This is a genomic window from Xanthomonas cucurbitae (assembly GCF_002939885.1).
In the GTDB taxonomy this organism is placed as follows: Bacteria; Pseudomonadota; Gammaproteobacteria; order Xanthomonadales; family Xanthomonadaceae; genus Xanthomonas; species Xanthomonas cucurbitae.
In genome coordinates this window covers 1-56984 of the sequence record NZ_MDED01000023.1, presented here as the reverse complement: position 1 = coordinate 56984, position 56984 = coordinate 1, and the positions used below count along the sequence as shown (strand labels likewise).

Here is a 56984-nt window from a genome sequence, read left to right as displayed (position 1 = left end):
AACCTGGCGGTCTGGTATCAGTCCAAGGACACCGCCGAGGGCCACGGCACCAAGTGGTTGCCAGACCTGCGCCAGTGGTGGCGCAAGAGTGGCCGCACGCTGGAGGTGCCGGTCGATGGCGTCACCGGCCCGACCCGCCCGGCTGGCGCGCATGCGCTCTCTTTCAACGACACCAAGGGCGCATTGAAGTCGCTGCCGGCCGGCCAGTACACGCTGGTGGTGGAGGCCGCGCGCGAGGTCGGCGGCCGCGAACTGGTCAAAGTGCCCTTCACCTGGCCGGCAACGGCGGCGCAGAGCGCCAAAGCCAGCGGCAGCAGCGAACTGGGTGCGATCAGCCTCACTGCCAAGCCTTGATGCAGGGCGTCGGCATGGGGCGCAGGCCGCTGTCCTCAGTCTCCGGCCGACCCAAGCCGCCGTCGCCCAACCGTATCGTCGCTTGCAGGTTTTATCTCCACGCCTCCGCCCAGCGCAGCGACTTGCGCTGACCAGACACGCGACCCACCGTCTTCCATGCCCTCAAGGAGTTGTCATGCAACGCTCTCTCGTCCTGACCGCCCTGCTCGCCGCACTGCCGGCTACCGCGCTTGCGCACAAGGCCTGGCTGCTGCCCTCGCAGACCGTCATTGCCGGCGAAGCGCCGTGGATCACCGTCGATGCGGCGGTCTCCAACGACCTGTTCTATTTCAACCATGTGCCGCTGCGGCTGGATAACCTGAGCATCACCGCGCCCGACGGCAGCGCGCTCAAGCCGGACAACCCGGCCACCGGCAAGTACCGCAGCGTGTTCGACCTGCAGCTCACCCAGCCCGGCACCTACAAGCTCAGCATCGTCAATGCCGGCCTGTTTGCCAGCTGGAAGGAAGACGGCAAGCCCAAGCGCTGGCGCGGCAACGAAGCCAGCTTCGCCACCGAGGTGCCGAAGAAAGCACAGGACCTGCAGGTTTCGCAGTCGCTCAGCCGCGTGGAAACCTTCGTCACCCGTGGCGCGCCGACCACCACCGCGTTCAAACCCAGCGGCAAGGGCATCGAGCTGGTGCCGATCACCCATCCCAACGACCTGGTCGCCGGCGAAGCGGCGCACTTCACCCTGCAACTGGATGGCAAGCCGGCCGCCGGGCTGGAGATCGAGATCGTGCGCGGCGGCACCCGTTATCGCGATGCGCAGAACGAGATCAAGCTCAAAACCGATGCCAAGGGCGGCTTCAGCGTGACCTGGCCGGAACCCGGCATGTACTGGCTGGAAACCAGCAGCGAAGACAGCAAGACCTCGCTGCCGCAGGCCAAGCAGCGTCGCCTGGGCTATGTAGCAACACTGGAAGTACTGCCGCAGTAAGAGTGACCAACCAAGCTGCTGCGCATCCGCCAGGCGGGCGCGGCCGGTGCCCGGAAGCGGCATGGATCCTGCGTCCACGCCGATTACGCGTGCGCCGTCCACATCCACCTGACGACTGCTCGCTACGGTTTATCCGCCACTCCTTCCAACGGGCACCACCGCTTGCGTGCGATGGCGATGCCGCAGCGGACGCTCTGCAGTGCCCGCTGCCGTGGCCAGTTGCCTCGATGAGGCCGGGTCTGCGTTCGTCGGGCGGTGGCGGTGAACGCGGCAATCGTCTGCAAGCGGATGCAACCGGCCGCCCCGCGCGTCACCATGGCGTTCCTGCCCCATTGCCCACCGGTCCACGCATGACTTCAACCGCTTCCGCAAACGCCACGCTGGCTACCCTGGGCGGCCGCAGCATGGGCACCACCTGGAGCGTCAAACTGGTGGTGCCGCCCGCACGCGACCTGCATCCGCTGCATGCCGGCATCCAGGCGGCGCTCGACCGCGTGGTCGCGCAGATGAGCACCTGGGAAGCGGGCTCGGACATCAGCCGCTATAACGCTGCGCCAGCCGGCCACTGGCAGGCCCTGCCCGAGGAGTTCCACACCGTCCTGCAGACCGCCTTGCAAATCGCACAGGCCAGCGGAGGGGCGTTCGACCCCACCGTTGGGCCGATGGTCGAGCTGTGGGGGTTCGGTGCCGCCCCCGGCCGGCACCAGGTGCCCTCTTCCGAACAGATCGCACTGGCCAGCCTGCGTTGTGGATGGCAGCGCGTGGAGCTGGTGCGCGGGCGCGTGCTGCAAGCGGGAGCGGTAGCGCTGGATCTGTCTGCCATTGCCAAGGGCTACGGCGTGGATTGCGTCCACCACACCTTGCTGCAGGCTGGCGTCGCCAGCGCCTTGATCGAGGTCGGCGGCGAGCTGTTCGGCTATGGACGCAAACCCGATGGCAGCGCCTGGCACGTGCTGGTCGAATCGGCGGCCGACGAAGACGCCGGTGCGGCGTTGCCGGCGCGCGTGCTGGTGCTGGACGGGTTGGCGGTGGCCACTTCGGGCGACCGCTGGCACCGCTTCGATGCCGGCGGCACGCGCTACGCGCACACCATCGATCCGCGCACCGGTGCGCCGGTGCCGCATGCCCCGGCGGCGGTGACGGTACTGGCCGCCGACGCCATGCATGCCGACGCCTGGGCCACCGCAATGACCGTCCTCGGCCCCGAGGCCGGGCTTGCCCACGCCCGCATCGCCGAGCTGGCAGTGCGCTTCCTGGCGCGTCAGGGCGGTGCACTGCACGAATCCATGAGCCCTGCCTTCGAACGTCACCTGGCCGACGCATGACCAGCCCAGCTCCACGGCTCTGGCTGGGCAATGGCGTACTGCTGCTGGCCTTGGCCGCACTTGCCGGCTGGCTGGGCAGCCTGCACGCCGGCACCTGGTGGAGTGCGCCGGCACCAGCGCGCTGGCAGTGGGCCGGTGCCGCAGTGGCCCTGTACGCGGTGCTCTGCGGCGTGGCCTGGGCGCATCATCGCAGGCAGCACAGCGCCAACGCTGACGACTGCGGCGTCCTGATCGTCTGGGCGAGCCAGACCGGATTCGCCCGCGAACTGGCCGAGCGCTGTGAAGCCGCCCTGCAAGGTGCAGGCGTCGCTGCCTGTGCACTGCCGCTGGAGGAAGTGGATGCCGATCGACTCGCGCGCGTGCCGCAGTTGCTGTGCATCCTCAGCACCAGCGGCGAAGGCGATGCGCCCGACCACGCGCAGGCCGTGGAGCGCGACTGGCTGGCCCGCGACAGCCAGGACCTGGCCGCCGTACGGTACGCAGTGCTGGCACTGGGCGATCGTCGCTACACGCAGTTCTGCGCCTTCGGCCGACGCATCGACAGCTGGCTGCAGGCACGCGGCGCCAGCGCGCTGTTCGAGCGCATCGATGTGGACAACGCCGATCCACGCGCGTTGCAGCGATGGCAGGACCACCTGACCGTGCTGGCACCGGCACTCGCCTCGCAGGCGACGTGCAGCGTGCCGAGCGTCGGCACCTGGCGACTTCGCGAACGCCGTCACGTCAACCCGGGCAGCGCCGGGGCGCCCATCCAGCGGCTTCGGCTCACCCCCCACGATGGCCCGCTGCCGCAGTGGACTGCAGGCGATATCGCCGAGATCGTCCCGCAAAATCCGCCAGACCTGGTGGAGGCCTGGCTACGCCGGCACCAGCTGGACGGGGCACGCCTGATCGACGATCGCGCGTTGCGCGACTGGCTGGCCAGCGCACGACTCCCCGCCGACGGCGATGTGGCCAGCGGCGAGGCCGTCGCCAGCACCATCGACGCGCATGCGCTGGTCCGCAGCCTGGTGGCGCTACCGCATCGCGACTACTCGCTGGCGTCGATTCCGCAGCAGGGCCATGTCGAACTGCTGGTTCGCGAACACCGGCATGCCGATGGTGGGCTTGGCCTGGGCAGCGGCTGGCTCTGCACACATGCGCCATTGCATGCGCCGATCGCGCTGCGCATCCGCCGCAATCCCGGCTTCCATCCGCCGACACCGGATCGGCCGATGGTGCTGATCGGCAACGGCACCGGCATTGCCGGCCTGCGCGCACATCTGTGCGCACGCATTGCCGCCGGTGCGCACGACAACTGGCTGGTGTTTGGCGAACGCAACGCCGCGCACGACGCGCTGTACGCCGACGAACTGAGGCAATGGCAGCAGGACGGCCATATCGCGCGGCTGGACCTGGTGTACTCGCGCGACAGGGATCCAGCGCTACGCTACGTGCAACACGCGCTGGCCGCGGCCGCCGACACCCTGCGGCGCTGGATCGACCGAGGCGCCTGCCTCTATCTGTGCGGCAGCCTGCGCGGCATGGCTCCGGAGGTGGACAGGACGCTGGACCGCATTCTGGGCCCCGATGTCAGGCTGCAACTGCTGCGCAGCGGCCGGTATCGCCGCGATGTGTACTGAGCGCGGCTGAGGGCGCGTAGCGAACCGTCGTCGGGTGGGTGTGGACGGTGCGCTCAGAACCGGAGTATACGAGTGATACATGCCGATGCCGGGCACCGGCCACGCCCGCCTGACCACCGCACACAGGCAACGATAAAGGCAACCCATGCGACCGAGGCCGGCCTACGCCGGCAATGTTCCCGGATGCATCGGCGTTGTCTTGCCGCAGCGAGGTGCCGCCGGTAGCTCAGGCGAGCTGGCTCACCCGTATCGCCAGCAGCTCGCCGCCGCCATCGAGCAGGTATCGGGTGCGCGTGGATGCGCTCAGCCAGGCCGTGTCTCCGGCAGCCAGCGGCGGCAGCCCGCTATCGCGTCCGAAGCTGGCCTGCCCGGCTAGCAGATGGATGGCCCAGGCACTGTCCCGATCTGCAAAGAACATCATGCTGCCGACCAACGGCCGGTGCAGGAGCTCGGCCCGCAGCAGGTCGCGCCGCCACATCAGGTTGAAATCCTGTGTCGGGCCATCCAGCAGCGTGGCGCGCACCGTGTCTTCCCCGGCAAAACGCACCCGCTGATACGGCGGCAGCAATTCGACCCGGCGATCGCTGCCTGCTGCGCAAGCCGGCGCCGGGATGGCATGGCCAGCCGGATCCAGTGGGGCGCCGTCTTGCAGGCCGCCACCCTCACTGCCGGCAGCAGCGCCGAAGTCCAGGCGCATTCCGTTGCCCCGCAGCAGCACCAGTTCACGATCGACGTCCGGGAATGCGGAAAACGCGGCGTTCTGCTCGATCTCGGCGATCGACAGGCGCAACGCCCAGCGTTGCGCGTCGCCGAGTCGCAGGATTTCGCGGGTCCAACCCAATCGATTGCGCCAGCGCTCGCGGTGATATTCGATGGCCGGAATCACCCGGCTGCTCAGGTCTGTCAGCTGCATCGACACATTGTGCCTCAGCCGCAGCGCGCCACGCCGACATGCTGGCGTGCTGGCGTTGCGTCATCAGGGGCAGCCACTGCGTCACTGCCCGATGCATCAGGTCTCATCGCCACGGCATGCGACCCGTGGACACCGCTGTGCGGCGCATGCCGCGCCGGGCACGCTGCCACGCGACAGCAACAAGCGACAAGCGACAGTAACGTGCGCCAGGCGGCGCGAGGGGTGCATCGCTCGCCGCACGCAGTCGCGTCCGCTCGGATTCGGCCGAGCCAGGCCAGAGCAAGCCCGGCACCGCGCCTGCCAGACGCGCATGCCACAAACGAAAAACGCCCGGCTGCACGTCCAAGTGCAACACCGGGCGATTCCACGTCCTTGTCGGCTTCCAGCCATCCCCCGGACATCCTGTCCAGTTAGGTTGCGGCCACGCATCCTCGCGTCGAACCGTATCCCGGATCCGTTCCCCTCAACGCCGTCCCACCGGTTTCACCGCCGCCCCCTTGGCAGCCTTCTTGGCGGGCGCCATCGTGGCCCCCACTTCGATCAGGTCGCGATTCCGTTCGACCGTCTTGAGTCCGATGCCCTTGACCAGCGCCAGTTCCTCGGCGCTTTTGAAGGGACCGTTTGCCTGACGGTGCTCGACGATCGCCTCGGCTTTTGATCGCCCGACGTTCAGCAGCACCTTGTCCAATTCCTCAGCAGACGCGGTATTGATGTCCACCCTCTCCAGCGCGTACGCATTCGAGGACAGCAGCAATGCCAGCAGCAGGGACTTCAGGACTACGGTAAATGACTTCATTGCAACGCTCCTTGTGGCTTGGGTGATGGTTCCTGGCCGGCATTCTTGCCAGCGGAGCCAGTGTCCCGCGCCACATGCAGCCATCCTATCGCCGGCCGACTCTCCGAACAGCCGGTGAACTGCGCGCCGCCTTGTAGGAAAATTCCTACCCAGACGGCGGGCGTAGAATGTGCCATCACGTCTGCATTCGGAGCCTTCATGGACAGCGCCAAGATCGACCAGCTCGTCAGTGACACCTGGGACCGCGAAATCGTCCCGCAGCTGGTCGATTACATCCGTATCCCCAACAAGTCGCCAATGTTCGACGCCGACTGGGTGGCCAACGGCTACATGGAGCAGGCCGTGGGCCTGATGGAACGCTGGGCGCGCGCGCAGGCGATCGACGGCATGCAGGTCGAGGTGGTGCGCCTGCAAGGCCGCACGCCGTTGATCTTCATCGAGATTCCGGCCACTGGCACCGAGTCCGGCGACGACACCGTGCTGCTCTACGGCCACCTGGACAAGCAACCGGAAATGACCGGCTGGGATGCCGACCTTGGCCCCTGGGAGCCGGTGTTGCGCGAGGACAGGTTGTACGGCCGCGGTGGCGCCGACGACGGCTACGCGATCTTCGGGTCGCTGGCGGCGATCCTGGCGCTGCGTACCCAGGGCCTGCCGCATGCGCGCTGCGTGGTGCTGATCGAGGCCTGCGAAGAGTCCGGCAGCTACGATCTGCCCGCCTATGTGGATCATCTGGCCCAGCGCATCGGCAAGCCGTCGCTGGTGGTCTGCCTGGATTCGGGTTGCGGCAACTATGAGCAGCTGTGGTGCACCACCTCCTTGCGCGGCCTGACCGGCGGCAACCTCAGCGTGAAGGTGCTGGAGGAAGGCGTGCATTCCGGCGATGCCTCCGGCGTGGTGCCGTCCAGTTTCCGCCTGCTGCGCCAGCTGCTGTCGCGCATCGAAGACGCAACCACCGGCCGCATCCTGCTGGACGGCCTGCATGTGGAAGTGCCCGCTGAGCGGCTGACCCAGGCCAGGGCCGCTGCGGCCACGCTGGATACCGCGATCTTCGACAAGTTCCCGATGGTCGATGGCCTGGCGCCGATGCACGAGGATCTGACCGAGCTGGTGTTGAACCGGACCTGGCGCCCGGCGCTGTCGGTCACCGGGGTGGACGGCATGCCGCCGCTGGCCTCGGCCGGCAACGTGCTGCGCCCGCATACCGCGGTGAAGCTCTCGCTGCGGTTGCCGCCGACCGCCGACGGCAAGGCCTGTGGCGAACTGCTCAAGGCCGCCCTGCTGCGCGACCCGCCCAATGGCGCGCAGGTGAGCCTGGAGCTGGAAAAAGCCTCCTCCGGGTGGAATGCGCCGGAGATGGCGCCGTGGCTGGCTAAAGCCATCGACGATGCCAGCCAGGTGTTCTTCGCCAAGCCGGCGATGTACATGGGCGAAGGCGGCTCGATCCCGTTCATGGGCATGCTCGGCGAGAAGTTCCCGGGCGCGCAATTCATGATTACCGGCGTGCTGGGGCCGCATTCCAATGCACATGGGCCGAACGAGTTCCTGCACATCCCGATGGGCAAGCGGGTGACGGCCTGCGTGTCGAAGGTGATCGCCGAACATCACGCCGCCTGCCTGCGTGGGGAAACCAGCGGCTCGCCGGTGGCTGCCGATAGCGGCACCCGGCATGGTGGGCACGGCTGCTGCTGAGTCCTGGGATTGGCCCTTGCATGCGGTTGGGTGACAAGGTCATCGGACGGGCGGCGGTGTTCGGGGTCTGGGTGAGAGGCTGTCGATTGGGATTGCCTGATGATCCTCTCCTCGCCCCAACCCGTCTCCCGGCGGGAGAGGGGCTTTTTGTTGGTGCTGCGCTTCTTCCGTGCGGACCTCGCTGACTTCTCGCGGCTCGCGCCACCACGTTGCGGCTCATGCTCCACCAAGCCGCCGGCGTTGTGCGCGCAGCGCGAGTGGACAGCATCCGAGATGCTAGTCTGCCGATCCCGTTCGCTCTGGTGCTGCAATGAACACAGTGTTTGGTAGCGACAGCTGGCTCTACATCCTGCTGGTCGGGTTCGTGGTCGGGTTGCTGGCGCGCTTCATCACCCCGGGAACGCAGCGCCTGGGCTGTCTGCTGACCATCGTGCTGGGCATTGCCGGTGCGGTGGTGGCGAGCTGGTTCGGGCGCTACATGGGCTGGTACCGCCCGGGCGAGCCGGCCGGATTCCTGGGCGCGGTGCTCGGCGCCATCGCCATTCTCGCGCTGCTGCGGCTGTTCAGCGGCAGCAAGCGCTGAGCGCTGCCTCCATCACCTCACGAGACAGCCACCACAGATGACGTCTTCCCCTTCAGACACCGCGCGCGACGCGCTTCGCCTGCAGTGGGCGCGCCATGCGCTCGACGATCCGCACGCCACCTTGCAACGCGCCTCGGTCGATGCGGGATTCCGCAGCTATTGGCGCACCAACGGACACGGTGCGCAGCGCATCCTGATGGATGCGCCGCCGCAGCTGGAAAACGTGGCGCCGTGGTTGCGGATGCAGGCGCTGCTGGGCGTGCATGGCGTGCGCGTGCCGCAGGTAGTTGCGCAGGATCTGCAGACCGGCTTCCTGTTGCTGGAGGACCTTGGGGTACCAACCCTGGCTCAGGTGCTGACCGAGGCCAATGCCGACGCGTTGCTGGACGGTGCGGTTGCGCAACTGCTGTTGCTGCAGGCGATCCCGCCGCCTGCCGATAGCGGCAGCTTCGGCGAGGCCCTGCTGCAGCGCGATGCCGGATTGTTCGAGGAATGGTTCCTTGGCAAACATCTGGGCGTGCAGCTGGACTGCGCACATGCCGAGCAGTTGCAGCTGGTGCAACGCCGCTTGATGGACAACGCGCTGGCACAGCCGCAGGTGTTCACCCATCGCGATTTCATGCCGCGCAACCTGATGCCTGTACCCGATGGCCCGGCGGTGCTGGATTTCCAGGATTGCGTGATCGGCCCGATCGCCTACGACCCGATCAGCCTGTTCAAGGACACCTCGGTGAGCTGGCCGATCGCCCGCGTGGACGGCTGGCTGGCGCGCTACCACGCGCGCGCTAGTGCGGCAGGCTTGCCGGTTCCGCCGCTGGCGCAGTTCCTGCGCGATGCGGACTGGATGGGCGTGCAACGGCATCTGAAGAATCTGGGCATCTTCTCGCGCCTGAGCCATCGCGATGGCAAGCACTGGTATCTGGACAACGTACCGCACTTCATCGCCTATCTGGACGAGGTGCTGCCGCGCTACGCGGAGCTGGCGCCGTTGATCGATGTGCTGGAACAGGTCGTCAAGCCTGCCCTGGCCGCGCACACCGCGCAGGCCACGCCATGAAGGCGCTGATCTTTGCCGCAGGCTTGGGCGAGCGGATGCGTCCGCTGACCGAGCGCACGCCCAAGCCGTTGCTGGCGGTCGGCGACACTCCCCTGATCGTCTGGCATCTGCGCAAACTCGCCGCGCTGGGCGTGGACGAGGTGGTGGTCAATACCTCCTGGCTGGCCGAGCAGTTTCCGCAGGTCTTGGGAGACGGCAGTACGCTCGGCCTGCGCCTGCACTATTCCTTCGAGGGCGCTGCACCGTTGGAGACTGGCGGCGGCATGCTGCATGCGTTGCCGCTGCTGGGCGATGCGCCGTTCCTGCTGGTCAACGGCGATATCTGGAGCGACTTCGACTTTGCGCGCCTGTCGCGCGCACCGGCCGGGCTGGCGCAGTTGGTGCTGGTCGACAAGCCTGCCTATGCGGCCCACGCCGACTTCGCCCTACAGGCCGACGGCAAAGTACGTGCGGATCTGCCTGCCACCCACACGTACGCCGGTATTGGAGTGTTCCGGCCGGCACTGCTGCACGACTGGCAATCCGTGATCGGGCCATTGCCTGAGCAGGCCGGCGCGACGCCGCGGTTTGCGCTGGCGCCCATCCTGCGCGCGCAGATGGCGGCAGGCTTGATCGATGGCATCCTCCATTCCGGACGCTGGACCGATGTCGGCACGCCGCAGCGGCTGGCGGAACTGGATGCGCAGTTACTGCGTGACCGCGGCTGATCGCAACCACGCTGCTGCAACGCCGGCCGCGCACCGTGCATTGCTTGAATCACCCACACCGACCATCTCGATGGTCCTTGCAGCCAACTCAAGGGCCGTCACTCCGGCTCTTATCCATGCGCACCGACCATCCCGACGGGTCCTTGCCCGCCTACCGTCGCGGGACCTTACGCGGCATGGATGCCGCGTAAGAGCCTACAGGGACGTACTTGCGGCGTGTCCTGCGATGGTGGGCGGGCAAGGGCCTTGCAGCAGAGCCACAGACCAGCTGCTCTGCAAGCTCCAGACGATGTGCCATGAGCGCCTGGACACTGCGATAGGTGCGCGGATGGCAAGCGCTGAGCAGCTCGTGTCCGCGTAGCGGTGAGCGTGGCAACTCTGTCAGGTGCTCGAAGACCCGCGATCCTCCAGGACCCGCCGCAAAAACGGCACGGTGATGCGGCGCTTGGCGGCCAGCGATTCGCGATCAAGCCGTTCCAGCAAGGCCACTAGGCCGGCCAGTTCGCGCTCGCTGTGGGTCAGCAGCCAGTCGATCGCCGCGTCGTCCAGCGCGAGGCCACGTCGCTGTGCCCGGTCGCGCAGCACCGCCGCGCGCGCCGCGTCGTCGAGCACCGGTAATCCGATGCGGATGCACTGCGACAGCCGCGAGCGCAGATCGGGCAACACCAGCGCCAGCCCGTCGGGCATCTGCCGCGCGGTATAGAGCAAGGTACTGCCGGCCGCGCGCGCGCGGTTGTGGAAATCGAACAGGGCCACTTCGTCGTCGCGTTGCCCGGCGATGCTGTCCACCCCGTCCAGCGCCACCAGGCTGCGCCCTTCCAGCGCTTCAAGCGCATCGCGCAGGCGGCCGGCAGCGGCGTGCAGCGGCAGGTAGGCCGGCGCGCGCCCGGCCTGCTCGGCCGCCGCGCACAGCGCCAGCGCCAGATGCGTCTTGCCGGTGCCGGCGGGACCGGACAGATACAGCCAATCGCTCACCTGCCCGGCGGCCAGGGCCTGCAACTGGGCAAGCAGGCCGTCGGGCGCGGCGATGTAGCTGTCCAGGCGCTGGTCGGGTGGCGCACGCAACGCCAGCGGCAACTGCGGCACGCTCACGACCGATCTGCGTCCTTGGTCGGGTCGATGATGACGCTGCGTTCGGGCGTGGACTGCAGCACGATGCCGGCCCGCTGGCCCGCATACAGATCGCTGCGGGTGTACTGCTCGTGCGCGTAGCGCAGCAGCACGTTGGCCACCGCAGCCACCGGCAACGCCAGCAGCATGCCGAGGAAGCCGAACAGCTGGCCACCGGCCATCACCGCGAAGATCACCGCCACCGGGTGCAGGCCGATTTTGTCCCCGACGATGCGCGGGGTGAGCACGTAGCTCTCCAGCAACTGGCCGACGGTGAACACCACACCTACGCCGATCAGCAGTTTCAGGTCCAGCCCCTGCGCCTGCACGATGGCCGCCAGCAGCGCCAGCACGATGCCGGTGGTGGCGCCCAGATAGGGAATGAAGCTGATGAAGCCGGCGATGATGCCGATCAGCAGCCCCAGGTTGAGCCCGATGATGGACAGGCCGGTGGCGTAGATCGCCCCCAGCGCCAGCATCACCAGGAACTGTCCGCGGATGAAGCCGCCCAGCACGTCGTTGGATTCCAGCGCCAACCGGCTCACGGTACCGATGTAGGCGCGCGGGATGACTGCCGCCACCCGCTCCACCAGCCGGTCCCAGTCACGCAGGAAGTAGAACGCCAGGATCGGCAGCAGCGCCAGGTTGATCACCCAGGTCACCATCGCAAAGCCCGAACGCGAGACGTAGCCGAAGAAGGTCTTGGCTGCGCCGCCGGCCTGTTCCCAGTGGCTGCGGATCCAGTCGATCAGCCGCTCCGGATCCAGCCAGGCCATCAGCTGCACGCCGGTCTTCGCCTCAAGCCACGGAATGGCGGTGCCGATCGCCCAGTTGCGCATCTGCGGCAGCGCATCGATCAGGGTCATGATCTGGCGTTCGATCATCGGCACCAGGATCATCAACGCCAATACGAACAGCAGCGTCGCCAGCACGAACACCAACACCACCGCCACGTTGCGCGAACGCCCGGCCCGCTCGATGCGGTCCACCAGCGGGTCGCCCAGCCAGGCCAGCAGCAGCGCCAGCACGAACGGGGTCAGGATCGGGGCCAGCAGCGAGACCACCCACAGCACGCCGACGATCACCGCTGCCCATTTGAGGCGGCGCAGGAACAGGGCGATTTCGGCTTCGGGAGTCAAGGTCATTTCAGGCGGTACTCGGCGTGCTCGTTGTCGAGAATGATCGGGCCCTCGGTCGGTACCGAAACCGAGACCAGGGGACTGTTGTCGCCGAGCATACGGTTGAGCCCGGAAATGCCCGTGAGCAATTCCAGGTCCACTTCCATGCGGTCGCCATTAGCGCTGACCGGGCGGATGCTGCGCACCACCGACACGCCCTGTAGCGCAGCGGCCACCCGCAGATAGTCGTCGGCGCTGTGAATGCCGGTAATCACCGCGCGATACACGCCCGGCACGCCTGAATCCACCCGCTTGGCGTAGCGCTTGACCAGTGCATCGGCGGCGCCATCGGCACCGGCGGCGATGGCGCGGCGGGCGTCGCCATCGCTGCTGGTCCAGCTGGACAGCACGTTGCCGTTGTCCACGAACACCCAATCGGCGGTCCAGCCGGCATCGCTACGGTAGAGCTTGCCGATCAATTGCATCGGCGGGCTGTACTTGGCCGAAGCGCGCGCCACGGCGGCGGTGTCCTTGCGCCAGATCGCACCGGCCAGCGCCTGCTCGGCGGCGGCCCCGCCTGGCAGGCCGAGCCGATAGCCGCGCTCGATGGCATGGTCGAGCACGCTGCGCGCGGCATTGGCCTGCGCCACGCCGACCAAGCGCGGGCCGCTGCCATCGTCGATGGCCAGCCACAGCACCGGCTTGGGGCGCGGCAGCGGCCAGACCGGCAAGCCCAGCGCGGCGATCAAGCCATCCACGTCCGATTGCCGGAACCGCGCAACCAGGGTCGTGCGGAAGGTGGGCGCGCCAGTGCGCGAGGTGCCCTGATCCTGGCGGTAGTCGTAGTGTTCGACGTAGTTGGGCGCGTTACGCAGCGCCTGCGGCACGCCGGGGCGGCTCATGACGCTGCGGTCGCCGGAGACCTTGCCCAGCACCGCCCCCAGCGCGCGCGCCAGGGCACCGGGGCGATCGGACTCGCCCTGGCTGTTGACCGGCACTTCGGCATCGTAGGCGCTCTGCGCCTTGGCGACATCGCCTTCGGTGCGCAGGTCTGCCTGCGCAAAGGCCGGAACGACGGGCATGGCGACCACGAGGGCGAGAAAGAAAGCGAGACTGCGGCGCATCGACGGTTCCATGGCGTAAGCGTATCCGGGTGAATTGTTGCCCGAATGGGACGCTAGCGCCAACGTGGCTGTTAAAATCGCCGCCTTTACCGCCGAGCCACCCACGCCCGTGACCAGCCCAACGCCTCCCACTCCCTCGCCCATGACCTACCGCGATGCGGGCGTCGACATCGATGCCGGCAATGCCCTGGTCGAACGCATCAAACCGTTGGTCAAGCGCAGCTTCCGGCCGGAGGTGATGGGCGGCCTGGGTGGCTTCGGCGCGCTGTTCGACCTGTCCGGCAAGTACAAGGAGCCGGTACTGGTCTCCGGTACCGACGGCGTGGGCACCAAGCTCAAGCTGGCCCAGCAACTGGGCCGGCACGACACCATCGGCATCGATCTGGTGGGCATGTGCGTCAACGACGTGCTGGTGCAGGGCGCCGAGCCGCTGTTCTTCCTGGACTATTTCGCCACCGGCAAGCTGGATGTGGACACCGCCGCGGCGGTGGTGGGCGGCATCGCGCGTGGCTGCGAGCTTTCCGGCTGCGCATTGATCGGCGGCGAAACCGCCGAAATGCCGGACATGTACCCGCCGGGCGAATACGACCTGGCCGGCTTCACCGTCGGCGCAGTGGAAAAATCGCAGCTGCTGGATGGCGCGCGGGTGCGCGAAGGCGATCTGCTGATCGGCATTGCCTCGTCCGGCCCGCATTCCAACGGCTATTCGCTGATCCGCAAGATCTACGAGCGCGCCGGCGCCCCGGCCGAGCATGTGCTGGACGATGGCACCAAGCTGATCGACGCACTGATGGCGCCGACCGCGCTGTACGTCAAGCCGGTGCTGGCCCTGCTCAAGGCGCATGGCGAGGCGATCCACGCCATGGCCCACATCACCGGTGGCGGGTTGACCGAAAACATCATCCGCGTCGTTCCGGACGGCCTGGGGCTGGACATCGACGCCACCGCCTGGACGCTGCCGCCGGTCTTCGCCTGGCTGCAGCGCGAAGGCGCGGTGGCCGATGCCGAAATGTGGCGCACCTTCAACTGCGGCATCGGCTTCGTGCTGATCGCCTCGCCCGAGCAGGCCGCCACGCTGGAGCAGGCGCTGGCTGCGCAGTCGCTGGCGCACTGGCGTATTGGCCAGGTGGTCAATGCGCAGGGCAACGAACGCGTGCGGATCGGCTGAGAGAAGACCTGCATGGACGCGCCCCCGATCGCCACCCCTCCTGCTGCCGCTGCCAGCGCCGAAGACCTGCAGCAGCTCAAGCTGCTGTCGATCTTCCACTACGTGCTGGCCGGCATCACCGGGCTGTTTTCGTTGTTTCCGTTGATCCATCTGTTCATGGGCCTCGCCATCGTGACTGGCCATCTGCCCATGGAGAGCACCAGTCCGGACGCGCCGCCAATGGACCCGCGCTGGTTCGGCTGGTTTTTCGTGGTGTTCGCGGCAGCGTTCATCTGCTGCGGCCTGACGCTGGCAGGGTTCATCGCCTATGCCGGCCGTTGCATCGCCCAGCGCAGGCGGCATCTGTTGTGCCTGATCGTGGCCGGCATTTCCTGCTCGTTCATGCCGCTCGGTACCGTCGTCGGTGTGTTTACGCTGGTGGTGCTGCTGCGTCCGCAGGTCAAGGCGTTGTTCGGCGCCGCCGCACCCGCCGCCTGAGATCGACGTGAGCATACCTGCGTTGCGCAGTCCCAAGCGCGTTGCAGTGATCGCCACGGTCGCGGTGTTCGTGGTCAGCTGGATCGCGTTGCGGTGGCCGGTCGAACAGGCCTTGCATAGGTCACTGACGGTGTTTGGACTAATCGCGCTTGTCAGGCGGCCGAAGCCTATAACGGCCAGCAGGGCGATAGCTGGGACGCGCATACCGACATGCTGCTGGCAACACTCGGCAGCCTGGCGGCCTACCCTGTAGTGAGGACAGTGTTCAATGCACGCGACTGACCGGCGCTTGCGCCTTGCGGTACTGGCGTCCGGGCGCGGCAGCAACCTGCAGGCCATCCTGGATGCGATCGCCAGCGGGCGCCTGCGTGCCGAAGTGGTTGGGGTGTTTTCCGATCGGCCGCAGGCACCGGCCCTGCACAAGGTCGAGCAGGCGCTGCGCTGGAGCGCCAGCCCACGCGATTTTGCCGACCGCACCGCCTTCGATGCCGCGCTGGGCGATGCCATCGCCGCCGCGCGGCCGGACTGGGTGGTCTGCGCCGGCTACATGCGCATCCTGGGCGAGCCGCTGGTGCGCCGCTTTGCCGGGCGCATGCTCAACATCCATCCGTCGCTGCTGCCCAAGTACCGGGGGCTGCACACCCATGCGCGCGCGCTGGAGGCCGGCGCTACCGAGCACGGCGCCAGCGTGCACCTGGTGGTGCCGGAACTGGACGCCGGCCGCGTGATCGCGCAGGCGCGCGTGCCGGTGCTGCCCGGCGACAGCGCCGAGCAGCTGGCCGCCCGCGTGCTGGCGCGCGAACACCCGCTGCTGCTGGCCACCCTGGAATTGCTCGCCGCAGGCCGCGTGCAGATCCACGGCGATGCCGTCCATCTCGACGGTCAGTGCCTGTTTACACCGCTGCGACTAGAGTCCGCTGACACCGCATTGAGCTGAATGCGGAGACGCCTTCCTCATCCTGTCTCGGACATCCTTGCGGCCCCGTGCCTCCTATCAGCGCATGAACGTCATTCCGATCGCTACCGCGCTGTTGACCATTGCCCTGCTCGCCCCGGCCGGTAGCGGCCGCGCGCAGCAACCTCCCGCCGCGCCTGCGCCGACGGCGCCCGGAGCGGCTGCCGCACCCCAGGCAGCGCTGGTGCCCCCCGCCGCGCTGCCCGCCAGCCCCTGGACCCCGCCGCCACTGGAACCGTTCGTGGCCACCTACCAGGCGTTCTACCGCGGCAAGGAGGCCGGCGATGCCACCATGCAGGTCAGCCATGGCGAGGGTAGCCAGTGGCGCATCGACATGTCGGTGCGCGGCCGCAAGGGGTTCGCCAGCATCCTGGGCCTGAACCTGGAGCAGAGCACGGTGTTCCGTGTCGACGGCGACACCTATGTGCCGCTGAGCCAGAGCACGGTGCGCAAGGCCATGTTCTTCGGCAAGAAGGTCACCGGCGTGTACAACTGGCAGGCCGGCACCGCGCAGTGGGACGGCGACCTGAAGAAAGAACGTCAGCAACCGATCCCGTTGCAGCCCGGCGACCAGAGCGCGCTATCGCTGAACCTGTCGCTGATGCGCGATGCGCAGCCCGGCCGCAACCTCAGCTATCGCTACGTCGATGTGGGCCGGGTGCGCAAGTACGACTACCGCGCCGCCGACACCACCGAAGTGGTGCAGGTCGGCGACTTGAGTTATGACGCGTTGCGTGTGTACCGCGTCAACAGCGGCGACAACGAAACCATCCTGTGGATCGCCAACGGGGTTCCGACCCCGGTGCGCATCCTGCAACGTGACAAAAACGAGGATCAGGTCGATCTGCGCCTGGTCCAATACCAAGGAACCTGACCATGACTCTCCTCCCCCGCACCAGCGCCTTGATCGCCGCCGCCGCATTGGCCCTGGCCAGCCTGCCGGCGCTTGCCGTGCAGCCGTTCGAGGCCGATTATTCGGCCAACTACATGGGCATGCAGGCCAACGGCACCATGACCCTGGCATCGGCCGGCGCCAACCAGTGGCGCTACACGCTGACCATCCAGAACCAGCTGGCCAACCTGACCCAGAGCACGGTGTTCGAGGAAGCCGGTGGCCAGCTGCGCCCGGTCAGCAGCAACGACACCTCCTCGATGATGGTCAAGCGCCGCAATGTCACCGCCAACTACGACTGGAAGACCAGCCAGGCGACCTGGAGTGGCGATATCAAGCCGGACCGTCGTGGCCCGGTCAAGCTGCAGCCCGGCGACATGGACGCCTTGCTCATCAATCTGGCAATCACCCGCGACCTGGCCGCCGGCAAGCCGCTGGACTACCGCATGGTGGACGAAGGCCGCATCAAGCCGATGAGCTACAAGGTGGTCGGCAAGGACACCATCACCGTCAACGGCAAGCAGGAGCAAGCCACCAAGATCTCGCGCGTGGATGGCGACAAGGAACTGATCGCCTGGGTGGTCAAGGACCTGCCGGTACCGGCGCGCTTGCTGCAGAAGGAAAAGGGCCAGGACGCGCTGGACCTGACCATCAAGTCGCTGCGCTAAGCGATCTGTGCCTGACGGAGCGCGCTGAGTTGCGCTCCTGCGCACGCGTACAGCGTGGACAACCGTCAATAGCGGTTTAAGGCGTGGTGAGCCGAGTGCGCGGTGCCCTCACCGCTCGCGGGACACGCCGTGAATCCGTCCGTGGAGGCTCGGTGGCGGCATCCATGCCGCCACACGGTCCCGCAAGCGGCGAGGACACCGCACCAGACAGTTGGCTGGCTGCTTTGTTGAAAGCGAGAGCAGCAACGGCCGGTTGAGGGCACGGCGAGGACACCACGTCAAACCCCTTGCGTGCATCTCGATTAAAGAACCAAGACGCCATGCCAGAGCGCTGAGTGTTGTTTGGTTGAAGCTCTGCACACCGACCATCATCACTGGTCCTTGCCCGCTCACCGTCGCGGGACCTTTGGCGGCATGGATGCCGCCAAAGAGCTTACATGGACGTACTTGCAGCGTGTCCCGCGATGGTGAGCGGGCAAGGGCCCTGCAGAACATTCGCAAATCAGCCGCTCTGCGTGGACTATCGGTGTTCCGCCAACCTATCGCCTCTCAAGGCTTGCCAGCAGCCTTGTCATCGCCGGTCATGAACACCGTCCGGCAATCCACCCGGATCTGCTCGTCATTCTTGCGCCAATAAAAAAGATCGCAATGGCGCTTGCCTTCCACGGTCTTTTTCACCGCCACCGCATAGAACGACTGCGCGATCTCGTCGCGACTGGCAGTGCCGTCGCCGTTCCAGTCCATGTCCTTGAATTCCACGCCCTGGGTAATCGCCATGCCCACGCTCCAGGCATAGGCCAACCACGCCAGGATCAGCACGATCACCGCCAGCAGGATCTTGCGCCGGGTGGTGAAACGTCCGCGCAGGATCATGCGCTGCGCCGGATGGTCGCGCCCAGCGCCCCCAGCTTCTCCTCGATGTTCTCGTAGCCACGGTCCAGGTGGTAGATGCGGTCGATGGTGGTCTCGCCCTCGGCCACCAACCCGGCCAGGATCAACGACGCCGACGCGCGCAGATCGGTCGCCATCACCGGCGCGCCACTGAGGCGCTCGGCACCGCGCACGATGGCGGTATGGCCTTCGACCTGGATCTCCGCACCCAGACGTAGCAGTTCGTTGACGTGCATGAAGCGGTTTTCGAAGATGGTTTCGTTGATGACGCCCACGCCGTCGGCCACGCAGTTGAGCGCCATGAATTGCGCCTGCATGTCGGTGGGAAACGCCGGGTACGGCGCGGTGGTCAGGTTGACCGCGCGCGGGCGCTTGCCCTGCATGTCCAGTGTGATGCTGTCGCTGGTGGTGGTGATGCTGGCGCCGGCCTCGGTGAGCTTGTCCAGCACCGCATCCAGCGTGTCCGGGCGTGCGCGGCGCACGGTGACGCTGCCGCCGGTCATTGCCGCAGCGACCAGGAAGGTGCCGGTCTCGATGCGATCCGGCAGCACCACGTGGTGCCCGCCCCCCAGACGCTCCACGCCCTGCACCACGATGCGCGGGGTACCGGCGCCTTCGATCTGCGCGCCCAGCGCGATCAGGCAGTCGGCCAGGTCGGTGACTTCCGGCTCCATCGCCGCGTTTTCAAGCACCGTGGCGCCTTCGGCGAGCACCGCGGCCATCAGCACGTTCTCGGTGCCGGTGACGCTGACCATATCGAACACGTAGCGGCCACCCTTCAGGCGCCCGTTGCTGGTGGCCTTGATGTAGCCGTTCTCCACGCTGATCTCCGCGCCCAGCGCCTGCAGACCCTTGATGTGCTGGTCCACCGGGCGCGAGCCGATCGCGCAGCCGCCGGGCAGCGATACTTCGGCAGTGCCATAGCGCGCCAGCAGCGGACCCAGGACCAGGATCGAGGCGCGCATGGTCCTGACCAGCTCGTAGGGAGCGACCTGGTGGGTCACCGAGCGCGGATCGACCAGGATCGAGCGGCCCTTGGCCAGCGTGCCCTCGTCGATGGTGACCTCTGCGCCCAGTTCGCTGAGCAGCTTCACCGTGGTGATGACGTCATGCAGGTGCGGCACGTTGCTGATCTCCACCGGCGCATCGGCCAACAGCGTGGCGCACAGGATCGGCAGCACGGCGTTCTTGGCGCCGGAAATATTGACTTCGCCATGCAGCGCTTGGCCGCCGGTCACTACGATTTTTGCCATGGGAATCTGAGAAATCCGAAAGTAAAGGTATGTCGGGGAAAACAAGTGTGGGACATATCGGCCCTGATGCACGCGACGCGGCGTTGGACGGGGATCGCGCAGCGCCGGGGACGCGCTGGGCGCAGTCGCCAGGCCAGCATGGACGGAACCAGGCAGGCGAAGCGAGCAGATACCCACCGCTTGCCGATCATGCCCCTCAGCCCGGCCCGGCCCGCCTGGCGGCGAGCGCGACGGCCGCGCTCAGCCTTCCTCGGGCGTCAGGGTCTTCAGCTGCAGCGCGTGGATCGCCCCGCCCATCAACTCGCCCAGGGTCGCGTAGACCATGCGATGCCGTGCCAGCGGGGCCTTGCCGGCAAAGGCCGGGCTGACCACGGTGGCCTCGAAGTGCACGCCGTCGTCGCCGTGCACGTCGACGCGGGCTTCGGGCAAGCCGGATTCGATGAGTTTACGGATGGTTTCGGCGTCCAAAGGGCGTTTCCTCATAAAATGAGCGCACATTCTACTCTTCACCCGGGTCCCGCATGGCCGTCTCGCACCTGCCTCCTGCCACCGTCAGCGACACCAGCCTGGTCGCCAGCGGCCAGCGCGTGCTCCAGATCGAGCAGGACGCGCTGGCCAGCGTGGGCGCGCGCATCGGCAGCGACTTCGCCGCAGCCTGCCGGCTGGTGCTGGCCTCGCGCGGGCGGGTGGTCGCCACCGGCATGGGCAAGTCCGGCCATGTGGCGCGCAAGATCGCCGCCACCCTGGCCTCCACCGGCACCCCGGCCTTTTTCGTGCACCCCGGCGAGGCTGGCCATGGCGACCTGGGCATGATTACCGAAGCGGACATCGTACTGGCGCTGTCGTATTCGGGCGAATCGGACGAGGTACGCATGCTGCTGCCGGTGCTCAAGCGCCAGGGCAACCCGATCATCGCCATGACCGGCCGCGCGAGCTCCACCCTGGCGCAGGCCGCCGACGTGCACCTGGACGTCAGCGTGCCGGCCGAAGCCTGCCCGCTGCACCTGGCCCCCACCTCCAGCACCACCGCCTCGCTGGCGATGGGCGATGCGCTGGCGGTGGCGCTGCTCGATGCCCGCGGCTTCACCGCCGACGACTTCGCGCGCTCGCACCCGGCCGGCAGCCTGGGCCGGCGCCTGCTGCTGCACATCACCGACGTGATGCACGCCGGCGAGGACCTGCCGCGCGTGCGGGAAGATGCCAGCCTGAGCCAGGCGCTGATGGAAATGAGCCGCAAGCGACTGGGCATGACTGCGGTGGTCGATGGCGACGACCGCCTGATTGGTCTGTTCACCGACGGCGACCTGCGCCGCGCGCTGGACAGCGATATCGACGTGCGCAGCGCCGGCATCGCGCAGGTAATGACGCGCAACCCGCGCACCATCGGCGCCGACCAGCTCGCCGCCGAAGCCGCACGGCTGATGGAGGACTACAAGATCAATGGCCTGATCGTGGTGGACGCGCAGCAGCGCGCGGTGGGCGCATTGAACATTCACGACCTGTTGCGCGCCAAGGTGGTTTAACAGGTTCAGCTTTCAACCGCCGGACCCCGTTCTCACCGATTCGTGCCGATGCCCTACTCTCCCCTGCAGCACCTTCCCGCCGACCTGATCGAGCGCGCCGCGCGCATCCGCCTGGCCTGCTTCGACGTCGACGGCACCCTGACCGACGGGCGCCTGTACTACGACCATGCCGGCAACGAGAGCAAGGCGTTCAACGTGCTCGACGGCCAGGGCCTCAAACAGCTGGAACATGCCGGCATCCACGTCGCGCTGATTACCGCCCGCGCCAGCCTGTCGGCGGAAAAGCGCGGCCAGGACCTCGGCCTGCACGTGCAGATCGGGGTCAAGAACAAGCGCCTGGCGGTGCTGGCGCTGTGCCAGGAGCATGGCCTGTCGCTGGACCAGGTGTTGTTCATGGGCGATGACCTGCCCGACCTGCCGGCGCTGCTGGCGGTCGGCCTGCCGGTGGCCCCGGCCAATGCGCACCCATGGATTGCCGAACGCGTGCAATGGCATACCCGCGCCCGTGGCGGCGAAGGCGCCGCCCGCGAGGTCTGCGATACGGTGCTGGCCGCACAAGGCCAGGTTGAAGGCATCATCGAAGGGTTCTGCGCATGAACTGGAACTGGCGAACCACGCTGGGCGTGGTGCTGTTCGTGGCGGCGGTGGTGTCCGGCTGGTCGGCATGGCAGCAGCGCGCGCGCCCGACAGCGGTGGCGGTGGACCAATCACAGGCCGACTACGTGCTGCGCGACTTCGAACTGATCGCGCTGGACAAGCAGACTGGCAAGGAGTCGGTGACACTGCGGGCGCCGGAGATGCACCGCAACCGTGCCGACCGCACCTCGGAGGTCACCACCCCGGTGTTCCTGCTGCCCGACAACGCCAACCAGCCGTGGACGCTACGCGCCAAGACCGGCTGGATCAGCCCCAAGGGCGACGAGCTGAGGCTGCGTGGCAATGTGGAGGGCGACAGCCCGACCACTGGCCCGACGCCCCCGACCACCTTCCGCAGCGAGAGCCTGGACGTGTTCCCGCAGCAGAACCTTGCCAAGACCGCTGCACCGGTGACCATGACCCGGCCGGGTATCATGCAGAGCGGAGTTGGCTTCGAAGCCGATCTCAAGTCACGCCAGTACAAGCTCCTTTCCCAGGTCAAGACCCGTTATGAACCGAATGCTGCCCGCTAAACTGGCGTTTGCCGTCCTGCTGCTGCCCGCGATGGCGCTGGCCAAGACCAGCGATCGCAACCAGCCGATGGCCATCGACTCCAACGCCAACGATTGCAACATGCTCGACGACAGCGGCAAATGCCGCTTCACCGGCAATGTGGTGATTACCCAGGGCACGCTGGAAATCCATGCCGACACCGCCGACATCTTCCAGAAGGACGGCCAGACCGAGCGGGTGGTCCTCACCGGCAAGCAGGCCACGCTCAAGCAGCAGATGGACGACGGCTCGATGATGAACGGCCAGGCCGACAACATCGAATACAAGGTCGCCGACGAAATCATCATCCTCACCGGCAACTACAAGGTCGATTCGCCCAAGGGCACCAACGCCGGCCAGCGCATGGTCTACAACACCAAGACCGGCAACATGCAAAGCGGCGGCGACGGCAGCCGCGTGCGCACCATCATCCAGCCGAAGAACGCCGCGCCTGCGGCACCAGCACCGGCGCCGGCCGCCAAACCTGCAGCCAGGCCGGCCACCAAGCCGCAGGGGAACAAGTAATGCTGGTCGCCACCGGTCTGCGCAAGAAGTACAAGCAGCGCGAAGTGGTCAGGGAGTTCGGGCTGACGCTGGAAGCCGGCGAAGTGGTTGGCCTGCTCGGCCCCAACGGCGCCGGCAAGACCACCTGCTTCTACATGATCGTGGGCCTGGTCGAGGCCGATGCCGGGCGCATTGAACTGGACGGACGGGACCTGACCACCGAGCCGATGTACGCCCGCGCCAAGCTGGGCGTGGGATATCTGCCGCAGGAACCCTCGATCTTCCGCAAGCTCACCGTGGCCGACAACATCCGCCTGGTGCTGGAGCTGCGCGAGGAACTCGATAACGCCGGCCGCGAGAAAGAACTGGTCTCGCTACTGGAAGAATTGCAGATCACCCACGTGGCCGATCAGCTCGGCGCCAGCCTCTCCGGCGGCGAACGGCGGCGCTGCGAGATCGCGCGCGCACTTGCTGCAAAGCCACGCATGATGCTGCTGGATGAGCCGTTTGCCGGCGTGGACCCGATCTCGGTCGGCGAAATCCAGCGCATCATCACCCACCTCAAGGACCGCGGCATCGGCGTGTTGATTACCGATCACAATGTGCGCGAGACCTTGGGAATCTGCGACCGCGCGTATATCCTCGCCGAGGGAGGCGTGCTGGCGCAGGGGGCACCGGACGCGCTGCTCGCCAATCCCGACGTCCGTCGCGTCTATCTGGGGGAGACTTTCCGCCTTTGAGCGTGTCGCCGCGCCCACATCCCGTCCAGTCAGTGTCTGCATGAAAGCCCGGCTCCAGACATCGCTAGGACAGCAGTTGGTCATGACGCCGCAATTGCGTCAGGCGATCAAGCTATTGCAGATGTCCAGCACCGAGCTGGAGCTGGAACTGGCCGAAGCGGTGGAGACCAACCCGCTGCTGGAGTGGGCCGACGAAGCCGCGCACGCGGCCAGCCAGGCGCCGGCCGAATCCGCATCGTCCTCCAGCGACGATACCCGGCACGAAGACGCCGCCCCTGCCGAACGCGACGACGACTGGTCGCAGGACGAGCTGCAATGGACAGGTTCGGGCAGCGGCGGCAGCTTCGACGACGACGACTCCGGCGATGCCGTCGAACGCGTGGCCGACTCCGAGACACTGGCCGACCATCTGCTCTGGCAACTTCACCTGTCGCCGCTGTCGCCGCGCGACCGCCAGATCGGCGCGACCCTGATCGACGCGCTGGACGAGGACGGCTACCTGCGCGAACCGCTATCGACCATCCTCGAGACCCTGGCACTGGGCGCGGCGGTCGATGAGGCCGAAGTCCTCACCGTGCTGCACCAGATCCAGCGCTTCGACCCGGTCGGCGTGGGCGCCCGCACCCTGGGCGAGTGCCTGGCATTGCAGCTGGCGGTGCTCGACCCGGCCACCCCGGGCCGCGCGCTGGCGCTGCAGATCGTGGCCGGCCCGCTGGAACGGCTGCCGCGCAGCGGCGTGGCCGGCCTGGCGCACGAGCTCAAACGCCCGGCTGCCGATGTGGAGCAGGCGGTGCAACTGGTGCGCTCACTGGACCCACGCCCAGGCAAGCAGATCGGCGAGCTGTCGCAGGACACCTACGTGGTGCCCGACTGCGTGATCTGGCGCCAGCGTGGAGTCTGGCGCGCATCGCTGGCCGGCCGCTCGCAGCCCAAGGTCACCATTCACCGCGGTTACGAGAACCTGATCCGCAGCTGTGGCGAGTCCGACGCCGGCTATCTGCGCGGCCAACTGCAGGAAGCGCGCTGGCTGCTCAAGAGCCTGGAGGCGCGCGGCGAGACCTTGTTACGGGTGGTGCGCTGCCTGCTGCAGCACCAGGCTGGATTCCTGGAATTCGGCGCACAGGCGCTGCGGCCGCTGACCCTGCGCGAGATCGCCGGCGAGCTCGGCCTGCACGAATCCACCATTTCCCGCGCGATCGCCCGCAAATACGTGCGCACCCCGCGCGGGACCATCGCGTTGCGCTCGTTCTTCGCCTCCGGCATCGACACCGACAGCGGCGGCGAAGCCTCCAGCACGGCCATCCAGGCCATGATCCGGCGCCTGATCGAGGCGGAAAACCCGCGCAAACCGCTATCTGACGCCAAGCTGGCCGAGCTGTTGAAGACTTCCGGCGTACCAGTGGCGCGGCGCACCGTTGCGAAGTATCGTGAGGCCATGAACATTTCCGCCTCCCACGAACGCGTGCGCATCGCCTGACGTTGCAACCACCGCAGCGCTGGCGCGTGCCGGGTTTGCCGGAGTACCGGAACGGTTCATTGGCCCACCGACCAATGGAGGTATCCGATGCGTATCGAGACGTATGGCCACCAGCTTGAAGTGACCCCCGCCCTGCGGGAGTACGTGGCAAGCAAGCTGCAGCGACTGCAGCGCCATTTCGACCAGCACTGCGAAGTCCGAACGCAGCTGGCGGTCCAGAAACCGGACCATCACGTGGTCGCCACCGTCAACCTTCCCGGTCGCACGCTGCATGCCGACGCCAGCGGCTCCACCATGTATGCGGCCATCGACCTGCTGGTGGACAAGCTCGACCGGTTGGTGCTCAAGCACAAGGAAAAGAAATGTAACCACCACGCGCGCGAGGTGCGCGACAATCCCGCATGACGCTTCCCGCTTGATGCCCTCATGCCCTTAACCGATCTGATGGCGGCCGTGCGCACCGTGGTGTCGCCGGCCGCCGATCGCGACGCCCTGCTGCATACCGCCGCCGAGCTGCTGTCCTGCCGCCAGGCCGGCACCGACGAGCTCTACGCCAACCTGTGCGAGCGCGAGGCCTTGGGCAGCACCGCCATCGGCCATGGCATCGCCATTCCACATGGCCGATGCTCCAATCTCACCGAACCACGCGGCGCCCTGTTGCGACTGGAGACCCCAGTTGCCTTCGGTGGCGGCGAGCCGGTGGACCTGGTGTTTGCGATGGCGGTACCGGCGCACTACACCCACCAGCACCTGATGCTGCTGTCGGAACTGGCAGAATGCTTTTCCGACGCCGGTTTTCGCCAACGGCTACGCGATGCGCCCGATGCGCAGGCCCTGTTGGCCTTGCTCAACGACGCCCCGCTCGCACAGGCCGGCGCGGCATGAATTCCGCCATTACCGCACGCGAACTGTTCGACCAGCAGCGCGACAAGCTGGCGCTGCGCTGGGTGGCCGGCCTCAAGGGCGACCAGCGCCAGATCCAGGCCGGTAGCAACAATGCCCGCCGCCCCTCGCTGGCCGGCTATCTCAACGTGATCTACCCCAACAAGGTGCAGATCCTGGGCAGCGAGGAGTTGGCCTGGCTGGATTCGCTGGATGCGCGCCAGCGCTGGGAGACCATCGAGAAGATCATCCAGGTGCAGCCGCTGGCGCTGGCGATCAGCAAGAACCAGTCCTGCCCGGAGGATCTGCGCGCAGCCGCCGACGAATCCAATACGCCGCTGTGGATCTCGCACAAGCGCGGCCACGAGCTGCTCAACCACCTCTCCTATCACCTGGCGCGCACGCTGGCGCCGCGGGTCACCCTGCATGGCGTGTTCATGGAGATCTATTCGATCGGCGTGCTCATCACCGGCGAGGCGGGCTCGGGCAAGAGCGAGCTGGCGCTGGAACTGCTCAGCCGTGGCCACCGTCTGGTGGCCGACGATGCCCCCGAATTCACCCAGATCGCGCCCGACGTGCTCGACGGCACTTGCCCTGAACTGCTGCAGGACCTGCTGGAAGTGCGCGGCCTGGGCGTGTTGAATGTGCGCGACATGTTCGGCGACACCGCCGTGAAGAAGAACAAGTACCTGCGCCTGATCGTGCACCTGACCCGGCCGATGACCGAGCCCACCCCGTCCGGCTACGAGCGCCTGACCGGCGATTCCGGCAGCCGCCATGTGCTGGACCTGGACGTGCCGCTGATGACCCTGCCGGTGATGCCCGGGCGCAACCTGGCGGTGCTGACCGAGGCGGCCACGCGGCTGCATATCCTGCGCACCAAGGGCATCGACCCGGCGGCGATGTTCATCGCCCGCCATAGCAACCTGCTGGAGCGCCGCATCCCATGAATACGGCGCCCTCCTCGCTGATGATCGTGAGCGGGCTGTCCGGCTCGGGCAAATCGGTCGCGCTGAAGACCTTCGAAGACCTGGACTACTACTGCTCGGACAACCTGCCGGTGGAGCTGCTGCCGGATTTCGTGAAGAGCCGCCTGCGCGGCAATCCGATCGGCGACCAGCGGCTGGCGGTGGGCATCGACGTGCGCAGCCGCAGCGACCTGACCCAGCTGGCACAGTGGCGCCAGGCCGCGCAGGAATACGGCATCGAGGCGCGCCTGCTGTTCTTCGAAGCCAGCGATGAAGCACTGGTCAAGCGCTACGCCGACACCCGCCGCCGTCATCCGCTGAGCCATCTTGGCCTGGCACTGCCGGAGGCGATCACCCGCGAGCGCCAGTTGACCGAGCCGCTGCGCACGCAGGCCGATGCCATCATCGACACCAGCGCGCTCAACGTGCACCAGTTGCGCCGCCGCGTGGTCACCGAATTCGCGCTCGGCTCCAACGACCGGCTGTCGCTGCTGTTCGAATCGTTCGCCTACAAGCGCGGCGTGCCGGCCGAAGCCGATTTCGTGTTCGATGCGCGCGTGCTGCCCAACCCGCATTGGGACCCGGTGCTGCGCCCGCTCACCGGCCGCGATGCCGGCGTGCGCGACTACCTGGACAACGAAGCGGACGTGCAGCGCTACAGCGCGCAGATCGTGGACCTGCTCGACACCTGGCTGCCGCGCCTGCGCAACGACACCCGCAGCTATGTAACCATCGCCTTCGGCTGCACCGGCGGCAAGCACCGTTCGGTCTACATGGCCGAACGCATGGCCCGGCATGCGCGCGAACAGGGCTGGCCGGAAGTGGCGACGTTTCATCGCGAGCAGGATTGAGGGGCTGGGAGTCGGGAATCGGGAATCGTAAGAGCGGTATCCGGGGGTCTATTGCTGCATGCGCTCGCGGAGAAGTCGCGGATGCCAGATCGTTTTTGAATCTGGTTGTTCGTGGGTGGCTTGGGTTGGGTGGGTGCTGTGGCAAGTCGCCGCGCTGCATCCGGCGCTGCTGGATTGCTGATCTGCCTGAAACGTTGCTTGGCGCTTTCGCGCTATTTGCTCGCGACGTTGCGTTCAAGGCCTGGCTGTGGCATCGGTCATGCGTCGCCCTACTCCCCTGCCCCTGTCGTAGGTACTGCAGCGCTCGCTTGCGAGTTGGTCTGCCTTGGCAATGCTGCCTACATCACGGATCGGTGCACCGCAGGCTGAAAAACGCGGTCGCTGCGCAGGGCCACACCGGTCGCTGCGATGGAGCTAAACGGCTATTCAGTTCGCAACACATCGGTGCGGGCAAACGCTATCGCGTAGTCATGCCGACCTGTTAACGTCTGGACATGGCCTGTGGCATTCTCCTCATTACTCATCCCGGCATCGGCGCAGCGTTGTTGAGCGTGGCGACGGGGCTGTTGCGGCATTTGCCGCTGAAGACCGAAGCGTTCGAGGTACCGTTCGATGCAGACCTGGACGCCTTGCTGCCCCAGGCCTCGTCGGCAATGCGACGGGTCGACAGCGGCGACGGCGTACTGGTCATGACCGACCTGTATGGCGCCAGCCCCAGCAATCTCGCCACCCGGTTGGCAAAGCTCGGCACGCCGGTTCGTCGCGTGTCCGCGCTGAGCCTGCCGATGCTGCTGCGGGTGATGAATTACCCCGAACAAGGTTTGCAGGAACTGCCCGCCACCGCGGCGGCAGGCACCCGCAACGGAGCGATCATCGACGATGCTTGAACGCGAACTCATAGTCTCCAACCGACTCGGACTGCATGCGCGGGCGACCGCCAAGCTGGTGCAGACGCTGTCGTCCTTTCGCAGCAATGCCACCCTGGCGGCCAAGGGCCGCGAAGTGAACGCCAAGAGCATCATGGGCGTGATGTTGCTGGCCGCCGGCCAGGGCACCAGCGTGGTGGTGCGGTTGGACGGCGAAGACGAAACCGAGGCCTTGCAGGCCCTGGTGGAGTTGTTCGAGCGCCGTTTCGACGAGGATAGCTGAGCATGCGCGGCGTCGGTGCCGTAGCGACCGACACGGCGCGGCTGCGCCAGGGCCACGCATGAGCCTGCGTTTGCGCGGGCACGCTGCCGCACGCGGCAATGCGCTCGGGCGCGCCCGTGTGCGCCAGAGCCACGCGCTGGAAGTGGCCGAGCAGCGCGTGCCGGCCAGCCAGGTGGAGGCGCAGTTGCAGCGCCTGCATACCGCCATCGAAGCGGCACGCGGCGAGATGCAGCAGTTGCGCGACCGCCTGCATGGCGCACTGGCACGCGAGGTGGGTGAATTCCTCGAACTGCATGCGCTGCTGCTGGACGACCCCGAGCTGTTGCAGGGGCTGGATGAGCTGATCCGCACCCATCGCTACAGCGCCGACTACGCCCTGCGCGTGCAACGCGACCGGCTGGCGGCGGTGTTCGACGGCATCGAGGACGCCTACCTCAAGAGCCGCATGGACGACCTGGACCATGTGATCGGGCGCATCCATGCGTTTCTGCATAAGCGCGCGCCGGATCTCAAGGGCGTGGCCGGCGAGATCCTGGTCTGCGACAACGTCGCCCCGTCCGAACTGGCGCAACTGCAGGCGCAAGGCGTGGTCGGCATCGTCACCACCGCCGGCAGCGCGTTGTCGCATAGCGCGATCCTGGCACGCAGCCTGCACCTGCCGCTGGTGGTGGGGGTTGGCGAGGCGTTGCAGCGGATCGACGATGGCGACGTGCTGATCGTCGATGCCGGCTCCGGCCAGGTGATCGTCGATCCCAAGCCCGAGCATTTGCGCGACTATCGCGAGCGCCTGCGCGCGCTGGCCAAGGAACAGCGCGAGCTGGGGCGGTTGCGCTCCAAGCCCACGCGCACGCGCGACAACGTCGACATTACCCTGCTGGCCAATGCCGAATCGCTGGAAGACGTGGCGCGCGCGCATGCGCTGGGTGCCAGCGGGCTGGGGCTGTATCGCACCGAATTCCTGTTCCTGCAGCGCAACGAACTGCCGGACGAAAACGAGCAATTCCAGGCCTACCGCGACACCGTGCTGGGCATGAGCGGCCGCCCGGTCACCATCCGCACCCTGGACCTGGGCGCCGACAAGGCCGACCGCACCGGGCTGACGCTGAGCGACGAGGACAACCCGGCGCTGGGCCTGCGCGGGGTGCGCCTGTCACTGGCCCGGCCGGCGGTGGCACAGACGCAGCTGCGCGCCATCCTGCGCGCCTCCGGCTACGGGCCGGTGCGCATCCTGGTGCCGATGGTCAGCGGCCGCGAAGAGATCCAGTTGCTGCGCAAGCAGCTGAAGAAGCTGAGCGTGCAGTTGCGTGCCGAAGGCCACGAGATCGCCGAGCACATTCCGCTGGGCGCGATGATCGAAGTGCCTGCCGCGGCGCTGGCGTTGGACTGCTTCATTGACGATATCGATTTCCTGTCGATCGGCACCAACGATCTGGTGCAGTACCTGCTGGCAGTGGACCGCAACAACGAGGCCCTGGGCGAGTTGTATTCGCCGTTGCATCCGGCGGTGCTGCGGCTGATCGCGCAAGTGATCGCCACCGGGCGTAGCTATGGCAAGCCGGTGGCGGTGTGCGGCGAAATCGCTGGCGATCCGCGCTTCGTGCCGATGCTGCTGGCGCTGGGGCTCACCGAGTTCAGCCTGCACCCGGCCACCTTGCTGGAAGTCCGCCGCGCCATTCGCGACATCCATCTGGGCGAGCTACGCGTGCATGGCGAAAAGTTGCTGCGCGCGCGCGACCGCAAGGGCATCGAGAAGTGGTTGGCGGCCATCGCACACGGCGGCAGCGGCAAAAGCAGCTAGCACAGCGCTGCTGCACCTCCTTCTCCCGCCTGCGGGAGAAGGTGCCCGCAGGGCGGATGGGGGGCCGCGCCGACACTGTATGTTTCGTCACCGTGTGCAAGCGATAATGCCGCGCTGACCCAGCACCGCGTCTTCCACTGACGCGTCCACTCTTCCGGGGAGCCGCGCATGGCCGAAGCCGTCCGCCACGACAAGACTGCGCGCCAGCTGCGATTGCTGTCCGACGCGCTGGACAGCGGACGCCTGGGGCCGGTGCGCCGGTTGGTCAATACGCTGGCGCCGGCGGAGATCGGCAACCTGCTCGAGTCGCTGCCGCCGGGCAAGCGCGAGGTGGTGTGGGGGCTGGTCGATCCGGAAGACGATGGCGAGGTGCTGCTGCACGTTGGCGACGAGGTGCGCGAAAGCCTGCTGGCCGACATGGACCCGGATGAAATCGTCGCTGCAGTCGAAGACCTGGACATCGACGACCTGGCCAACCTGGTCGAGGACCTGCCCGACACCGTCATCGACGAAGTGCTCAAGTCGATGGACCGCGAGAATCGCGAGCGACTCGAACAGGTGCTGTCGTATCCGGAAGACACTGCCGGGCGCCTGATGAATCCGGACGTGGTGACGGTGCGCGCCGACGTCAACGTCGATGTGGTGCTGCGCTACCTGCGCCTGCGCGGCGAGCTGCCCGACCACACCGACCACCTGTACGTGGTGAGCCGTCGCCACCAGTATCTGGGCCGCGTGCCATTGGCGGCGCTGGTCACCCACGAGGACAGCACCCCGGTCAACCGGCTGATCGACGACGAGCAGCCGGCCATCGACGTGGGCGACGGCTCGGACGAGGTGGCACGCCGCTTCTCCGACCACGACTGGATCTCCGCGCCGGTGGTGGACGACAACAACATCCTGCTCGGCCGCATCACCATCGACGACGTGGTCGACATCATCCGCGAGCAGGCCGAGCACCAGGCGTTGAGCGCCGCCGGCCTGGACGAGGACGAGGACATGTTCAGCCCGGCACGGCGTGCGTTCCGGCGCCGCCTGATCTGGCTGGGCATCAACCTGTGCACCGCCTTCCTGGCCTCCAGCGTGGTCAGCCAGTTCGAAGGCACCATCGAAAAATTGGTGGCGCTGGCAGCGCTGATGCCGATCGTGGCCGGCATGGGCGGCAACGCCGGCACCCAGGTGCTGGCGCTGATGGTGCGGGGCCTGGCCCTGGGGCAGATCGGCTCGTCCAACGTGATGACGCTGCTCAAGAAAGAACTCACCGTTGCACTGATTAACGGCCTGTGCCTGGGGATCGGGCTGGGCCTGATCGTGCTGGTGTGGTTCCGCCAGCCGATGCTGTCGCTAGTGATCGGCACCGCATTGACGGTGAACATGCTGACCGCCGCCTTCGGTGGCGTGCTGGTGCCGGTGACGCTCAAGCGCCTGGGCTTCGATCCGGCACTGGCCGGCGGGGTGATCCTGACCACGCTGACCGATGTGATGGGCTTTTTAAGCTTCCTGGGCCTTGCAACGCTGATCCTGCTGCGCTGACCGCGTGCAGCAGCGCGCCTGCCTGCCGGCATCGGCCATCTTGGCGATCGCATGAATCGACGGCAGCCACCGCCGCCGCGTGACGTGCCAGCACACGCGCATGCGGTAATACTGCAGGCCTGTATTCGAGGGAGAGTCGTGCGTGATCTTACGTTGCGTCGTACTTGGACTGCTTGCGTTGATGCTTGCCGGCTGCTCCAGCATGGGTGAGCGTCGGCAGGATGGCCGCAGCGGCCACTTCGTCAGCCGCACCCTGCAGATGGAAGGCCGGCTGTATCGCTACCAGGTATTCGTCCCGGCTGCCAAGGCCGCGCGGCCGTTGCCAATTGTATTGTTCCTGCATGGCTCCGGCGAACGCGGGGACAACGGACGCGACCAGGCCGAGGTCGGGCTGGGTCCGTACCTGAGTGCGCATGCCGATCGGTTTCCCGCATTGGTGGTGCTGCCGCAGGTTCCCGAGAACGAAGAATGGCTGGGGGTCAATGCGCGCATGGCGATCGCCGCGCTGGATGCGGCCAGTGCCGAATTCGCGGCCGATCCGCAACGCACCTACCTCACCGGCATGTCGATGGGCGGTTACGGCGCCTGGGAGATCGGGCTGATGCAGCCGCAGCGCTTTGCCGCGATCGTGCCCATCTGCGGTGCGCTGAAGGCGCCACGCGAGGAGCGCCGCACGCTCTACGTCAGCCTGGTTGCCAAGGAAGCCGACCCGTACACCGCAGCGGCCACCCAACTCAAGCATGTGCCGATCTGGATGTTCCATGGGGCCAATGACGATTCGGTGCCGCCACACGACGACCGCGCGCTGTACCGCGCGGCCAAGGGCGTCGGCGCGAACGTGCGCTACAGCGAATATCCCGACGGCAACCACAATGCCTGGGACGTGACCTACGCGGACCCGGCGATGTGGGAGTGGATGTTCAAGCAGCGCCTGCGCTGAGCGTCGGCAATCAATGGTGATAGCCGGTGTCGGCGGTGATCTTGCCGCGGAACACGCGGTACGACCACACCGTGTAGCCCAGGATCAGCGGCAGCAACATCACCAGCCCCACCATCGCGAACAGCTGCGAGGACGGCGGCGCGGCAGCCTGCCAAATGGTATAGATCGGCGGCACCAGATACGGCCACATGCCCAGCACCAGGCCGAGGAAGCCGAGCACGAACAAGCCCATTGCCAGCAGGAACGGCGGCGTGTCCGCTCGCCCTGGCTCGCTTGCGCGCCACAGCGCATAGCCCACCACGGCCACCAGCACCGGCACCGGCATCAACCACAGGTAATGCGCATCGGTGAACCAGCGTTCCATCACATGCGATTGCAGCGACGGTAGCCAGGCGCTGACCAGCCCGATGAAGACCAGCACGCTGAGCGTGAGTGGCCGGGTCAGTTGCCGCGCCAGCTGCTGCACATGGCCTTCGGTCTTGAGGATCAACCAGGTGCTGCCAAGCAATGCGTAGCCGAACACCAGCGCCGCACCGGTCAGCATCGCGAACGGGCTGAACCAGCCCCAGATACCGCCGACATAGCGGTCGTTCTCGATCGGCAGGCCCTGCACCAGCGCGCCCAGGATCACGCCCTGCGCAAAGGTGGCCAGGATCGACCCGGCGGCGAAGGCATTGCTCCACAGCCGCCGCGAGCGCTGCGCCTTGAAGCGGAACTCGAACGCCACCCCGCGGAACACCAGCGCCATCACCATCAACAGCACCGGCAGATACAGCGCCGACAGGATCACCGCATACGCCTTGGGAAACGCCGCCAGCAGCCCTGCCCCGCCCAGCACCAGCCAGGTTTCGTTGCCGTCCCAGATCGGCGCGGCGGTGTTCATCATCAGGTCCAGCTGCGCCTCGTCGCGGCGGAACGGCGCCAGGATGCCGATGCCGAGCACGAAGCCGTCCAGCACCACGTACATCAGCACGCCGAAGCCGATCACCGCGAACCACGCCACCGGCAGGAGAGTCGTCATGTCCATCAGGCAGCTCCATCGATCGGTTCGTCTGCGGCCGACAGCGGCCGTGCGGGCGTGTGTTCGCCGTGGTCCAACTGCGGTGCATCGTGCGGGGTCGGTCCGATCTTGCCGATCTTGACCAGGTACCAGATGCCCCAGCCGAACACGAACGCATAGCCGGCGACGTATACCGTCAGCGAGATCGCCGTCATCAGCGCCGACTGCGGGCCCACCGCATCGGCCGTGCGCAGCAGCCCGTAGACCACGTACGGCTGCCGCCCGATCTCGGTGACGAACCAGCCCGAGATCAGCGCAATGAAGCCGCTCGGCAGCATCCAGCGCCAGATCGCCAGCAACCAGCGCCACTGCACCAGCGTGCCGCGCCACAACGCAAACACCGACACCCAGGCCACCAGCAGCATCAGCGAGCCAATCCCGACCATGATGCGGAAGGCAAAGAACACCGGCGTCACCGGGGGGCGCTCGGCGGCCGGCACCGAGGTCAGCGGCGCGATGCTGCCCTCCAGACTGTGGGTCAGGATCAGGCTACCCAGGCGCGGGATCGCCAGCTCGTAATCGTTGCGCTCGGCCTGCGCGTTGGGCAATGCGAACACCACCAGCGGGACGCCCTTGCCCGCCTCCTCGGCATGCCAGTGCGCTTCCATCGCGGCGATCTTCATCGGCTGATGCTTGAGCGTATTCAAGCCATGCAGGTCGCCGACGACGATCTGCAACGGCACGGTGATGGCCGCGAACACCACCGCCAGCTTGAGCATGCGCAGGCCAGCCTCGCGATGCACGCCACGGTGCAGATACCAGGCCCCCACGGCCCCCACCACGAAGCAAGTGGTGATGAACGCGCCCAGTGCCATATGCGCCAGACGATACGGGAACGAGGGATTGAAGATGATCTTCAGCCACTCCACCGGATGCACGATGCCGTCGATGACCTCGTATCCAGCCGGTGTCTGCAGCCAGCTGTTGGAGGACAGGATCCAGAACGTGGAAAACAGCGTGCCCAGTGCCACCATGCAGGTGGCGAAGAAATGCAGGCGCTCGGAAATGCGGCCCCAGCCAAACATCATCACGCCCAGGAAGCTCGCTTCCAGGAAGAACGCGGTGAGGACCTCGTAGCTCAGCAGCGGGCCGATCACGCTGCCGGCGATCCGGCTCAGTTCCGGCCAGTTGGCGCCAAACTGGAAGGCCATCACGATGCCACTGACCACGCCCATGCCGAAGGACACGGCAAAGATCTTCTGCCAGAAGAAATACAGCTCGCGCCAGACCGGCAGGCGGGTGCGCAGCCAGCGCCATTCCAGAAACGCCAGCAGGCTGGACAGCCCGATGGTGAACGCAGGAAACAGCACGTGGAAGGCGATGACGAATCCGAACTGGATCCGCGACAACAGCAAGGCATCCATGGAGAAACCTCCAGGCAAATGGGAAGGCCACACGCGCGTCAGGTGCAGGGCGATGACCGCCATTGACGGCGGCAGTCGATCGCGACCGCTTGCACGACACCATGATGATAGTGACGCTTGAGCACGTTCCCGATGCGACACGGCGTCGCAGATGCGACAAACCACCGTGCCTGGGGTGAACGCACACGGCAGGGACAACGCATGCATGGCCATCTGCAGGAGCGTGCCTGCGCGCGATGAGGCTTTCCCGGTAGCGCCTTGTCGCGCGCAGGCACGCCCCTACGGAGTAGGGTGTCGCTACTTGACTGGCGCTGGCGCTCAGCGCAGGCGGCGCATCCTGCGCGCGAGTTCGCTGACGATCGCAATGCCGGCAGTCAACGCCACCATCGACAGGAACTGCGTGCGCGTTTCGGCCGAGCTGGCCAGCAGCACGAAGATCACCGCCAGGATCGCCAACGCCAGGACAGTCAGAAATGGATAGCCGCGCATCCGGAACGGCAATACGGTGCCGGCGCGATCGGCGCGGGCGCGCAGGATCAGCTGCGACAGTAGCGAGATCGTCCACACCAGCAGGCAGGTGGCGCCGACGATATTGAGCAGCACCGGCAACACCTTGTTGGGATACAGCAGCTCCAGTGCAGCGGCCGCAAAGCCGAACAACACGCTGGCGATCACCGCCGTCCACGGCACCTGCTCGCGGCTGGTCTTGGCGAGCACGCGCGGCGCCTCGCCGCGTTGGGCCAGCGAGAAGATCATGCGCGACGCGCCGTACAGGTTGGCGTTGAGCGCCGACAGCAGTGCCACCACCGCCACCAAGGTGATCGCGGTGGCCGCGCAGGGAATGCGCGCCACTTCCAGCACCGCGGCGAATGGCGAGCTGAGCGCCTTGCTGGTCCACGGCACCACCGCCACGATCACGCTGATCGAACCGATGTAGAACACCAGGATGCGCCAGGCCACGGTACGGATGGTGCGCGCCAGGCTGCGCCCCGGGTCAGCGGTTTCGGCCGCCGCCACCGCTACGATCTCGGTGCCGCCAAAGGCGAACACCACCACCAGCAAGGCGGCGCCGACGCCGGCCAGGCCATTGGGCGCAAACCCGCCATTGCCGGTGAAGTTGGACATTCCCGGCGAGGCCACGCCGGGCAGCCAGCCGGCCAGCAACACAAACCCGATCAGCAGGAACACCACGATCGCCACCACCTTGAGAATGGCGAACCAGAATTCGAATTCACCAAAGTTGCGCACGCCCAGCAGGTTGATTGCGGTGAAGGTCGCCATGAACAACAGCGCCAGCAAGGGCACCGGCAACGCCGGCCAGACGGTCGCGAGCAGGCCGGCGGCGCCGACCGCTTCGGCCGCGATCACCACCACCACCTGGAACCACCATAGCCACCCCACTGTGGCGCCGGCGGTCGGGCCCATCGCATCGGCCGCATACACCGAGAAAGCGCCGCTGGCCGGCTTGGCGGCCGCCATCTCGCCCAGCGCGTTCATCACGATAATCACCAGGGCACCGGCGATCAGGTAGGACACCAGCACCGCCGGCCCGGCCGCCTGAATGCCGACGCCCGACCCCAGGAACAGCCCGGCACCGATGGCGGTGCCCAGGCCCATCATCATCAACTGCCGTGGCTTGAGGGCATGCCGCAATGCGGGCGCAGCGGTCGAAGCGTTCTGGGCAACAGGATCGGTCGGAAGCGACATGGACGGCATCGGGATAGGTAATAGCGCGACACGATACCGCGTCGCGGCGCCGGCCGCGCCTCTTGACGCCGATGCCTCGGCCAGGATGACGGGGCACGGCCGCGCAGTTGCGCATGCCGCTCGCACGCGTGCGATGACGCCAGGCCGCGCCAGCAACACGCTGTGGTGCGCTGCACACCAACCCGCGCAAATACCTCTGCCAGGCGATGCAACTGCCCCGCCTGGTGAACGGGCAACGCGACAGCGGGGCGCACCAGTCAGATGGGCCGGTGCTCGCGGCCACGTCCGCATGCACCGCGTCCTGCCAAAACGCGGGCGGGTATGCCGAGGGCACGCAGCGACCAGGTTGCCGCGCATGAAGATCCCCGGCGTGCCGGGGATCCATGGCGTGGCCGCTGCGCTGACGATTACTCCGCCAGGTTCTTGCCCGCACCTGCGGTGGCGATCACCTTGGCCTTGACCTGCGCGGCCGGGGTGACGGTGTAGATGTAGCCCAGCGGTTCCGGGAACACCTTGGAGCTGACTCAGTTGGTGGCATTGGCGTACGGCTTGCTGCCGTCTGGCGTGCTCCAGGTGATGCCGCTGCCGACGTAGTTGTTGATGAGGTCCCAGTAACCGATCTCGCTGCTGTCGCGCGAGGTCACCGGGTTCTTGATGTTCTCGAAGTGGTTGGACTCGATCTTCGCCACTCCGCCCATGCGCACGTTGATGCCGGAGGTGGTGACGTTGTTGAAGTAATTGTTGTAGATATGGCTCAGGCCACGACGCTGCAACGGCACGCGCGATTCCACGTTCTCGAAGCGGTTGTGGTGATAGGTGGTGCGCGCGGCCGCGTTCTGGGTGTCGCTGTCGCTGAAGCCGTTGAGCGCGACCTTCTGGTAATTGTAGACATGGTTGTAGGACACGGTGACGTGATGCACGCCCTTCTTCATGTCGATACCGCCGTCGAAGGAGGCGTCGCCGGCACCGGAGCACTTGGTCAGCGAGGCAAACACGGTGTTGTGGTCCACCCAGATCCTGGACGGCTCACCGCTGGAATTGCCTTCCAGCGAAATGGAATCGGCATCCTCGCCACCGGGCAGCAGGCCGATGGTCATGTTCTGGATGATGACGTTGTGTGCGTTGCCCACCACGCGCACACCGAAGTTTGCCGCCGAGCCGTTCGCACCCTTGATGGTGACATTGCTCTTGTTCTTGATCTGTACGGTCTTGGCCGGCAGCTTCCATTGCGCGCAGACGTCCTTGATGGTGCCGAAGTCGAACTTGCCGGTGTAGTTGAGCACCAGTCCGCCGCTACCGGAATAACTGTCGATCGCCGCCTGCATCGCTTCGAAGCTGGCCACATTGACCGGTGTCTTGTTACCGCCGCCAGTGGTGGCGGCACCGTATCCAACCGGGCCTGCGATCGCGCCCGCGGCGCAGGCGGACAGTGCGAGCGCAATGGCGCCCTGAAGCATCTTGCTGGTCATGCAGCCTCTCCCAAAGAAGTCGATGAGCGACGCGTGGCACCTGCGCGATGGCAATGGCGACAGCGACGCGTTACGTGGGGGGCTGCATTCTTCGCGCGATTTAAAACATAAAACAATTATCCATCTCTGAAACTTTTACACACCCCGGTGTTCTCCTTGCAGGACATGCAAAAGAGACAGCACGGGACAGCGGGGACAGGACACCGGTACAACGCGTGCTCAAGCACGCCGCCGCACGCGCACGGCCTTATGCACGACCACGGCATGCTTCGTCCGGATGCGCAAGCGTCCGCTGCGATACACGCGCACGCGAACACACTGCACGCGCAATGGCATTGCCCGGCATCGATGCGATGTGCATGGCCACCATGGCCGATCCGTCAGCGACCGCCGCCCTGTGGTGGATTCGTCTGCAAGATGCCAGCCGGGCGCATCAGCACGTCACCGGCTGCACCGGCGCTTACCGCCTCCTGTCACGGCGGGATGCGTGCATCCCGCACGCGCCGTCGATGCGCGGTGACACGCTCGCCGCCCGCGCGCCTGCAGGACGCAGGCGACCGGGCGCTCAGACCGCGCGGCTGGCCGATGCCAACGCGCCGATCGGCGTGCCGCCTGGGCGTGGCGTGTGCCCATCGAGAAAATCGCCGACCAGGCGCATACAGGCCGTACGTTCTTCCACATGCGGCATGTGGCTGGACTGGGCGAAGACGTGCCAACGCGCATCGGGAATCAGCCGCGCATAAGGCTCGACGGTTTCCGGCGTGGCTTCGTCGTACTTGCCCGACAGCACCAGCGTGGGCACCATGATGCGATGCAGGCGTTCGACGATGCTCCAGTTGCGCAGGCTACCCACCACATGGAATTCGGTGGGGCCGTTCATGGCGTGGTAGACGGTGGGGTCGGCGTCGATGGCGGCGAAGATCCGCGCCACCTCGTCGGGCCAGGGCAGCACGCGGCAGACGTGGCGTGCGTAGAACACCTGGCTGGCAGCGCGATAGTCCGGATGGTCCAACGTGCCCGCCGCCTCGTGATGGTCCAGGACCGCCTGCACCTGCTCGGGCAGCTCGGCGCGCAGCCGCAGCGCAGCAGCCCGCCACAATCCCATCGACGCAGGCGAGTTGGCGATCACCAACGCGCGCAGTCCGGCCGGACGCCGCACTGCGTGCTCGGCCGCCAGCATGCCGCCCCACGACTGCCCCAGCAGCGCGTACCGTGCCAGCCCCAGGTGCGCGATCAAGGCCTGCAGCTCGTCCAGGAACAGGCCAACCGTCCAGAACCCAGGATCGACATCGGTCAGATGCGTGGAACGGCCGTTGCCGAGCTGGTCGTAATGGATCACCGCGCGGCCGCTGGCCGCCAGGTCCTTGAAGCTGTCGACATAGTCGTGCGTGCAACCGGGCCCGCCGTGCAACACCACCAACGGACAGGTATCGCTGCGCAGATCGCCGGTGATGCGGTACCAGGTGCGGTAGCCGCGGAATGGGACATGACCTTCGATGGACTGCATGACCTGCGCCTGCTCTGCGGCAATGATGAGCGCCGAGCCTAGCGGGCATGGCGCGCGGCGGGAACTGGCAAATGTCCCAGGTTGGCACGCCTTGCCGCCGTGGGCCGGTGCCGCAGCACGCACGCCGGCCTACGGCTCCAGCAAGCGATAGTGCATGCTGCGTACCACCGCCTCGACGCGGTTGCGCGCACCAAGCTTGCGTGCAGCCGAATTTAGGTGCAGGTTCACCGTGGCCGTGGATCGGTTCAGCGCGGCGGCAATGCCTTTGGCGGTGAGGCCCTTGGCAGCGTGATGCAGGCATTCGCGCTCGCGTCGGGTCAGCACGATGTGGTGGCAGCGGCGGTCCTGCGGGTCCATCAGCTCCTGGGCACGCGCCTGGAAGGCGTGGGCAAGCAACAGCAAGGGCGACCGCTGCGCCTCGGCCAGACATGGCGCCTCGGCGGCCGGCGCGCTGATAACGGCGCTGAAGGTCGCGAATGCGCCGCCCGGCAAGTGCAATGGCACGGTGATACCGGTGGCCATGCCGTTCTCGCACAGGTACCGCGTCACCTGGCGATGCTGGCCGCCCACGTATTCCATCCCGTGCACAGGACCATCGTTGCAATAGGACCACACGAACGATGCGCTGCGCCCGGTCGCGCGTCGCTGCACTGGATCGTGCTGGTAGTAGCCGTGTTCGCACCACACGTGCTGCATGTCGCCAGGTGCGTTGCGCTGCATGAACACCGTCGGCGTCATCAGCGCGCCCTCCACGCTCAACGGGACCGGCGCGTAGTCGTACACCAGCGACTGGAAGCCCAGCGCGCAGACCTCGTCGAAGACCCGGTCCAGGCAGGCGTCCAGCGTGTGCCGTGCCTGCAGGTCGTAGCCAAGACGGATCAGGGAATCGAACATGGCGGTCCTCGGGGCAGCGCGCTGTACAGGAAGGCATCCAGCCCGGGAAACCTAGCACTTTTACCAATGGATGGATGCAGCGGCCACATTATCGTCACACTACCGGCGGCGCAGTCAGCGGGCTTCGTCCGCGCGGCCGCATGCGCCGGGCACCATCACTCCTTACAGCGGACACCTGCATGACCGACACCCCACGCCGCGACGAGGCGGCCGCACTGGAACGCTTTGGCTATGCGCAGGAACTCAAGCGCCAGCTCACGCTCAAGGACCTGCTGGTCTACGGGCTGGTGTTCATGGTGCCGACTGCGCCGTTCTCGATCTTCGGCGGCGTGTTCGACATCAGCGCGGGCATGGTGCCGCTGACCTACGTGGTGGGCTTCGTGGCGATGCTGTTCACCGCGCTGAGCTACCAGCAGATGTCGCAGGCGTTTCCGGTAGCCGGCTCGGTATACACCTATGTCGGGCGTGGATTGAGCAGCGGCATGGGGTTCCTGGCCGGCTGGGCGATCCTGCTGGACTACCTGCTGGTGCCCACCCTGCTGTACGTGGTCGGCTCCAATGCAATGCACAACGTGCTGCCGGCTGTGCCGCAACCGGCGTGGATCGCGTTCTTCGTGGTACTCAACACGGTGGTCAATCTGCGCGGGATCGAAACCACCGCGCGGGCCAACCGGGTGTTCCTGTCTGCGCAGCTGGTGGTGCTGGCGGTGTTCGTGGTGCTGGCGACGCTGGCGATTCAGCGCGGCGTCAATGGCGCGCACTGGTCGCTGCGCCCGTTCTACAACCCGCAGGCATTTTCGCCGCAGTTGATCTTCAGCGCACTGTCGGTGGCGGTGGTGTCGTTCCTGGGCTTCGACGCAATCTCCACGCTGTCGGAAGAAACCCGTGGCGGCAATCGCGTGGTGGGCCGCGCGACCTTGCTGGCGCTGGTGCTGGTGGCTGGCCTGTTCGTGCTGCAGACCTGGTTGGCGGCCTTGCTGCAGCCCAACCTGCAACGCTACGTCGATGCGCAGGCATCCAATGATGCCTTCTTCGAGATCGGGCGGTTGATCGCCGGGCCGTGGCTGCAGATTGTCATCGCGTTGACGGTGGCCATCAGCGCGGCGATCGCCAACTCGTTGGTGGCGCAGGCAGCGACCTCGCGGCTGTTGTTCGCCATGGCCCGCGACGGGCAGATGCCGGCATTCCTGCGCCATATCCACCCGCGCACCGCAGTGCCGCAGCGTGCGATCCTGCTGGTGGCGGCGCTGAGCATGTTGCTGGGGCAAGTGTTCGTTGGCCAGATCGCACTGCTGTCTTCGCTCTGCAATGTCGGCGCATTGAGCGCCTTTGTGTTGCTGCACATTGCGGTGCTGTGGCATTTCCGTGCGCAGGCCCGCATCGTGCTGCACGGGCTGGTCCCGTTGATCGGCATCGTCATCCTGACCTATGTCGTGATCAACGCCGACCGGCATGCGCAACTCGGCGGCATGGCGTGGATGGGCATCGGGCTGACGGTGCTGGCATTGCTCAAGCGCAGCGGCCGCTCCACCCACTTCCGCGCCGGCGACACACGCGAGTAACCCTCGCCCACATGCCAGGCGCGTGAATCGGCAAACCGGCGCAATCCGGCACAGCCGCACGCCTGCAGCACCATCGCCGGCGATATCGGCACGCACCCGATCGCTACGGCGCCCGGGCTGCGACGCCTATGCGTTTCACTGCTTGGCGACGCCTTCATTCCGTCATGCATCGTGCACTCACCCGATGCGACGCGACGCGTTGCTGCGCCTGCATCAATGCGCCGCACGGCCGAGCGGTACGGTCACGCTACCGGTGAGCGTCATCGCTGCCATCGCGCAACGCGTTCGGTGACAACTTCATCCATTAACGAGATAGTTGGCACATATTCATCTTTGAAAATTGGTTAGCCTAACCGGGCGCCACCGTTGGCGCTGCGGAGCGCGGCCCCCGCCGCAACCCGCCATCCCCTGACGAAAAGGATGACCCATGAATCGCAAGAATGCGTTGTACCTGGCGCTGTTTTCGGCTGTTTCCGGTTCCGCGCTGGCAGTGCCGCCTACCGAAATGGATGCTGCGCCAGTGAGCTCGACACCACAGGCGGCCAGACTTGGCGCTGCGGTCCTCCAGTCGGCAACGCTGCGGGGCGGCATCCTGCCGACACGCGTGGCGCGCCTGGCGGCGCCCACCAGCCAGGAACTTGGCCGTGTCCGTGAACGGCGGATCGCACAGGTCAAACATGGCCAGCCGCTGCAGATCGGCTTCTCGCGTGCGCTGAAGCAGCCGTCGGTGAACCTGGCCAAGCTGGATTGGCAGATGGCCGGCGACGGTTCGCGTGTTGCCACCCTTGAGCTCAGCTCCGCGCAGGCCGCTTCGCTGCGTGCGGCGCTGGTGCTGCGCGGCACTGGCGCAACGCCCGGCGACCCGTCCAGGGTGACGTTGCGGTTTGCCGGCAACGACGGCCGTGTGTTCGAGCAGTCCGGCGCCAGCTTCATGACCGCCGGCGATGCCATCGGCTGGTCGCCGACGGTCAATGGCGACACGCTGTTGGTGGAACTCTCGTTGCCAGCAGGCCTGTATCCGGAAAACTTCAGCCTGAGCGTGCCGCAGCTCTCGCACCTGGACATCAGCCCCACCGCCAGCACGCGCGACATGATGACCATTGCCATCGGCGAAAGTGATTCCTGCCAGAACGACGTGGCGTGCCGCGCCAATCCCACCGCCGGCTTCACCAGCGCAACCAAGGCCGTGGCACGCATGGTATTCACTACCAGCCAAGGCTCGTTTCTGTGCACTGGCACCTTGCTCAACAACACCAATACGCCCAAGCGCAACCTGTTCTGGACTGCGGCGCATTGCATCAACACGCAGACCGTGGCCAATACGCTGCAGACCTATTGGTTCTACGACGCTGCACAATGCAACGGCAACACGGTCAGCTCGCAAGCGACCACGCTCAGCGGCGGCGCGTTCCTGCGCCATGCCAACACTACCCGCGACACTGCCCTGCTGGAACTGAAGACCGCACCACCCAGCGGCGCGTTCTACGCGGCCTGGAACAGCGCGGCGATCGGCTCCACCAACACCTCGATCGTGGGCATCCATCATCCGTCAGGCGACGTCAAGAAGTATTCGTTGGGCACGGTCAACGCGCTCAACGCGTCCATCGACGGCAAGAGCCCGCTGTATCGCGTGGTCTGGAACGATGGCGTCACCGAGGGCGGCTCCTCCGGCTCGGGTCTGTTCACCATTGCCAGTGGCGGCGCCTACCAGCTACGTGGCGGCCTGTACGGCGGCATGTCGTTCTGCACCGCGCAAAGCGATCCGGATTACTACTCGCGCTTCTCGGACGTGTATCCCTCGATCTCCAGCTTCTTCGGGCAATAAGCGCCCATGCACGTGGCAGGCGATCACCTCGCCTGCCATTTGCGATCGCACCCGCGCGCCGGTGCCCTGGCGCCAGCCGCGCAGCCGCTGGCGACAATCTGCTAGCGGGCCATGACCGGCGTGCGCGCTCCCCACACTTCCGGCCTTGCCTTGCAATAGCGTTCGATGAAGGCCTGCTGCGAGGGGAACTGTTCCACCGCGTGTTGGATCGGCTGGGCGATGCCGTCCAGCAGGCGTTGTAGGTCCTGGTCGGAAAACGCGCGTGTCAGCGGGTGATGGTGTTCCGGCATCAGGCCCTGCCCCATCAGCACGTGCGTCCAGGAATCGACACGAAACAATTCGTCCGCCGCCTGCCAGGCGTGCGCACGCTCGCGCCAGGCGCGCAGGCGCACGGCCAGCGACTCCGGCAGCTCTATCGCGCGGCATTGCCGCCACAGCGGTTCCTCGCGCTGGGTGGCGTGGTAGTGCAAGGTGACGAAATCGCGCACGTGCTCCATCTCGGCGCGGCTGACATCGTTGAACAGCTGCACCTGCGAGGGAGCGATGCCCTGCGCCGGGAACAGCGTCAGCAGCCGTACCACCGCCGAGATGGTAAGGTGGATGCTGGTGGATTCCAGCGGCTCGATGAAGCCGCTGGCCAGGCCCAGCGACACCACGTTCTTGTTCCAGGCCTTGAGCCGGCGGCCGGTGCGGAATGGCACCATCCAGGGGTCTTTCACCGCGGGGGCGGCCACGTCGCGCAGCAGCTTGGCATGCGCCTCGTCGTCGGACAGGTGCCGGCTGGAAAACACCAGGCCGTTGCCCACCCGGTGCTGTAGCGGAATATGCCAGCGCCAGCCGGCTTCGTGCGCGATGGCGCGCGTATACGGCACCGGCGGGCCAAGCGCCTCGGTCTGCACCGCCACGGCGCGGTCGCACGGCAGCCAATGGCTCCAGTCTTCATAACCGGTATGCAGGGTCTGCTCGATCAACAACCCGCGGAAACCGCTGCAATCGATGAACAGATCGCCGGCGATCACCTGCCCGTCTTCCAGCACCAGGCTGGCGACATCGCCGCTGTCGGGCTGCAGCGTCACCTGCTGGACCGGCCCTCGATGCGCGTGACGCCACAGGCCTCGCTGCGCGCGCGCAGGAAGCGCGCGTACAGCGCGGCATCCAGGTGGTAGGCATAATTGACTGCCGGCTCGCGCGGCAAGGCGAAGCGGTCCACGCGCGAGGCCGCCGTTTCCAGGCAGTAATCGCCAAAGCTGCCGCCCATGCCGCGGCGCTGGCTCTCCAACCATAGATGATGGAACGCGCACACCAGCGTGCTCTGCCCGGTGATGCCGAACGGATGGATATAGCGATCGCCCTGGCGCAACCAGTGCTCGAAGGAGATCGAAAGCTTGAAGGTACCCGCTACCTCGCGCAGGAACTCCTGCTCGTCGATCTGCAGGAACCGGTGAAAGGTGCGGATCGGCGGCACCGTCGATTCGCCGACACCCACCGTGCCGATCTGCTCGGACTCCACCAGGGTAATGTCGAGCAAGTCGCGAAACTGGTGCGAGAGCGCGCAGGCGGCGATCCAGCCAGCCGTGCCACCGCCGGCGATGACCACCTTGCGAATCTGAGCCTGAGTCACTGCGAACTCCCATGGACTGGATGTGGAATGGCGGCTGCCATGTGCGGCGATCCTGTTCGGGACTGCAAAAGGGTTGCACGTACATCAATGCCAACATGGCCTGACGGCGCGCTGCCATGCGTCCTTCCAATGGACGGCGCAGTCATCCGGCAATCCGCATTGAACGCACTGCGTCCATCAGCGATTGAGCCTGCCGATCAGCATGGCGCGAAGCTGGCGCGCAAGGACGGGATCGATCGGTCCCAGCGCCTGTCGCGCCGGTTCGGGCAGATGCGCGCCGGCACGCTCGGCCGGGCCGAACACGTAGTAATCGAACAAGGCACGCCACGCGTCCTTCTCCGCCGCCGGGCGGTCGCGGATGGCCCACAGCGCGTGATACAGCGCCGGCATCGCCGCCGGTAATTGCGCCGGCGCCGTGCTCCACCAGTAATTGACCAGCACGTTGAACGGCTGCAGCGACTGCACGTGGTGCCACCACATGCTCGGGATGAACAGCGCATCGCCCGGCTCCAGCACGGCGCTGCGTGCATGCGGCTGGGCCTGGGCGAATCGCGGGTAGCGCTGCAGGTCGGGAGTGGCGATATCCACCATGCTCACCACCTGCCCGCCCGGCGTGGGATCCAGCGGCCCGGGGTAGAGATTGGCCACCTGCTCCGGGGGAAACAGCGTGAAGCGCCGCTGCCCAACCGCGCAGCACGCCAGGTTGTTGGGCGCATCGTAGTGGCAGGACGCGGTGACGCGATTGCCGATCCAGATGCTGGGCTGCACGTTGACGCCGCTGGCCGCCAGGTCCAGATCGTTGTGCGCACGCAGGCCCGGCAAGCCATCGTCGACAGGCAGCGAGGCCAGGTAGTAGGTCGGCGGCTGCAGGTCGTCGCGATGCGCGGCGATCGCGTCCAGCAAGCTGCCCAGGCTGCCGCGCTGCACCTCGAAATTCAGCGCGCTGCAGTCCTCGGTGTAGAACGGGCGGCCGGCGATTGCCGGCCCGCCATAGGAGTACTGCAAGGCACGCCCAGTGTCGTGCGCGCGCAGCTGGTGCATCGCCTCATCCTGGCTCCGCAGGCCGGCCTGCACCAGCGACCAATCGCGTGCGATTCCGCGCAACACCACCGGCTCGGCCGCCTCACAGAGTTCGGCCAGTGGCAGCGCCTGGGACCGGCAATCGGTGCGCTCGGCAATCGCGGTGGCAGCAGGGCCAGAATGTGCGGGTGCGGCCATACGATCAGGCATGGGCAGCGGCAGGCGCAGTGCGCGCGTGTTGCAGGCGGCGCTGCTTTTCGGCCATCAGGCGGCGCACGTTATGCAGCGATGCCAGCATCAGAAAGGCGCCTTCCAGATAGCCCGCCTGGTGCAATTGCTGCAGGGGTTGCGCGTGGAGTGCGGCAAGCCGCTCGCGGTCGATGGCGAACAGGCCGTCCAGGTGGGCGGCATGGGTGGCATCCAGCGCCACATCCAGGCGCACCGGCTGGATCAGGCCCAGGGCATCGAAAGCCGCCGCCATGGCCTGCCCTGCATCCATGCCCTCCCGAATGCCGCGCAGCACGCTGATGATGTGTTTCAGATACGGGCTGTGGCCGCCCTGCGGCAGGAACACGGCCTCGCCCTCGCTGCGGCTGACGCGCGGATGCTCCAGGTCGATATGGATCACCGGCTCCTGCACCAGCGCACCGTCGATCTGCTGTTCCTGGAAGCCGATCAGAAATGGCCCCTTGGCGACGATGCCGGGCAGATAGTTGGCGCTCCAGCGGCCCTCGTGCAGGAACAGGTTTTCATCCTGGGCAAAACCCAGCAAGGCCACCGATTGGTAGCGACCGGTGGCAGGTTCCTTGCGGAAGAACAGCGGGTATTCGCGCTGCAGGTCGGCGTACTCGGTCACGAACGCAGGCACCAGCCCGACCGCATCGCCGAACTCGGCAGCGAAGCGAAGGACCACGCGCACATCGTGGTGCGCCACGTTGTTGAGCACTGCATATCGCGTCATCTACGACTCCAGCAGGCATCCCCGGTGGGCGTCTGCACTGAAAGATTGGCGTGCGACTCACCCGCTGCACGCAACAGCCACCGAGCATTGCCAAAAAAACCCAGGCCGGCAAGCGGCAGGGCAGCATGCGCGTCGCGTCGGCGTCGCGGATTGCCCGGCACCTGCAGGCCCTGCCTGGTTGGAACGCGCAGCACCGCGATGTCTGCACGCCTGGCCAAGCGTGCGAATGACTTCGCACGGCGGTCGGGCCGGTTGCATCCGCCACCAGCAGGTGGCGGCCGCAACCGTTTGCGGCCTGCGGCGAACAAAGCAATTGCATGCACCAGGCAGTCGTCGGCCGAGCGACGACCCGCCGACCGATGACCACGGTCGCGCCCGCCTGGCGGCGGACGCCATTGCCTTGCCACCGTCCCTAGAACGCGTAGCGCACACCCAGGGTATAGCGTGGCTGCTGGTCGATCAGGCGCACGATCTGCTTCTCCGAACGCCCATGCCAGCGCACGTCCTCGCCGGTCAGGTTGATCGCCTCGAAACCCACCGACAGCTGCTTGTTGAGCGCATAGCTGACGCTCAGATCGAACTGCTGGTAAGCCTCCACGTAGTACGGGTTGCGGTTGGAGGCATCCTGGTTGGCCGCGATCAGGTACTCGTCGCGCCAGTTCCAGGCCAGGCGTGCACTCCAACCGTATTTTTCGAACATCAGCATGACGTTGGCGGTGTCGCTCAGGCCGAGCAGCGCGAACTGGTCGCGGTCGATGACATTGTTGTCGAACGCCACGTCGCCTTTGACGATGGTGTAGTTGGCGTAGATGCCGAACCCGCTGCTGCCGAAGAAGTACTGCCCGCCCAGTTCCCAGCCGTGGATGTTGGCCTTGTTCTGGTTGATCGGCCGCGTGACATCGAATTGGTACAAGGGGTCGGCCGCCGTGCCGACCAGGTCGTAGGTGTTTTCAAGCGCCAGACTCTGCGCTGAGCTGCCGTTGTAGGCAGCCAGGCCACCGGTGGCGGCCGCATTGCGCAGCAGCGCGGTAGCGGCGAACAGCGAAGTGTCATTGGCCGAGCACGCCGCGGCCACGTCGTTGCCGGCCGCACCGACCTGCGCGGCGCACGCACCGCTCCGCAGGAACGCCAGCGCTGCCTGTGCATCCGGACCGGAGGTGGGGTCGGTCAGCCCATACAGGGTTTCACGCGAGACGGTGCTGCCGATGAAGTTGCTGACACGCTTGTTCCAGAACGTGGCCGACACGTAACTGGCATCGGCGAAATACCATTCCAGCGCCAGGTCGAGATTGTCCGATTCCAGCGGCGCCAGGGTCGGTGTCTGTGCATCGCCGCTGGCGCGGTTGGACGGGTTGATGAGGATCGAGCCGGCAGGCGTGTTGGGCGTCGGGCCAGCGAGCAGGTTGTTGTAAGGGGCGCGCGCAATGGTCTGGCCGAACGAGGCGCGGCCCTTCAGCTGGTCGGTGATATCGATGCTGAAGTCCAGGTTCGGCAGGATGTAGTTGTAACTGGTCTTCTCGCTGAAGGGCTGCTGCTCGGTGGAACGCAGCAGCTGGAAATCGTTGTTGGCCTGCCATTGCAACGCGACCGGTGTGGCTACCTGCGACGTGGATTCCACGTCGGTGCGCTCATAGCGCAGGCCCAGGCGCGTACTGGTGGTCATGCCGGAAATATCGCCGGTGAGTTCCAGCTGCACGTAGGCCGCACGGGTCTTTTCTTCGACCTGGTTGTTGGCGCTGTAGAGCGGGTTGTAGCGCGTGGCCGCACCGTACTGACTGCCGCCCCACAATGCCAGCTGGCTGGCGTCGCCGCGCCAGGCGTTGCGGGCAGCGCCGTTGGCATTGAAATCATCGAACATGCCGACGATGCTCACCGGCCGCAGCAATGCCGTCATGCCCGGCTCGTTGCCCGCGTTGGCCACGCCCCAGTCGCCCAGCGTGGAATAGTTGTCGCTGGTGAGGCGATGCATGGTGGTGTTGGAGGAGCTGACACCAAACTGGAAGCGGCCGTCGTCGAAGTCGAAGGTGCCGTCCAGGCGACCTTCCTTGGTCTCGGTCACCTGCTTCTGGTAGTAGATCCGCTGCACCTGCGAGCCGAGATTGTTGGTGGTGAAATCCGGGTTGACCACGCCGTTGGTGCCGGCCAGCGAATCGGCGACGCTGGGATACCAGGTGCGCGCGCCGATCGGCAAGGAATTATTGAACCACAGCTCCTGCGCCCATTGCCCACCGCAGGACGGGCCGTTGACGCAGTTGTTGGTGCCGGCGAAGCTGAAATAGGTCGCGCTGCCACCGGTCATCGGATCGTTCGGCAGGCTCTGGGTCTTGGAATTGTGCGCATCGAAGGCCAACTGGAAGCGGTCGCTCACCTGCCAGTCTGCATTGAAACCCAGCGAGCCAAGCGTGTACTTCTGCTCGTTGCGCTGTTGCTCCATGCCGAAGTCCTTGGCGCCATTGGGTACATCGCGCAGGTACACCGGCGTGGCCACGGTCTGGCCGGTATCAAAGGTCAGATTGGTGAAACTGTTGGCGCGTTGCAGCCAGATGCCCTGCTCGCCGCGGTCCTCGCGGATTTCGTTGGACGAGTACGTGTAATCCAGGGTCAGGGTCAGGCTGTCGCTGGGCGCGAATTGCATCACCGCCTGGCCGTTGATGCGCTCGCGCTGGAAGTCGGCGAAGGCGTAGCGCAGGTCGTTGGGCATGCCGTACAGCTGGCCGATCGCTGGCGCATTGGTCACCACCGTATCCGGCCGCAAGGCGGGGTCGGTGCCGGTCCAGCGCTGGATATTCCAGCGATTCTCGGTGGCCTGTACCGAGCCGCCATGACGCTTCTGGTAGCTGGCGCTCAAACCGATGCCGAAGGTCTTGTCCGGGTTGGTGTAGCTGAAGATGCCCGACAGTTCCGGCGTGAGCGAGTCGCCGAAGGGTTCGGAGCGGTCGGACATCATCTTGGCACCGGCATTGGCCACCACGCCCTCGTGGTTGAAGGGCTTGTCGGTCTGGATGTTGATGGTGGCGCCGATACCGCCGCTGGGCGCGGTGGCACGGCTGGTCTTGAACACCTCGATGCCGGTGATGGCTTCGGAGGCAAGCTGGGCAAAGTTGAACGCGCGCGTGCCTACGTCCACGCCGCCGATCGGCGTCTGCCCGGGCGCTCCGAAGGCATCGGCACCGGGAATCAGGCGGCCGTTGAGGGTGACGGTGTTGAACTGCGGGCCGAAGCCGCGCGCAGTGACCTGCGCGCCTTCACCATCGCGGCGTTCGATCGAGATGCCGGTAATGCGTTGCAGCGATTCGGCCAGGTTGGTATCGGGAAACTTGCCGATGTCTTCGGCGCTGATCGCATCCACCACACCGGCAGCGTCGCGCTTGATGCCCATCGACTGATCCAGGCTACTGCGGATACCGGTCACCGTCACGGTGTCGAGTGTGGTGGCGGCATCGCTGCTGGACTGCGACGCCGCAACGGGCGGAGCGACATCCTGCGCAAACGCGGGGTTGATGACGAGCAAGCCACCAACGAAGGTGAACATGGCCTTCGACTTGAAGCTGTTCAACGAACGACGCATCGATGTGTCCTCGGGAGTGGAGTCCAACCGCCTACAGCCGTTATCGCGACATGCGACACGGCAGCATCCTGTCCACCGCCCGGAGGGCCGTGGCGAACGGTACTGCAGCACTTCAGTTCAATCCCCTAGCACGCTGGCCGACGACCGCCCCTTCGAGCATCGACCTGCGGTGTGCAGTAAGCGGCGACGATGGCAAGCGCTCGTCCCGCGAAGGCGCTGGCGCCCTGCAGACGTGTCAGCCAGTGATAGCGCTACCACGCGCTGCAGCCTAGTCACCCACAAAAGCGCTTGTCACCGTGCGTTGCAGCATAGTGATGCGCCTGCACGGTTACAGTGGAAATGACAGTCGCTAGAGCTCGTCAGGGGGCTCCAAGCGCAGCGCGGTTGTAAGCGTTACCACCCGATCGCGCGCAGCAGGACGTTGCGGGCAGTGAACGTTGCACGCTGCGACGCCCTGTGCAGCTGCGTGCGCGGCGACTGCGCAAACGCGGAGTGATCCAGACGCGCCATGCATCGCTGGGCACTGCGCGTACCGGGGCGCGCGGCAGCCACCAGGGCACCCTCCGAGGTGGGTGGAGTGCTACCGGGGCATTGCTGACGAGGCCGCTGGCCAGGGGAATCTCTCTTCCACCTTGCCCTGCCGCCGGGCAATGCAGGGGGAAGTGCGCCCGTCACACCGGGTGATCCGCTCCAGGGACCCGGCGCTACTGCAGTGCCTGCTCCGGCCCGGGCGCAGGCACTGCCACCGGGTCCATGATGCGGCTTTTCAGTACGCTGTCCTTGAAGAACCAGTTCTTTTCGCAGCGGATCGGCTTGCTGCCTTCAAAGAACAGCAACTCATCATCACCGGGCAGCTCCTTGATTTCCTGCGGCAGCATCAGTGCACGGCGTTCTTCGGTATAGCTGTAGGACACGTTGCTTGCGCCACCGCCGCTGCTGGTGGAGCGGTGCTGCCTGCGGATGGTTGCATAGCCCAGCATGTCGCTGTAGGCATTGGCATCTTCCTGCTCGCGCGGGGTGAAGACGATGCTGGCGGCATGGTTGGTGATGAAGTTTTGTGCGTCGTCGGCGCCATAGGTGGCACGCAACTGCGATTGACTCTGGATGATGCACAAATCGCGCACGCCGTAGCTAGCCGAGATCGAGATGCGCTTGGCCCAGACATCGACCCGACCCATGGCGGTGAATTCATCCATGAGCATCAGCATCTGATACTTGATGGCAGGATCTTCGTTGAGCTGCTTATCGAGATTATTTCCGATGACGGAGCTGAAGAAGATATTCAACAGCTTGCTGCTTTCATCCAGTTTCTGGGTGGGGATGATGACGTAGACGGTGGTGAGCCGTTTGCGGATCGCAGTGACGTCGATGTCGGTGGCATTGGTGGCATTGGTGGCGGCCGCCAGGATCGGGCTCAAGAACTGCTGCAACGGGGCCTGCATGGTCGCCATGACCGAGGAGAAGGTCTGTTCGGCCAGCCCTGCGAGTGCGCTGAAGGTGGAGCGGGTCTGTGGGCTGAGGTAACTGTAGTTTTTATCGGTGAGTAGCATTTTCAACAGATCGTTGGTGCTCTCACCACCATCACCGCCCGTGGACAAGCGCAGTAGGCGCTCCAGGCTTGGAAAGAACGGGCCTTGGTTGGGATCGTCCACGCTATCGAAACCCCGGCTGCGCATGGTGTCCCATCGCTCGAACATGAAACAAGCGAACGCCACGAATGCGGCGCGCGACTGGGTGACCCAAAAGCTGTCCTTGCTCGGTTCGTCCGGATACAGGATCGCGGCCATGGTCTGGAGTGAGGCGATACGCTCGCGCGGATCGTCCGGCACCAGCGTCAGCGGATTGAAGCGATGGGTCCTGCCATCGGTGGCATACGGCGCCCAGACGTAGATCGCTTGCCCTTGCGAGGCCCGGTAGCCGCTGGTGGCCTTGAACAGTTCGCCCTTCAGATCGAGCACCACCATGGACTGCTGGTAGGTCAGCAGCACCGGGATGGCAATGGAGGTGGTCTTGCCCGAGCGGGTGGGGGCCACCACGATGACATGCAGCGCACCGTTGATGTAGATGGAGCGGCCCTTGAGTTTGCCGACCAGGATGTTCTCCGGCTTCTTGTCGAGCATGCCGGCTTTTTGCAGATCCGCGACCGTGGCAAAACTGGCTTCCCCATGCAGGGATTGCTGCTTGCTCCTGAGCATCGGGATCAGCAGCAGCGCCCATCCGAGCAGGGGTAGGCCAAAGCCGAGGATGCCGGCGATCTTGATGCGAAGAACGTACGGTTTCATTTGCGGCAGGTCGAGCGCCCGCCAATATTCAAAGTAGGTCGTTGCTTTCAGCGGCACCTGCAGCTTCAGCAGCGCCAAAGTGATAAAGCCGGATAAATACAACCCGGCGACCAGTGCAAGAATCAACAAGATCGCTGCAACGCCCGACTTTGCCTTGCTACTCATGCGCCCATCTCCGTATGTCGTTGCAGGCAGCGGTTGGACGCGTCGCGTGCCAGAGCCGGCAGGCGCGCACCCGCCGTATCACATGCCCATGCCGGGCTGCGACTGTGCTTGCGATTGGGCTTGCAGGCGGTCCTGGGCGATGATCTGGTTGATGCGTGCATGCTCCAGATCGCCGGCCTGCGCGACCTGCATCGAGGCCTGGATCGATGGTGCCGGCTCGTGTATCGGCAGGCACGCCAATCCCAGCGGATGGTCGTAACTGGCCGCATACACGGTGTCGCGCGCCACATAGAACTCGCCCTTCCAGCCGGGCTTGAAGTAGGATTCGTTCAGCGCTGCGGTGATCTGAGTCAGGCGCTCTTCCGAAAAATCGTGGCCCTGCTTCTGCATCCGCTCTTGCACGTCCGCATAAAGTGCATGCCGGGGATGGGCGGGGTCGCTATAGGGCAGCAAATCGGGCGAGCGAGGCGCGCGCTCGCCGTTCTCGGTGGCGGTGGCCACCTGTGCCTCTTCGCGTTGCGCTTCGCGGGTTTTCTCGTCCTCGGCGCGTTTCTCTCGCTGCTGTTGCTGCAAGAGCTGCAGTTGCGATTGCTGCTCCTGCTGCAATTGCCACTGGCGTTGCTGTTCCATCGCTTGCGGGTGCATGTCCTGCTGCTGGCTGGATTGCGCGCTGGCAGGCGCCCTCGGCGCTGGCCGCGCAGACCCATCGTGCATGATGGGCACCTGGGCCTGGCGCTGCTGAGCATCCTGCGATGGCGCCTGCGCCTGATGGCGTGCCTCCACCTCGCCAAGTGCCTGTTGGATGTCGTCGGTACTGGTGGTTGCCGCAACACGCACCGCACCATCGGCGTCCCGCTTCAGATGCTGGATGGGACTGTCCACCGAGTATTGACCGGTCGCATCACGCTCCAATGCCAAAGAGCTGGTCGCTGCATCGATCTCGTTTGCCTCACGTGTACGTTGCACCGCTAGCTGGATTGCGCCTGCGGTCTGGGCATTGGGCGCAACGCCATAGGCGACATAGGTCGCCTCGGTATTGGCCTGATCTTGCTGCTGCAGGGTTGGCGTCTGCCGCGAGGGCATCTGTGCCATTGCCTGCATATGCTGCTCCAATGCCGGTTGCAAGCGCTCACGCGTCGCGTTGAGCTCCAGCGGGACATTGCCTTCGGCAGCAACACCGTCGTGCAGCCACTGACCCTGCGTATCGCGCTCATATTGCCTGCCGTCCGATGCTTGAAGCGAATCCGGGTTCAAGGCCGCCTGCACGGCAGCTGGCACTGGACCGAAATCGTTCCAGCCATTGCGCTGATGGGCAGCCTGATAGGTCGCTGCAATCTCAGCCGGACCTCGGGTGATATTCGCGTCCACCACTTGGGCTGCTTGTTGGTCAAGCGCAGCACTGCGCTCGGGGCTTGCCGGATCAACCGTCCAGACAGGTCGATCGTTCCTATCGACTTCGTCAGCGATCATCCGTGACCACCGGCCATTCGTCGGGTCATGCCGCCAATCCCGCGCGTAGAGATGCGCAGCATCTACCTCACTGTACGGCTGCACATAGGGATTACTGGATTGCACCTTGCCCAGCGCCTGCTCGGTCGCTTCGCTACTGGCGTGATAGTTCAGCTCGCGCGCTTTTTCGGGCAGTGCGAACATGGCCTGCTTGTGCGGCGCATCGACACCGTCGTTTGGCAGGTTGGCCTTCTCTTGTCGAAGCCACTGGTTGCCATTGAACTCCCAGCTCACGCCCTGCTTGTCGGTCTGTGTATAGATCTGGCGGTTGTCCCACAGGGTCGCGGCCTTGTCGGCAGCGGCACTGAACAGATAGCCATCAGCCACCACCAGCGTGACCGGTCCTGCACCGGTTGTGCCAACAACCGCAGCGGCGGCGGCGCCTCCCGCCCAGCCGCCCACGCCTCGGGAAGCAAAGTGCAGTGCTTCCGAGCGCGCAGCGGTGAGGTTGTCTTGTGCCAAAAGTGTGCCAACACGCTCCCCGGCTTGTGATGCGTCGTAAGCGGTCGCGGCAACGCCCAAACCCGCAAGCCCTGCTGTCATCCCGGCACGACCCAAGCCTGGGATTTCAGGTTTCGGTGTGGTTTGGACATTGCGTCCTTGCCATTCATCCCAGCGTTGCTGACCCGCCAGGGCATGCTCGGTTGGCGGATTCATACGCTGACTGAGCGGAAGCGTGCTTTGGTCCAACGCCTTTGACGTTCCCTCAATCGACGTTCCCCGAAAATACTCCCTGTTATCAAGCCTTAGGACTTTGTTCTCACGTAGCGCATCATCACTGGCCGGGATGCGCAACATGCCTTCGTGTTCACGCGCACGGGCCACGATCAGCTCAAAGGCTGCTTGCTGACCGAGCCGATCTTTGACACCAACCAGCGCCTCACGCGGAAGCCCCTCAATCGAGGTGACGTTCGGATTGGCAAGAATGCGAGGCACTTCAATTTCGCCAAAGACACGGCTTGGCTGAGCGTCGCCTACGATGGCACGAACCTCACCCACGGTTGCATCGGCAAACCGTCCAGACGCGTCTGCCCAAGGACCTTGCGTGGGGTGGTAAAGCCACTCTGTGGCGGGTCCTCTGTGGGTTCCATCAATCAGTTTATCAACATCGATATCGTAAGCGTCGGCAAGCGCGCTATAGAAATCTGGGTCTTCGCGGATCACTGTGGGTGCAATCGAGCATTTTCGGGTAGCGCGGGCAGGAAGCTGGCGATGATCTTGAGCCTCAGGAACTCC

General features: G+C 66.1%; 48 protein-coding genes, 2 other RNA genes and 3 pseudogenes (1 of these 53 running past the window's edge). 32 read left to right on the top strand and 21 right to left on the bottom strand.

Features of this window, described 5'->3' with window-relative positions:
- From XcuCFBP2542_RS13035 to XcuCFBP2542_RS13015, 5 genes are all read left to right on the top strand, one after another.
- Window positions 1-354: the 3' portion of a DUF2271 domain-containing protein gene (locus XcuCFBP2542_RS13035; protein ID WP_104603986.1), read on the top strand. Its footprint begins 162 nt before the window's first position; only the last 354 of its 516 coding nucleotides appear in the window; its start codon lies off the left edge, out of view; it ends in the stop codon at window positions 352-354.
- Window positions 355-529: 175 nt separating this feature from the next.
- Window positions 530-1333 (top strand): DUF4198 domain-containing protein, encoded by an 804-nt coding sequence (locus XcuCFBP2542_RS13030; protein ID WP_104603985.1) that lies wholly within the window; start codon window positions 530-532, stop codon window positions 1331-1333.
- Window positions 1334-1394: 61 nt separating this feature from the next.
- A non-coding RNA gene (locus tag XcuCFBP2542_RS13025) (sX9 sRNA) lies at window positions 1395-1471 on the top strand.
- Between the two features lie 212 nt (window positions 1472-1683).
- Complete coding sequence (locus tag XcuCFBP2542_RS13020) at window positions 1684-2658, top strand: FAD:protein FMN transferase (protein ID WP_104603984.1); 975 nt, start codon at window positions 1684-1686, stop codon at window positions 2656-2658.
- Window positions 2655-4280 (top strand): sulfite reductase subunit alpha, encoded by a 1626-nt coding sequence (locus tag XcuCFBP2542_RS13015; RefSeq protein ID WP_104603983.1) that lies wholly within the window; start codon window positions 2655-2657, stop codon window positions 4278-4280. Before XcuCFBP2542_RS13020 ends, XcuCFBP2542_RS13015 begins: the two co-directional genes overlap by 4 nt.
- A 4-nt stretch (window positions 4281-4284) precedes the next feature.
- Here the strand turns inward: XcuCFBP2542_RS13015 and XcuCFBP2542_RS13010 are convergent.
- The 3 genes from XcuCFBP2542_RS13010 to XcuCFBP2542_RS13000 all read right to left on the bottom strand — a co-directional run bounded on the left by XcuCFBP2542_RS13010 (window position 4285) and on the right by XcuCFBP2542_RS13000 (window position 5989).
- A non-coding RNA gene (locus XcuCFBP2542_RS13010) (sX9 sRNA) lies at window positions 4285-4361 on the bottom strand.
- 145 nt (window positions 4362-4506) lie between these two features.
- Complete coding sequence (locus XcuCFBP2542_RS13005) at window positions 4507-5193, bottom strand: HutD/Ves family protein (protein ID WP_104603982.1); 687 nt, start codon at window positions 5191-5193, stop codon at window positions 4507-4509.
- A 463-nt stretch (window positions 5194-5656) separates the two neighbouring features.
- On the bottom strand, window positions 5657-5989 hold the full coding sequence (locus XcuCFBP2542_RS13000) for a ComEA family DNA-binding protein (RefSeq protein WP_104603981.1): 333 nt from the start codon (window positions 5987-5989) through the stop codon (window positions 5657-5659).
- Between the two features lie 198 nt (window positions 5990-6187).
- Between XcuCFBP2542_RS13000 and XcuCFBP2542_RS12995 the strand changes: the two genes are divergently transcribed.
- The 4 genes from XcuCFBP2542_RS12995 to murU all read left to right on the top strand — a co-directional run bounded on the left by XcuCFBP2542_RS12995 (window position 6188) and on the right by murU (window position 10028).
- Complete coding sequence (locus tag XcuCFBP2542_RS12995; RefSeq protein ID WP_104603980.1) at window positions 6188-7681, top strand: M20 family metallopeptidase; 1494 nt, start codon at window positions 6188-6190, stop codon at window positions 7679-7681.
- A gap of 310 nt (window positions 7682-7991) precedes the next feature.
- The gene (locus XcuCFBP2542_RS12990; protein ID WP_104603979.1) at window positions 7992-8264 is read left to right on the top strand and encodes a GlsB/YeaQ/YmgE family stress response membrane protein; all 273 of its coding nucleotides are present in this window, start codon (window positions 7992-7994) and stop codon (window positions 8262-8264) included.
- A 37-nt stretch (window positions 8265-8301) separates the two neighbouring features.
- Window positions 8302-9321: an aminoglycoside phosphotransferase family protein gene (locus XcuCFBP2542_RS12985; RefSeq protein WP_104603978.1), complete on the top strand. Its 1020-nt coding sequence runs from the start codon at window positions 8302-8304 to the stop codon at window positions 9319-9321.
- The gene (murU, locus tag XcuCFBP2542_RS12980; RefSeq protein WP_104603977.1) at window positions 9318-10028 is read left to right on the top strand and encodes an N-acetylmuramate alpha-1-phosphate uridylyltransferase MurU; all 711 of its coding nucleotides are present in this window, start codon (window positions 9318-9320) and stop codon (window positions 10026-10028) included. The genes XcuCFBP2542_RS12985 and murU overlap by 4 nt, the downstream gene beginning before the upstream one ends.
- A gap of 381 nt (window positions 10029-10409) precedes the next feature.
- Here the strand turns inward: murU and hda are convergent, their stop codons facing one another.
- The 3 genes from hda to XcuCFBP2542_RS12960 are packed head-to-tail and all read right to left on the bottom strand — an operon-like array spanning window position 10410 to window position 13392.
- Entirely contained in the window at window positions 10410-11120 is a 711-nt protein-coding gene (hda, locus tag XcuCFBP2542_RS12970) for a DnaA regulatory inactivator Hda (RefSeq protein WP_104603976.1), read from the bottom strand.
- Window positions 11117-12283 carry an AI-2E family transporter gene (locus XcuCFBP2542_RS12965; RefSeq protein WP_104603975.1) on the bottom strand — a complete coding sequence of 389 codons (1167 nt, stop codon included), beginning with the start codon at window positions 12281-12283 and terminating at the stop codon, window positions 11117-11119. Before XcuCFBP2542_RS12965 ends, hda begins: the two co-directional genes overlap by 4 nt.
- A complete protein-coding gene (locus XcuCFBP2542_RS12960; protein WP_167526917.1) occupies window positions 12280-13392 on the bottom strand; it encodes a DUF2066 domain-containing protein in 1113 nt (370 codons plus the stop codon). Before XcuCFBP2542_RS12960 ends, XcuCFBP2542_RS12965 begins: the two co-directional genes overlap by 4 nt.
- A 22-nt stretch (window positions 13393-13414) precedes the next feature.
- Between XcuCFBP2542_RS12960 and purM the strand changes: the two genes are divergently transcribed.
- The 6 genes and pseudogenes from purM to XcuCFBP2542_RS12930 all read left to right on the top strand — a co-directional run bounded on the left by purM (window position 13415) and on the right by XcuCFBP2542_RS12930 (window position 17540).
- The gene (purM, locus tag XcuCFBP2542_RS12955) at window positions 13415-14548 is read left to right on the top strand and encodes a phosphoribosylformylglycinamidine cyclo-ligase (protein WP_208800372.1); all 1134 of its coding nucleotides are present in this window, start codon (window positions 13415-13417) and stop codon (window positions 14546-14548) included.
- A gap of 12 nt (window positions 14549-14560) precedes the next feature.
- Window positions 14561-15025, top strand: a complete 465-nt coding sequence (locus XcuCFBP2542_RS12950) for a hypothetical protein (RefSeq protein WP_104603972.1) — start codon at window positions 14561-14563, stop codon at window positions 15023-15025.
- A gap of 153 nt (window positions 15026-15178) precedes the next feature.
- Window positions 15179-15307, top strand: a pseudogene (locus tag XcuCFBP2542_RS20310) (DUF2238 domain-containing protein); the annotation flags it as partial.
- On the top strand, window positions 15294-15962 hold the full coding sequence (gene purN / locus XcuCFBP2542_RS12940; RefSeq protein ID WP_104603971.1) for a phosphoribosylglycinamide formyltransferase: 669 nt from the start codon (window positions 15294-15296) through the stop codon (window positions 15960-15962). The pseudogene XcuCFBP2542_RS20310 and the gene purN, both read left to right, overlap by 14 nt.
- 64 nt (window positions 15963-16026) lie before the next feature.
- Complete coding sequence (locus XcuCFBP2542_RS12935; RefSeq protein ID WP_104603970.1) at window positions 16027-16854, top strand: DUF3108 domain-containing protein; 828 nt, start codon at window positions 16027-16029, stop codon at window positions 16852-16854.
- 2 nt (window positions 16855-16856) lie between these two features.
- Window positions 16857-17540: a DUF3108 domain-containing protein gene (locus XcuCFBP2542_RS12930; protein WP_104603969.1), complete on the top strand. Its 684-nt coding sequence runs from the start codon at window positions 16857-16859 to the stop codon at window positions 17538-17540.
- 549 nt (window positions 17541-18089) lie between these two features.
- Here XcuCFBP2542_RS12930 and XcuCFBP2542_RS12925 read toward each other — a convergent pair.
- From XcuCFBP2542_RS12925 to XcuCFBP2542_RS12915, 3 genes are all read right to left on the bottom strand, one after another.
- Window positions 18090-18413, bottom strand: coding sequence for a hypothetical protein (locus XcuCFBP2542_RS12925; RefSeq protein WP_104603968.1), 324 nt, complete (start codon window positions 18411-18413; stop codon window positions 18090-18092).
- Complete coding sequence (gene murA / locus XcuCFBP2542_RS12920; RefSeq protein ID WP_104603967.1) at window positions 18410-19684, bottom strand: UDP-N-acetylglucosamine 1-carboxyvinyltransferase; 1275 nt, start codon at window positions 19682-19684, stop codon at window positions 18410-18412. The genes XcuCFBP2542_RS12925 and murA overlap by 4 nt, the downstream gene beginning before the upstream one ends.
- Window positions 19685-19924: 240 nt before the next feature.
- On the bottom strand, window positions 19925-20152 hold the full coding sequence (locus tag XcuCFBP2542_RS12915) for a BolA family protein (RefSeq protein WP_046964476.1): 228 nt from the start codon (window positions 20150-20152) through the stop codon (window positions 19925-19927).
- 53 nt (window positions 20153-20205) lie between these two features.
- Here XcuCFBP2542_RS12915 and XcuCFBP2542_RS12910 point away from each other — a divergent pair, with 53 nt between their 5' ends.
- The 15 genes from XcuCFBP2542_RS12910 to XcuCFBP2542_RS12840 all read left to right on the top strand — a co-directional run bounded on the left by XcuCFBP2542_RS12910 (window position 20206) and on the right by XcuCFBP2542_RS12840 (window position 33234).
- Window positions 20206-21207 carry a KpsF/GutQ family sugar-phosphate isomerase gene (locus XcuCFBP2542_RS12910; RefSeq protein ID WP_104603966.1) on the top strand — a complete coding sequence of 334 codons (1002 nt, stop codon included), beginning with the start codon at window positions 20206-20208 and terminating at the stop codon, window positions 21205-21207.
- Between the two features lie 48 nt (window positions 21208-21255).
- Window positions 21256-21804 (top strand): KdsC family phosphatase, encoded by a 549-nt coding sequence (locus tag XcuCFBP2542_RS12905; protein WP_104603965.1) that lies wholly within the window; start codon window positions 21256-21258, stop codon window positions 21802-21804.
- Window positions 21801-22376 (top strand): LPS export ABC transporter periplasmic protein LptC, encoded by a 576-nt coding sequence (lptC, locus tag XcuCFBP2542_RS12900; protein ID WP_104603964.1) that lies wholly within the window; start codon window positions 21801-21803, stop codon window positions 22374-22376. The genes XcuCFBP2542_RS12905 and lptC overlap by 4 nt, the downstream gene beginning before the upstream one ends.
- Window positions 22354-22920 (top strand): lipopolysaccharide transport periplasmic protein LptA, encoded by a 567-nt coding sequence (gene lptA, locus XcuCFBP2542_RS12895; protein WP_104603963.1) that lies wholly within the window; start codon window positions 22354-22356, stop codon window positions 22918-22920. Before lptC ends, lptA begins: the two co-directional genes overlap by 23 nt.
- On the top strand, window positions 22920-23639 hold the full coding sequence (gene lptB / locus XcuCFBP2542_RS12890) for an LPS export ABC transporter ATP-binding protein (protein WP_104603962.1): 720 nt from the start codon (window positions 22920-22922) through the stop codon (window positions 23637-23639). The genes lptA and lptB overlap by 1 nt, the downstream gene beginning before the upstream one ends.
- Window positions 23640-23679: 40 nt before the next feature.
- Complete coding sequence (locus XcuCFBP2542_RS12885) at window positions 23680-25116, top strand: RNA polymerase factor sigma-54 (RefSeq protein WP_104603961.1); 1437 nt, start codon at window positions 23680-23682, stop codon at window positions 25114-25116.
- A gap of 87 nt (window positions 25117-25203) precedes the next feature.
- Window positions 25204-25521: a ribosome hibernation-promoting factor, HPF/YfiA family gene (gene hpf / locus XcuCFBP2542_RS12880; RefSeq protein WP_104603960.1), complete on the top strand. Its 318-nt coding sequence runs from the start codon at window positions 25204-25206 to the stop codon at window positions 25519-25521.
- A gap of 21 nt (window positions 25522-25542) precedes the next feature.
- Window positions 25543-26001 (top strand): PTS sugar transporter subunit IIA, encoded by a 459-nt coding sequence (locus XcuCFBP2542_RS12875; protein WP_104603959.1) that lies wholly within the window; start codon window positions 25543-25545, stop codon window positions 25999-26001.
- Window positions 25998-26948, top strand: coding sequence for an HPr(Ser) kinase/phosphatase (gene hprK, locus XcuCFBP2542_RS12870; protein WP_104603958.1), 951 nt, complete (start codon window positions 25998-26000; stop codon window positions 26946-26948). The genes XcuCFBP2542_RS12875 and hprK overlap by 4 nt, the downstream gene beginning before the upstream one ends.
- Window positions 26945-27817, top strand: a complete 873-nt coding sequence (gene rapZ, locus XcuCFBP2542_RS12865) for an RNase adapter RapZ (protein WP_167526918.1) — start codon at window positions 26945-26947, stop codon at window positions 27815-27817. The genes hprK and rapZ overlap by 4 nt, the downstream gene beginning before the upstream one ends.
- Window positions 27818-28311: 494 nt before the next feature.
- Window positions 28312-28704, top strand: a complete 393-nt coding sequence (locus XcuCFBP2542_RS12860) for a PTS sugar transporter subunit IIA (protein WP_104603957.1) — start codon at window positions 28312-28314, stop codon at window positions 28702-28704.
- Window positions 28697-28966 carry an HPr family phosphocarrier protein gene (locus XcuCFBP2542_RS12855; protein WP_104541854.1) on the top strand — a complete coding sequence of 90 codons (270 nt, stop codon included), beginning with the start codon at window positions 28697-28699 and terminating at the stop codon, window positions 28964-28966. The genes XcuCFBP2542_RS12860 and XcuCFBP2542_RS12855 overlap by 8 nt, the downstream gene beginning before the upstream one ends.
- Before the next feature lie 58 nt (window positions 28967-29024).
- Complete coding sequence (gene ptsP, locus XcuCFBP2542_RS12850) at window positions 29025-30764, top strand: phosphoenolpyruvate--protein phosphotransferase (protein ID WP_104603956.1); 1740 nt, start codon at window positions 29025-29027, stop codon at window positions 30762-30764.
- 168 nt (window positions 30765-30932) lie between these two features.
- Complete coding sequence (gene mgtE / locus XcuCFBP2542_RS12845; RefSeq protein WP_104603955.1) at window positions 30933-32294, top strand: magnesium transporter; 1362 nt, start codon at window positions 30933-30935, stop codon at window positions 32292-32294.
- 181 nt (window positions 32295-32475) lie between these two features.
- Complete coding sequence (locus XcuCFBP2542_RS12840; RefSeq protein WP_170066989.1) at window positions 32476-33234, top strand: carboxylesterase family protein; 759 nt, start codon at window positions 32476-32478, stop codon at window positions 33232-33234.
- 10 nt (window positions 33235-33244) lie between these two features.
- Here the strand turns inward: XcuCFBP2542_RS12840 and cydB are convergent, their stop codons facing one another.
- The 6 genes and pseudogenes from cydB to XcuCFBP2542_RS12810 all read right to left on the bottom strand — a co-directional run bounded on the left by cydB (window position 33245) and on the right by XcuCFBP2542_RS12810 (window position 41235).
- Window positions 33245-34261 (bottom strand): cytochrome d ubiquinol oxidase subunit II, encoded by a 1017-nt coding sequence (gene cydB, locus XcuCFBP2542_RS12835; protein ID WP_104603954.1) that lies wholly within the window; start codon window positions 34259-34261, stop codon window positions 33245-33247.
- Window positions 34261-35658, bottom strand: a complete 1398-nt coding sequence (locus XcuCFBP2542_RS12830) for a cytochrome ubiquinol oxidase subunit I (RefSeq protein ID WP_104603953.1) — start codon at window positions 35656-35658, stop codon at window positions 34261-34263. The genes cydB and XcuCFBP2542_RS12830 overlap by 1 nt, the downstream gene beginning before the upstream one ends.
- A 318-nt stretch (window positions 35659-35976) precedes the next feature.
- Window positions 35977-37365: an amino acid permease gene (locus XcuCFBP2542_RS12825; RefSeq protein ID WP_104603952.1), complete on the bottom strand. Its 1389-nt coding sequence runs from the start codon at window positions 37363-37365 to the stop codon at window positions 35977-35979.
- A 407-nt stretch (window positions 37366-37772) separates the two neighbouring features.
- A pseudogene (locus tag XcuCFBP2542_RS12820) lies at window positions 37773-38834 on the bottom strand (pectate lyase family protein).
- 565 nt (window positions 38835-39399) lie between these two features.
- Window positions 39400-40341, bottom strand: coding sequence for a proline iminopeptidase-family hydrolase (locus XcuCFBP2542_RS12815; protein ID WP_104603951.1), 942 nt, complete (start codon window positions 40339-40341; stop codon window positions 39400-39402).
- Between the two features lie 129 nt (window positions 40342-40470).
- Window positions 40471-41235, bottom strand: coding sequence for a LuxR family transcriptional regulator (locus XcuCFBP2542_RS12810; RefSeq protein WP_104603950.1), 765 nt, complete (start codon window positions 41233-41235; stop codon window positions 40471-40473).
- Window positions 41236-41414: 179 nt separating this feature from the next.
- Between XcuCFBP2542_RS12810 and XcuCFBP2542_RS12805 the strand changes: the two genes are divergently transcribed.
- Together XcuCFBP2542_RS12805 and XcuCFBP2542_RS12800 are read left to right on the top strand one after the other, a co-directional pair.
- Complete coding sequence (locus XcuCFBP2542_RS12805; RefSeq protein WP_104603949.1) at window positions 41415-42797, top strand: APC family permease; 1383 nt, start codon at window positions 41415-41417, stop codon at window positions 42795-42797.
- A 427-nt stretch (window positions 42798-43224) separates the two neighbouring features.
- Window positions 43225-44622 (top strand): trypsin-like serine peptidase, encoded by a 1398-nt coding sequence (locus XcuCFBP2542_RS12800; RefSeq protein WP_104603948.1) that lies wholly within the window; start codon window positions 43225-43227, stop codon window positions 44620-44622.
- A 101-nt stretch (window positions 44623-44723) separates the two neighbouring features.
- On the opposite strand, the pseudogene XcuCFBP2542_RS12795 reads toward XcuCFBP2542_RS12800, so the two are convergent.
- From XcuCFBP2542_RS12795 to XcuCFBP2542_RS19730, 6 genes and pseudogenes are all read right to left on the bottom strand, one after another.
- A pseudogene (locus tag XcuCFBP2542_RS12795) lies at window positions 44724-46243 on the bottom strand (tryptophan halogenase family protein).
- A gap of 177 nt (window positions 46244-46420) precedes the next feature.
- On the bottom strand, window positions 46421-47461 hold the full coding sequence (locus tag XcuCFBP2542_RS12790) for a cupin-like domain-containing protein (RefSeq protein WP_104603947.1): 1041 nt from the start codon (window positions 47459-47461) through the stop codon (window positions 46421-46423).
- Window positions 47462-47465: 4 nt separating this feature from the next.
- Window positions 47466-48224 carry a SapC family protein gene (locus XcuCFBP2542_RS12785; protein ID WP_104603946.1) on the bottom strand — a complete coding sequence of 253 codons (759 nt, stop codon included), beginning with the start codon at window positions 48222-48224 and terminating at the stop codon, window positions 47466-47468.
- Between the two features lie 412 nt (window positions 48225-48636).
- Window positions 48637-51792, bottom strand: coding sequence for a TonB-dependent receptor (locus XcuCFBP2542_RS12780; protein ID WP_170066988.1), 3156 nt, complete (start codon window positions 51790-51792; stop codon window positions 48637-48639).
- A 704-nt stretch (window positions 51793-52496) separates the two neighbouring features.
- On the bottom strand, window positions 52497-54239 hold the full coding sequence (locus XcuCFBP2542_RS12775; protein ID WP_104603944.1) for a type IV secretory system conjugative DNA transfer family protein: 1743 nt from the start codon (window positions 54237-54239) through the stop codon (window positions 52497-52499).
- A 78-nt stretch (window positions 54240-54317) separates the two neighbouring features.
- The gene (locus tag XcuCFBP2542_RS19730; RefSeq protein ID WP_249027652.1) at window positions 54318-56405 is read right to left on the bottom strand and encodes a hypothetical protein; all 2088 of its coding nucleotides are present in this window, start codon (window positions 56403-56405) and stop codon (window positions 54318-54320) included.
- Between the last annotated feature and the right edge of the window lie 579 nt (window positions 56406-56984).

Coding starts and splice junctions, on each gene's coding strand:
- XcuCFBP2542_RS12775 (WP_104603944.1), bottom strand. CDS start 54,239: ATGAGTAGCAAGGCAAAGTCGGGCGTTGCAGCGATCTTGTTGATTCTT.
- ptsP (WP_104603956.1), top strand. CDS start 29,025: ATGAGCCTGCGTTTGCGCGGGCACGCTGCCGCACGCGGCAATGCGCTC.
- XcuCFBP2542_RS19730 (WP_249027652.1), bottom strand. CDS start 56,405: ATGAATCCGCCAACCGAGCATGCCCTGGCGGGTCAGCAACGCTGGGAT.
- XcuCFBP2542_RS12825 (WP_104603952.1), bottom strand. CDS start 37,365: ATGTCGCTTCCGACCGATCCTGTTGCCCAGAACGCTTCGACCGCTGCG.
- XcuCFBP2542_RS12930 (WP_104603969.1), top strand. CDS start 16,857: ATGACTCTCCTCCCCCGCACCAGCGCCTTGATCGCCGCCGCCGCATTG.
- XcuCFBP2542_RS12855 (WP_104541854.1), top strand. CDS start 28,697: ATGCTTGAACGCGAACTCATAGTCTCCAACCGACTCGGACTGCATGCG.
- purN (WP_104603971.1), top strand. CDS start 15,294: ATGCACGCGACTGACCGGCGCTTGCGCCTTGCGGTACTGGCGTCCGGG.
- XcuCFBP2542_RS12885 (WP_104603961.1), top strand. CDS start 23,680: ATGAAAGCCCGGCTCCAGACATCGCTAGGACAGCAGTTGGTCATGACG.
- hpf (WP_104603960.1), top strand. CDS start 25,204: ATGCGTATCGAGACGTATGGCCACCAGCTTGAAGTGACCCCCGCCCTG.
- XcuCFBP2542_RS12815 (WP_104603951.1), bottom strand. CDS start 40,341: ATGCAGTCCATCGAAGGTCATGTCCCATTCCGCGGCTACCGCACCTGG.
- XcuCFBP2542_RS12810 (WP_104603950.1), bottom strand. CDS start 41,235: ATGTTCGATTCCCTGATCCGTCTTGGCTACGACCTGCAGGCACGGCAC.
- XcuCFBP2542_RS12990 (WP_104603979.1), top strand. CDS start 7,992: ATGAACACAGTGTTTGGTAGCGACAGCTGGCTCTACATCCTGCTGGTC.
- cydB (WP_104603954.1), bottom strand. CDS start 34,261: ATGGACATGACGACTCTCCTGCCGGTGGCGTGGTTCGCGGTGATCGGC.
- XcuCFBP2542_RS12925 (WP_104603968.1), bottom strand. CDS start 18,413: ATGATCCTGCGCGGACGTTTCACCACCCGGCGCAAGATCCTGCTGGCG.
- XcuCFBP2542_RS12950 (WP_104603972.1), top strand. CDS start 14,561: ATGGACGCGCCCCCGATCGCCACCCCTCCTGCTGCCGCTGCCAGCGCC.
- XcuCFBP2542_RS13030 (WP_104603985.1), top strand. CDS start 530: ATGCAACGCTCTCTCGTCCTGACCGCCCTGCTCGCCGCACTGCCGGCT.
- XcuCFBP2542_RS12905 (WP_104603965.1), top strand. CDS start 21,256: ATGCCCTACTCTCCCCTGCAGCACCTTCCCGCCGACCTGATCGAGCGC.
- XcuCFBP2542_RS12780 (WP_170066988.1), bottom strand. CDS start 51,792: ATGCGTCGTTCGTTGAACAGCTTCAAGTCGAAGGCCATGTTCACCTTC.
- XcuCFBP2542_RS13005 (WP_104603982.1), bottom strand. CDS start 5,193: ATGCAGCTGACAGACCTGAGCAGCCGGGTGATTCCGGCCATCGAATAT.
- XcuCFBP2542_RS12995 (WP_104603980.1), top strand. CDS start 6,188: ATGGACAGCGCCAAGATCGACCAGCTCGTCAGTGACACCTGGGACCGC.
- XcuCFBP2542_RS12840 (WP_170066989.1), top strand. CDS start 32,476: ATGCTTGCCGGCTGCTCCAGCATGGGTGAGCGTCGGCAGGATGGCCGC.
- XcuCFBP2542_RS12985 (WP_104603978.1), top strand. CDS start 8,302: ATGACGTCTTCCCCTTCAGACACCGCGCGCGACGCGCTTCGCCTGCAG.
- XcuCFBP2542_RS12830 (WP_104603953.1), bottom strand. CDS start 35,658: ATGGATGCCTTGCTGTTGTCGCGGATCCAGTTCGGATTCGTCATCGCC.
- XcuCFBP2542_RS12935 (WP_104603970.1), top strand. CDS start 16,027: ATGAACGTCATTCCGATCGCTACCGCGCTGTTGACCATTGCCCTGCTC.
- XcuCFBP2542_RS12875 (WP_104603959.1), top strand. CDS start 25,543: ATGCCCTTAACCGATCTGATGGCGGCCGTGCGCACCGTGGTGTCGCCG.
- rapZ (WP_167526918.1), top strand. CDS start 26,945: ATGAATACGGCGCCCTCCTCGCTGATGATCGTGAGCGGGCTGTCCGGC.
- lptC (WP_104603964.1), top strand. CDS start 21,801: ATGAACTGGAACTGGCGAACCACGCTGGGCGTGGTGCTGTTCGTGGCG.
- XcuCFBP2542_RS12965 (WP_104603975.1), bottom strand. CDS start 12,283: ATGACCTTGACTCCCGAAGCCGAAATCGCCCTGTTCCTGCGCCGCCTC.
- XcuCFBP2542_RS12960 (WP_167526917.1), bottom strand. CDS start 13,392: ATGGAACCGTCGATGCGCCGCAGTCTCGCTTTCTTTCTCGCCCTCGTG.
- XcuCFBP2542_RS12910 (WP_104603966.1), top strand. CDS start 20,206: ATGGCCGTCTCGCACCTGCCTCCTGCCACCGTCAGCGACACCAGCCTG.
- lptB (WP_104603962.1), top strand. CDS start 22,920: ATGCTGGTCGCCACCGGTCTGCGCAAGAAGTACAAGCAGCGCGAAGTG.
- murA (WP_104603967.1), bottom strand. CDS start 19,684: ATGGCAAAAATCGTAGTGACCGGCGGCCAAGCGCTGCATGGCGAAGTC.
- XcuCFBP2542_RS12805 (WP_104603949.1), top strand. CDS start 41,415: ATGACCGACACCCCACGCCGCGACGAGGCGGCCGCACTGGAACGCTTT.
- lptA (WP_104603963.1), top strand. CDS start 22,354: ATGAACCGAATGCTGCCCGCTAAACTGGCGTTTGCCGTCCTGCTGCTG.
- murU (WP_104603977.1), top strand. CDS start 9,318: ATGAAGGCGCTGATCTTTGCCGCAGGCTTGGGCGAGCGGATGCGTCCG.
- XcuCFBP2542_RS12860 (WP_104603957.1), top strand. CDS start 28,312: ATGGCCTGTGGCATTCTCCTCATTACTCATCCCGGCATCGGCGCAGCG.
- XcuCFBP2542_RS12785 (WP_104603946.1), bottom strand. CDS start 48,224: ATGACGCGATATGCAGTGCTCAACAACGTGGCGCACCACGATGTGCGC.
- hprK (WP_104603958.1), top strand. CDS start 25,998: ATGAATTCCGCCATTACCGCACGCGAACTGTTCGACCAGCAGCGCGAC.
- XcuCFBP2542_RS13000 (WP_104603981.1), bottom strand. CDS start 5,989: ATGAAGTCATTTACCGTAGTCCTGAAGTCCCTGCTGCTGGCATTGCTG.
- XcuCFBP2542_RS12800 (WP_104603948.1), top strand. CDS start 43,225: ATGAATCGCAAGAATGCGTTGTACCTGGCGCTGTTTTCGGCTGTTTCC.
- XcuCFBP2542_RS13020 (WP_104603984.1), top strand. CDS start 1,684: ATGACTTCAACCGCTTCCGCAAACGCCACGCTGGCTACCCTGGGCGGC.
- XcuCFBP2542_RS13015 (WP_104603983.1), top strand. CDS start 2,655: ATGACCAGCCCAGCTCCACGGCTCTGGCTGGGCAATGGCGTACTGCTG.
- XcuCFBP2542_RS12790 (WP_104603947.1), bottom strand. CDS start 47,461: ATGGCCGCACCCGCACATTCTGGCCCTGCTGCCACCGCGATTGCCGAG.
- mgtE (WP_104603955.1), top strand. CDS start 30,933: ATGGCCGAAGCCGTCCGCCACGACAAGACTGCGCGCCAGCTGCGATTG.